Origin of the sequence: Actinoplanes sp. NPDC051851, from assembly GCF_040681165.1 — a bacterium.
GTDB lineage: Bacteria > Actinomycetota > Actinomycetes > Mycobacteriales > Micromonosporaceae > Actinoplanes.
In genome coordinates this window covers 1-55,089 of sequence record NZ_JBFAYF010000049.1, presented here as the reverse complement: position 1 = coordinate 55,089, position 55,089 = coordinate 1, and the positions used below count along the sequence as shown (strand labels likewise).

The 55,089-nt window shown below is 70.0% G+C and carries 59 protein-coding genes; 25 read left to right on the top strand and 34 right to left on the bottom strand.

All coding sequences use genetic code 11. The features are described from left to right. Positions 1-30: 30 nt before the first annotated feature. The gene (locus AB0M08_RS35250) at positions 31-687 is read right to left on the bottom strand and encodes an HAD family hydrolase (protein ID WP_364503081.1); all 657 of its coding nucleotides are present in this window, start codon (positions 685-687) and stop codon (positions 31-33) included. Positions 688-850: 163 nt separating this feature from the next. Between AB0M08_RS35250 and AB0M08_RS35245 the strand changes: the two genes are divergently transcribed. From AB0M08_RS35245 to mug, 3 genes are read left to right on the top strand one after another with little or no spacing between them, the layout of a single operon-like run. Next, positions 851-1,429: a helix-turn-helix domain-containing protein gene (locus AB0M08_RS35245; RefSeq protein WP_364503078.1), complete on the top strand. Its 579-nt coding sequence runs from the start codon at positions 851-853 to the stop codon at positions 1,427-1,429. A 23-nt stretch (positions 1,430-1,452) separates the two neighbouring features. Beyond that, positions 1,453-2,208: an SDR family oxidoreductase gene (locus tag AB0M08_RS35240; RefSeq protein WP_364503076.1), complete on the top strand. Its 756-nt coding sequence runs from the start codon at positions 1,453-1,455 to the stop codon at positions 2,206-2,208. Then, entirely contained in the window at positions 2,205-2,744 is a 540-nt protein-coding gene (mug, locus tag AB0M08_RS35235; protein WP_364503073.1) for a G/U mismatch-specific DNA glycosylase, read from the top strand. The genes AB0M08_RS35240 and mug overlap by 4 nt, the downstream gene beginning before the upstream one ends. Here mug and AB0M08_RS35230 read toward each other — a convergent pair. The 5 genes from AB0M08_RS35230 to AB0M08_RS35210 all read right to left on the bottom strand — a co-directional run bounded on the left by AB0M08_RS35230 (position 2,716) and on the right by AB0M08_RS35210 (position 8,026). Further along, complete coding sequence (locus tag AB0M08_RS35230; RefSeq protein ID WP_364503070.1) at positions 2,716-2,952, bottom strand: hypothetical protein; 237 nt, start codon at positions 2,950-2,952, stop codon at positions 2,716-2,718. The genes mug and AB0M08_RS35230 overlap by 29 nt on opposite strands. Next, complete coding sequence (locus tag AB0M08_RS35225; RefSeq protein ID WP_364503067.1) at positions 2,949-4,880, bottom strand: ABC transporter ATP-binding protein; 1,932 nt, start codon at positions 4,878-4,880, stop codon at positions 2,949-2,951. The genes AB0M08_RS35230 and AB0M08_RS35225 overlap by 4 nt, the downstream gene beginning before the upstream one ends. Before the next feature lie 57 nt (positions 4,881-4,937). Next, positions 4,938-5,738 carry an enoyl-CoA hydratase/isomerase family protein gene (locus AB0M08_RS35220; RefSeq protein ID WP_364503064.1) on the bottom strand — a complete coding sequence of 267 codons (801 nt, stop codon included), beginning with the start codon at positions 5,736-5,738 and terminating at the stop codon, positions 4,938-4,940. Further along, entirely contained in the window at positions 5,735-5,962 is a 228-nt protein-coding gene (locus AB0M08_RS35215; RefSeq protein ID WP_014441759.1) for a helix-turn-helix domain-containing protein, read from the bottom strand. The genes AB0M08_RS35220 and AB0M08_RS35215 overlap by 4 nt, the downstream gene beginning before the upstream one ends. 459 nt (positions 5,963-6,421) lie before the next feature. Further along, complete coding sequence (locus tag AB0M08_RS35210) at positions 6,422-8,026, bottom strand: ABC-F family ATP-binding cassette domain-containing protein (RefSeq protein WP_364503061.1); 1,605 nt, start codon at positions 8,024-8,026, stop codon at positions 6,422-6,424. 201 nt (positions 8,027-8,227) lie between these two features. On the opposite strand from AB0M08_RS35210, the gene AB0M08_RS35205 reads away from it, so the two are divergent. Then, positions 8,228-9,118 (top strand): neutral zinc metallopeptidase, encoded by an 891-nt coding sequence (locus AB0M08_RS35205; RefSeq protein ID WP_364503058.1) that lies wholly within the window; start codon positions 8,228-8,230, stop codon positions 9,116-9,118. An 18-nt stretch (positions 9,119-9,136) separates the two neighbouring features. Here AB0M08_RS35205 and AB0M08_RS35200 read toward each other — a convergent pair whose 3' ends face one another. Beyond that, positions 9,137-9,772 (bottom strand): acVLRF1 family peptidyl-tRNA hydrolase, encoded by a 636-nt coding sequence (locus AB0M08_RS35200; RefSeq protein WP_364503056.1) that lies wholly within the window; start codon positions 9,770-9,772, stop codon positions 9,137-9,139. A gap of 18 nt (positions 9,773-9,790) precedes the next feature. Between AB0M08_RS35200 and AB0M08_RS35195 the strand changes: the two genes are divergently transcribed. Continuing rightward, positions 9,791-10,462: a DNA alkylation repair protein gene (locus AB0M08_RS35195; RefSeq protein WP_364503053.1), complete on the top strand. Its 672-nt coding sequence runs from the start codon at positions 9,791-9,793 to the stop codon at positions 10,460-10,462. A 24-nt stretch (positions 10,463-10,486) separates the two neighbouring features. After that, a complete protein-coding gene (locus AB0M08_RS35190; protein ID WP_364503051.1) occupies positions 10,487-10,681 on the top strand; it encodes a hypothetical protein in 195 nt (64 codons plus the stop codon). On the opposite strand, the gene AB0M08_RS35185 is transcribed toward AB0M08_RS35190, so the two are convergent. Continuing rightward, the gene (locus AB0M08_RS35185; protein WP_364503049.1) at positions 10,674-11,267 is read right to left on the bottom strand and encodes a LysE family transporter; all 594 of its coding nucleotides are present in this window, start codon (positions 11,265-11,267) and stop codon (positions 10,674-10,676) included. The genes AB0M08_RS35190 and AB0M08_RS35185 overlap by 8 nt on opposite strands. A gap of 200 nt (positions 11,268-11,467) precedes the next feature. Between AB0M08_RS35185 and AB0M08_RS35180 the strand changes: the two genes are divergently transcribed. The 3 genes from AB0M08_RS35180 to AB0M08_RS35170 are packed head-to-tail and all read left to right on the top strand — an operon-like array spanning position 11,468 to position 14,223. Continuing rightward, positions 11,468-12,172, top strand: coding sequence for a histidine phosphatase family protein (locus AB0M08_RS35180; protein WP_364503046.1), 705 nt, complete (start codon positions 11,468-11,470; stop codon positions 12,170-12,172). 30 nt (positions 12,173-12,202) lie between these two features. Further along, a complete protein-coding gene (locus AB0M08_RS35175; RefSeq protein WP_364503043.1) occupies positions 12,203-13,471 on the top strand; it encodes an MFS transporter in 1,269 nt (422 codons plus the stop codon). 8 nt (positions 13,472-13,479) lie between these two features. Beyond that, positions 13,480-14,223 carry an alpha/beta fold hydrolase gene (locus AB0M08_RS35170; protein ID WP_364503041.1) on the top strand — a complete coding sequence of 248 codons (744 nt, stop codon included), beginning with the start codon at positions 13,480-13,482 and terminating at the stop codon, positions 14,221-14,223. A 71-nt stretch (positions 14,224-14,294) separates the two neighbouring features. Here AB0M08_RS35170 and AB0M08_RS35165 read toward each other — a convergent pair whose 3' ends face one another. Then, positions 14,295-15,134 carry an alpha/beta hydrolase gene (locus AB0M08_RS35165; RefSeq protein ID WP_364503038.1) on the bottom strand — a complete coding sequence of 280 codons (840 nt, stop codon included), beginning with the start codon at positions 15,132-15,134 and terminating at the stop codon, positions 14,295-14,297. An 85-nt stretch (positions 15,135-15,219) separates the two neighbouring features. Here AB0M08_RS35165 and AB0M08_RS35160 point away from each other — a divergent pair, with 85 nt between their 5' ends. Both AB0M08_RS35160 and AB0M08_RS35155 read left to right on the top strand, forming a co-directional pair. After that, on the top strand, positions 15,220-15,867 hold the full coding sequence (locus tag AB0M08_RS35160) for a hypothetical protein (RefSeq protein WP_364503035.1): 648 nt from the start codon (positions 15,220-15,222) through the stop codon (positions 15,865-15,867). Then, positions 15,864-16,031: a hypothetical protein gene (locus AB0M08_RS35155; RefSeq protein WP_364503032.1), complete on the top strand. Its 168-nt coding sequence runs from the start codon at positions 15,864-15,866 to the stop codon at positions 16,029-16,031. Before AB0M08_RS35160 ends, AB0M08_RS35155 begins: the two co-directional genes overlap by 4 nt. Before the next feature lie 161 nt (positions 16,032-16,192). Here the strand turns inward: AB0M08_RS35155 and AB0M08_RS35150 are convergent, their stop codons facing one another. The 9 genes from AB0M08_RS35150 to AB0M08_RS35110 all read right to left on the bottom strand — a co-directional run bounded on the left by AB0M08_RS35150 (position 16,193) and on the right by AB0M08_RS35110 (position 23,870). After that, positions 16,193-16,951 carry a maleylpyruvate isomerase family mycothiol-dependent enzyme gene (locus AB0M08_RS35150; protein WP_364503030.1) on the bottom strand — a complete coding sequence of 253 codons (759 nt, stop codon included), beginning with the start codon at positions 16,949-16,951 and terminating at the stop codon, positions 16,193-16,195. A gap of 199 nt (positions 16,952-17,150) precedes the next feature. Continuing rightward, on the bottom strand, positions 17,151-17,687 hold the full coding sequence (locus tag AB0M08_RS35145) for a metal-sulfur cluster assembly factor (RefSeq protein WP_364503027.1): 537 nt from the start codon (positions 17,685-17,687) through the stop codon (positions 17,151-17,153). 88 nt (positions 17,688-17,775) lie between these two features. Continuing rightward, entirely contained in the window at positions 17,776-18,231 is a 456-nt protein-coding gene (gene sufU, locus AB0M08_RS35140) for a Fe-S cluster assembly sulfur transfer protein SufU (RefSeq protein ID WP_364503025.1), read from the bottom strand. Continuing rightward, positions 18,231-19,460: a cysteine desulfurase gene (locus AB0M08_RS35135; RefSeq protein ID WP_364503022.1), complete on the bottom strand. Its 1,230-nt coding sequence runs from the start codon at positions 19,458-19,460 to the stop codon at positions 18,231-18,233. The genes sufU and AB0M08_RS35135 overlap by 1 nt, the downstream gene beginning before the upstream one ends. A gap of 8 nt (positions 19,461-19,468) precedes the next feature. Continuing rightward, on the bottom strand, positions 19,469-20,227 hold the full coding sequence (sufC, locus tag AB0M08_RS35130) for a Fe-S cluster assembly ATPase SufC (RefSeq protein WP_364503019.1): 759 nt from the start codon (positions 20,225-20,227) through the stop codon (positions 19,469-19,471). Beyond that, complete coding sequence (locus tag AB0M08_RS35125) at positions 20,224-20,556, bottom strand: non-heme iron oxygenase ferredoxin subunit (RefSeq protein WP_364503016.1); 333 nt, start codon at positions 20,554-20,556, stop codon at positions 20,224-20,226. The genes sufC and AB0M08_RS35125 overlap by 4 nt, the downstream gene beginning before the upstream one ends. Beyond that, positions 20,556-21,683 carry a Fe-S cluster assembly protein SufD gene (sufD, locus tag AB0M08_RS35120; RefSeq protein ID WP_364503013.1) on the bottom strand — a complete coding sequence of 376 codons (1,128 nt, stop codon included), beginning with the start codon at positions 21,681-21,683 and terminating at the stop codon, positions 20,556-20,558. Before sufD ends, AB0M08_RS35125 begins: the two co-directional genes overlap by 1 nt. A gap of 56 nt (positions 21,684-21,739) precedes the next feature. Next, on the bottom strand, positions 21,740-23,161 hold the full coding sequence (sufB, locus tag AB0M08_RS35115; RefSeq protein WP_364503010.1) for a Fe-S cluster assembly protein SufB: 1,422 nt from the start codon (positions 23,159-23,161) through the stop codon (positions 21,740-21,742). After that, the gene (locus tag AB0M08_RS35110) at positions 23,154-23,870 is read right to left on the bottom strand and encodes a helix-turn-helix domain-containing protein (RefSeq protein WP_364503135.1); all 717 of its coding nucleotides are present in this window, start codon (positions 23,868-23,870) and stop codon (positions 23,154-23,156) included. Before AB0M08_RS35110 ends, sufB begins: the two co-directional genes overlap by 8 nt. A gap of 118 nt (positions 23,871-23,988) precedes the next feature. Here AB0M08_RS35110 and AB0M08_RS35105 point away from each other — a divergent pair, with 118 nt between their 5' ends. Next, positions 23,989-24,942, top strand: a complete 954-nt coding sequence (locus tag AB0M08_RS35105) for a COX15/CtaA family protein (protein WP_364503132.1) — start codon at positions 23,989-23,991, stop codon at positions 24,940-24,942. Positions 24,943-24,990: 48 nt separating this feature from the next. On the opposite strand, the gene AB0M08_RS35100 is transcribed toward AB0M08_RS35105, so the two are convergent. The 3 genes from AB0M08_RS35100 to AB0M08_RS35090 all read right to left on the bottom strand — a co-directional run bounded on the left by AB0M08_RS35100 (position 24,991) and on the right by AB0M08_RS35090 (position 27,359). Further along, positions 24,991-25,869, bottom strand: coding sequence for a hypothetical protein (locus AB0M08_RS35100; protein WP_364503007.1), 879 nt, complete (start codon positions 25,867-25,869; stop codon positions 24,991-24,993). Beyond that, complete coding sequence (locus tag AB0M08_RS35095) at positions 25,869-26,162, bottom strand: hypothetical protein (protein ID WP_364503004.1); 294 nt, start codon at positions 26,160-26,162, stop codon at positions 25,869-25,871. Before AB0M08_RS35095 ends, AB0M08_RS35100 begins: the two co-directional genes overlap by 1 nt. A 237-nt stretch (positions 26,163-26,399) precedes the next feature. Beyond that, positions 26,400-27,359: a heme o synthase gene (locus AB0M08_RS35090; RefSeq protein ID WP_364503130.1), complete on the bottom strand. Its 960-nt coding sequence runs from the start codon at positions 27,357-27,359 to the stop codon at positions 26,400-26,402. A 266-nt stretch (positions 27,360-27,625) separates the two neighbouring features. Between AB0M08_RS35090 and tkt the strand changes: the two genes are divergently transcribed. The 5 genes from tkt to pgl all read left to right on the top strand — a co-directional run bounded on the left by tkt (position 27,626) and on the right by pgl (position 34,302). Continuing rightward, positions 27,626-29,740 carry a transketolase gene (gene tkt / locus AB0M08_RS35085; protein ID WP_364503001.1) on the top strand — a complete coding sequence of 705 codons (2,115 nt, stop codon included), beginning with the start codon at positions 27,626-27,628 and terminating at the stop codon, positions 29,738-29,740. 15 nt (positions 29,741-29,755) lie between these two features. Then, positions 29,756-30,892, top strand: a complete 1,137-nt coding sequence (tal, locus tag AB0M08_RS35080; RefSeq protein WP_364502998.1) for a transaldolase — start codon at positions 29,756-29,758, stop codon at positions 30,890-30,892. 77 nt (positions 30,893-30,969) lie between these two features. Then, positions 30,970-32,487, top strand: coding sequence for a glucose-6-phosphate dehydrogenase (gene zwf / locus AB0M08_RS35075; RefSeq protein WP_364502995.1), 1,518 nt, complete (start codon positions 30,970-30,972; stop codon positions 32,485-32,487). After that, positions 32,484-33,500 (top strand): glucose-6-phosphate dehydrogenase assembly protein OpcA, encoded by a 1,017-nt coding sequence (locus AB0M08_RS35070; RefSeq protein WP_364502992.1) that lies wholly within the window; start codon positions 32,484-32,486, stop codon positions 33,498-33,500. Before zwf ends, AB0M08_RS35070 begins: the two co-directional genes overlap by 4 nt. Positions 33,501-33,573: 73 nt before the next feature. Next, positions 33,574-34,302, top strand: a complete 729-nt coding sequence (gene pgl, locus AB0M08_RS35065) for a 6-phosphogluconolactonase (RefSeq protein WP_364502989.1) — start codon at positions 33,574-33,576, stop codon at positions 34,300-34,302. Positions 34,303-34,306: 4 nt separating this feature from the next. Here pgl and AB0M08_RS35060 read toward each other — a convergent pair whose 3' ends face one another. Continuing rightward, the gene (locus tag AB0M08_RS35060) at positions 34,307-34,714 is read right to left on the bottom strand and encodes a VOC family protein (protein ID WP_364502986.1); all 408 of its coding nucleotides are present in this window, start codon (positions 34,712-34,714) and stop codon (positions 34,307-34,309) included. A 33-nt stretch (positions 34,715-34,747) separates the two neighbouring features. Between AB0M08_RS35060 and AB0M08_RS35055 the strand changes: the two genes are divergently transcribed. After that, positions 34,748-35,341 carry a GNAT family N-acetyltransferase gene (locus AB0M08_RS35055; protein ID WP_364502982.1) on the top strand — a complete coding sequence of 198 codons (594 nt, stop codon included), beginning with the start codon at positions 34,748-34,750 and terminating at the stop codon, positions 35,339-35,341. Here the strand turns inward: AB0M08_RS35055 and AB0M08_RS35050 are convergent. The 12 genes from AB0M08_RS35050 to AB0M08_RS34995 all read right to left on the bottom strand — a co-directional run bounded on the left by AB0M08_RS35050 (position 35,338) and on the right by AB0M08_RS34995 (position 50,751). Further along, positions 35,338-35,688, bottom strand: a complete 351-nt coding sequence (locus tag AB0M08_RS35050; protein WP_364502979.1) for an RNA polymerase-binding protein RbpA — start codon at positions 35,686-35,688, stop codon at positions 35,338-35,340. The two genes, AB0M08_RS35055 and AB0M08_RS35050, sit on opposite strands and share 4 nt — an antisense overlap. Positions 35,689-35,828: 140 nt before the next feature. Continuing rightward, complete coding sequence (secG, locus tag AB0M08_RS35045; protein ID WP_364502976.1) at positions 35,829-36,083, bottom strand: preprotein translocase subunit SecG; 255 nt, start codon at positions 36,081-36,083, stop codon at positions 35,829-35,831. A 110-nt stretch (positions 36,084-36,193) separates the two neighbouring features. Further along, the gene (gene tpiA / locus AB0M08_RS35040) at positions 36,194-36,988 is read right to left on the bottom strand and encodes a triose-phosphate isomerase (protein ID WP_364502974.1); all 795 of its coding nucleotides are present in this window, start codon (positions 36,986-36,988) and stop codon (positions 36,194-36,196) included. After that, complete coding sequence (locus AB0M08_RS35035) at positions 36,989-38,185, bottom strand: phosphoglycerate kinase (RefSeq protein WP_364502972.1); 1,197 nt, start codon at positions 38,183-38,185, stop codon at positions 36,989-36,991. It abuts the gene before it with no gap. Positions 38,186-38,193: 8 nt separating this feature from the next. Further along, positions 38,194-39,195 (bottom strand): type I glyceraldehyde-3-phosphate dehydrogenase, encoded by a 1,002-nt coding sequence (gene gap / locus AB0M08_RS35030; protein ID WP_364502969.1) that lies wholly within the window; start codon positions 39,193-39,195, stop codon positions 38,194-38,196. A gap of 456 nt (positions 39,196-39,651) precedes the next feature. Next, positions 39,652-40,632, bottom strand: a complete 981-nt coding sequence (gene whiA / locus AB0M08_RS35025) for a DNA-binding protein WhiA (protein ID WP_014688823.1) — start codon at positions 40,630-40,632, stop codon at positions 39,652-39,654. A 57-nt stretch (positions 40,633-40,689) separates the two neighbouring features. Further along, complete coding sequence (locus AB0M08_RS35020) at positions 40,690-41,715, bottom strand: 2-phospho-L-lactate transferase CofD family protein (protein WP_364503127.1); 1,026 nt, start codon at positions 41,713-41,715, stop codon at positions 40,690-40,692. Positions 41,716-41,801: 86 nt separating this feature from the next. Continuing rightward, positions 41,802-42,704, bottom strand: a complete 903-nt coding sequence (gene rapZ / locus AB0M08_RS35015; protein ID WP_364503125.1) for an RNase adapter RapZ — start codon at positions 42,702-42,704, stop codon at positions 41,802-41,804. 124 nt (positions 42,705-42,828) lie between these two features. Then, entirely contained in the window at positions 42,829-44,931 is a 2,103-nt protein-coding gene (uvrC, locus tag AB0M08_RS35010) for an excinuclease ABC subunit UvrC (protein WP_364502965.1), read from the bottom strand. A gap of 120 nt (positions 44,932-45,051) precedes the next feature. Beyond that, positions 45,052-45,588 carry a Rieske (2Fe-2S) protein gene (locus AB0M08_RS35005; protein WP_364502962.1) on the bottom strand — a complete coding sequence of 179 codons (537 nt, stop codon included), beginning with the start codon at positions 45,586-45,588 and terminating at the stop codon, positions 45,052-45,054. A 287-nt stretch (positions 45,589-45,875) separates the two neighbouring features. Further along, positions 45,876-48,821, bottom strand: coding sequence for an excinuclease ABC subunit UvrA (uvrA, locus tag AB0M08_RS35000; RefSeq protein ID WP_364502960.1), 2,946 nt, complete (start codon positions 48,819-48,821; stop codon positions 45,876-45,878). A 112-nt stretch (positions 48,822-48,933) separates the two neighbouring features. Continuing rightward, the gene (locus AB0M08_RS34995) at positions 48,934-50,751 is read right to left on the bottom strand and encodes a hypothetical protein (protein ID WP_364502958.1); all 1,818 of its coding nucleotides are present in this window, start codon (positions 50,749-50,751) and stop codon (positions 48,934-48,936) included. A 598-nt stretch (positions 50,752-51,349) separates the two neighbouring features. On the opposite strand from AB0M08_RS34995, the gene AB0M08_RS34990 reads away from it, so the two are divergent. The 7 genes from AB0M08_RS34990 (at position 51,350) to AB0M08_RS34960 (ending at position 54,827) form a co-directional block, all read left to right on the top strand. Next, on the top strand, positions 51,350-51,700 hold the full coding sequence (locus AB0M08_RS34990) for an SMI1/KNR4 family protein (RefSeq protein ID WP_364502955.1): 351 nt from the start codon (positions 51,350-51,352) through the stop codon (positions 51,698-51,700). Between the two features lie 79 nt (positions 51,701-51,779). Beyond that, positions 51,780-52,103 carry a hypothetical protein gene (locus AB0M08_RS34985; RefSeq protein WP_364502952.1) on the top strand — a complete coding sequence of 108 codons (324 nt, stop codon included), beginning with the start codon at positions 51,780-51,782 and terminating at the stop codon, positions 52,101-52,103. Positions 52,104-52,462: 359 nt separating this feature from the next. Next, positions 52,463-52,660, top strand: coding sequence for a hypothetical protein (locus tag AB0M08_RS34980; protein ID WP_364502949.1), 198 nt, complete (start codon positions 52,463-52,465; stop codon positions 52,658-52,660). 123 nt (positions 52,661-52,783) lie between these two features. Further along, complete coding sequence (locus AB0M08_RS34975) at positions 52,784-53,152, top strand: hypothetical protein (protein ID WP_364502946.1); 369 nt, start codon at positions 52,784-52,786, stop codon at positions 53,150-53,152. Positions 53,153-53,212: 60 nt separating this feature from the next. Further along, a complete protein-coding gene (locus AB0M08_RS34970; RefSeq protein WP_364502944.1) occupies positions 53,213-53,680 on the top strand; it encodes an SMI1/KNR4 family protein in 468 nt (155 codons plus the stop codon). Positions 53,681-53,812: 132 nt separating this feature from the next. Next, positions 53,813-54,319: an SUKH-4 family immunity protein gene (locus AB0M08_RS34965; protein WP_364502941.1), complete on the top strand. Its 507-nt coding sequence runs from the start codon at positions 53,813-53,815 to the stop codon at positions 54,317-54,319. A 109-nt stretch (positions 54,320-54,428) separates the two neighbouring features. Continuing rightward, a complete protein-coding gene (locus AB0M08_RS34960; RefSeq protein ID WP_364502939.1) occupies positions 54,429-54,827 on the top strand; it encodes a hypothetical protein in 399 nt (132 codons plus the stop codon). The last annotated feature ends 262 nt before the right edge of the window (positions 54,828-55,089 follow it).

Genomic DNA, 55,089 nt, shown 5'->3' with positions numbered 1-55,089 from the left:
TCCCGGACCACCGGGAACGCCGCAACCCATTTACGACGAGGGGCGGGTCGCCATGATCGCGGAGAGGCCCTGGATCACGTTGCCGACCACGCGGGTCGGTGCGAAACGGTTGTCCGACCACTCCCGGCCGCGGTGCAGCCAGACACTCGGCAGGCCCATCGCCGCCGCGCCGCCGATGTCCGACTCCGGGCTGTCACCGACCACCCAGGCGCCGGCGAGGCGCATCCGGACCCGCTGCGCGGCGAGCGCGAAGATCCGCGGGTTGGGCTTGCTGACCCCGGCCTGCTCGGATATCACCCAATCGGCGACATAGCGGTCCAGCCCGGTACGCCGGATCCGCCCCTCCTGCTGCTCGGCCGCGCCGTTGGTGACCACGACGGGCACGATTCCCGCGTCCCGGGCGATCTCCAGCGCGCAGCCGACCAGGGGATCGAGCCGTTCGAATGCGGCGGGCCCCTGGTTCAGCTCGTCGACCAGATCGATGGCCGGCACTCTCAGCTGGTAGCGCTCGCGGAGCAGGTCGGCGAGGTCCCACCGGTTGGTGAGCCCGTCGGCGTCCACGGCGATGAGCCAGTCCAGATCGTCCTGCGATGCGGAGATCTCGTCGAGGAAGCCTTTCGCCCACAACCGGAACGCACCACTGCGGTCGAGCAGGGTGTCGTCCAGGGAGAGGAAGACTAGAGGCACCCGGGCACTGTACGTGAGCGCCGAACCCACCCGACAGACCAGGCTTGTTAACAAAGCGCCGCGACTCCGGCGAAATTCGCATCATCCGATCGGGGTAGGCGAACCGCTAGAAAGCCGTACGTACGGATTGCAAGACCACGGCGCACCGTGACACGATCAGCGCGTGCCCAGGGTAAGCCAGGATCAGCTCGACGCCCGCCGCCACGAGATCCTCAACGCGGCCCGCGGCTGCTTCGCGCGATACGGCTACGAGGGCGCCACGGTCCGCCGCCTCGAAGAGGCCACCGGGATGTCCCGTGGTGCGATCTTCCACCATTTCCGCGACAAGGAGTCACTGTTCCTCGCGGTCGCCGAGGACGACGCCGGCACGATGGTGGAGACGGTCGCCCGCAACGGCCTGGTCCAGGTGATGCGGGACCTGCTGGCCCGGGCCGGCGGCAGCGACGGTGACACGGCCGGCTGGCTCGGCACCCAGCTGGAGGTCTCGCACCGGCTGCGCACCGACCCCGCCTTCGCCAAGCGCTGGGCGGAGCGCTCGGCCGCGATCGCCGACGCCACCCGCGACCGCCTGCAGCGCCAGCGCGACGCCGGGGTGCTGCGGCAGGACGTCCCGGTCGAGGTGCTCACCCAGTTCCTGGAGCTCGCCTACGACGGCCTGGTCCTGCACCTGGCCACCGGCCGCCCCCCGGGCGAGCTGGCCCACGTCCTGGACGTCGTCGAAGAGGCCGTGCGCCGCCACTGACCCGGTCCTGACAGGATGGACCCATGGATCTCGGGCTGGCCGATCGCGTCTTCATCCTCACCGGGGCCTCGCGCGGCCTCGGGTTCGCCACCGCGCGGGCGCTGGTCGACGACGGGGCACGGGTGGTGATCTCCTCGCGGAACGCCGAGCAGGTCGCCGAGGCCGTCGCCGAGCTGGGGCCGAACGCGGCCGGGCTCGCCGCCGACCTGGCCGACGACGGCACCCCGCGGGAGCTGGTGGACACCGCGCTGGAGCGGTTCGGCCGGCTGGACGGCGCGCTGATCTCGGTCGGCGGGCCCACCCCGGGCACCGCGGCCTCGATCGACGACGCGCAGTGGCGGGCCGCCTTCGAGACGGTCTTCCTCGGCTCGGTCCGCACCGCCCGCACCGTCGCGAACGCGCTGCCCGAGGGCGGTGCGATCGCTCTCGTGCTCTCCACCTCGGTGAAGACGCCGCTGGCCGGGCTCGGCGTCTCCAGCGGCTTCCGGCCGGGGCTCGCCATGGTCGCCAAGGACATGGCCGACGAGTTCGGGCCGCGCGGCGTGCGGGTGCTCAGCATCCTGCCCGGCCGGTTCATGACCGCCCGTAGCCGGGAGCTCTTCGAGGCCACCGACGACCCGGCCGCCGCCACCGCCGAGGTGATCGCCGCGATCCCGCTGCGGCGGATCGCCGAGCCCATCGAATTCGGTCGCGCGGCCGCGTTCCTGCTCTCCCCCGCGGCGAGCTTCGTGACCGGCTGCGTGGTCCCGGTCGACGGCGGCTCCCTGCGCACACTGTGAAGCCCACCCTCGACGAGCTGCGTGCCGCCGCGGACCGGACCATCCCCGATGTGATCGGTCCCGGTCTGCGGGTGCTCTTCTCCGGGATCAACCCGAGCCTCTACTCGGCGGCGACCGGCCACCACTTCGCCCGGCCCGGCAACCGGTTCTGGCCGACCCTGCACGGCGCCGGCTTCACCGGCCGCCTGCTGCACCCCTCCGAGCAACACCTGCTGCCCGCGCTCGGCCTGGGCATCACCAACGTCGTGGCCCGGGCCACGGCCCGTGCCGACGAACTCTCTCCGGAGGAGTTCCGGCTGGGTGGTTCCCTTCTCGCTTCCCGGGTACGCACGTTCCGGCCGGCCCACATCGCGATCCTCGGGGTCACGGCGTACCGTGCCGCGTTCGGGCGCCCGAAGGCCGGGGTGGGCCCGCAGCCCGAGGAGATCGGCGGCGTCGGGGTCTGGGTGCTCCCGAACCCGAGCGGACTGAACGCCTCCTACCAGCTCCCCCGGCTGATCGAGGAGTTCACCCGGCTGCGCGAGGCCGCGGCGTAGTCGTCTCGTCGCCCGGGCGGGGCGGCAGCACCCGCTGCTCGTGGATCACCGTCTCGCGGCGGAACCGGTCGGCGTTCGGGTGCCAGGCCTCGTCGATCGGGCCCATGATGCCGCCGCCGATGCCCTTGCGCTTCACCCACCTGCCGAACCGGGCGAAGAGGTAGAGCAGCGCGGCGAAGAACACGGCGAACACCAGGAGGCCGGTCACGGTTCCACGGTACCGGCCGGGACCGTGACGATCGACACCTCCTCCTCGTGGGCGGGTGCCGGGATCGCCTCGGCGAACTGCGTACGGTAAAGCTCGCTGTAAAGACCGCCGACCGCGACCAGGTCCTCGTGGCGGCCGTGCTCGACGATCCGGCCGTGCTCCATCACCAGGATCTGATCGGCGGCCCGGACGGTGGAGAGACGGTGCGCGATGACCAGCGCCGTCCTGCCCTTGAGCGCCTCGGTGAGCGCGCGCTGCACGGCCGCCTCGGACTCGCTGTCCAGGTGCGCGGTCGCCTCGTCGAGGATCACGATCGACGGCTGTTTGAGCAGCAGACGGGCGATCGCGATGCGCTGTTTCTCCCCGCCCGAGAAGCGGTAGCCGCGCTCACCCACCACCGTCTCCAGCCCGTCCGGCAGGCTGCGGACCAGGGTGTCCACCTGGGCGCCGGCCAGCGCGGCCCACATCTGCTCCTCGGTCGCGTCCGGGCGGGCGTACCGCAGGTTCTCCGCGATGGTCTCGTGGAAGAGGTGCGAGTCCTGGGTGACCACGCCGACCGTGTCGCGCAGCGAGCCCAGCGTCGCGTCGCGGACGTCGACACCGTCGATCAGCACCGCGCCCGAGGTGGTGTCGTAGACCCGGGAGACCAGCATCGAGGTGGTCGACTTGCCCGCGCCGGAGGGCCCGACCAGCGCGACCATCCGCCCCGGCTCGACCGTGAAGTCGACGCCGCGCAGCACCGGCGTGTTCTCGGTCCGGTCCAGGGTCGCCACGTCCTCCAGGGTGGCGAGCGAGACCTCACTCGCGCTCGGGTAGCGGAACCAGACGTCGCGGAACTCGATCCGGCCCGCGCCCGCCGGGATCGGCGTCGCGCCCGGCTTCTCGTCGATGCCGGGCTTCAGGTCGAGGACCTCGAAGACCCGGTCGAACGAGACCAGCGCGCTCATCACGTCGACCCGGACGTTGCTGAGCGCGGTGAGCGGGCCGTACAGGCGGGTGAGCAGGAGCGCCAGCGTGACCACGGTGCCGGCCGAGACCTCGCCGCGCACGGCGAGCCAGCCACCCAGCCCGTACGTCAGAGCCTGCGCGAGAGAGGCGACCAGCAGCATGGCCACGAAGAAGGTCCGGGAGAACATCGCCTGCTGGACCCCGATGTCGCGGACCCTCTCGGCCCGCTCGCCGAAGCGCGCCGCCTCGGCCTCGGGGCGGCCGAAGAGCTTGACCAGCAGCGCTCCGGAGACGTTGAAGCGCTCGGTCATCGTCGCGTTCATCGTCGCGTCGAGGTTGTACGACTCCCGGGTGATCTCGGCGAGCCGCTTGCCGACCCGCCGCGCCGGGACGATGAAGACCGGCAGGAGCAACAGCGAGAGCACGGTGATCGGCCAGGAGAGGGTGAACATCACGGCCGCCGTGAGCACCAGCTGGATCACGTTGCTCAGCACGCCGGAGACCGTCGAGGTGAACGCCCGCTGCGCACCCATCACGTCGTTGTTGAGCCGGCTGACCAGCGCACCGGTCTGGGTACGCGTGAAGAACTGCAACGGCATCCGCTGCACATGGTCGTAGACGCGGGTGCGCAGGTCGAGGATGATCCCCTCGCCGATCCGCGCCGAGTACCAGCGCTGGACCAGCGAGAGCAGCGCGTCGGCGACCGCGAGACCGGCGATGAACAGCGCGATGCGCACCACCGTGCCCGCCGCGCCGGCGCCGCCGCCGGTGATCGCGTTGACCACGTCACCGGCGAGCAGTGGCGTCGCCACCCCGATGCCGGCGTCGAAGACGACGGCGATCAGGAAGACCGTGATGTCCCGGCGGTAGGGCCGGGCGAACCGCAGGATGCGCCGGGTGGTGCCGCGCTTGACCCGGTGGTCCGCCACCTTGTCGGACTGCTGGATCGCGCGCAGCATGCCCCAGCTCGACATGCTCATACGTCACACCTCCCGGGCCGGCACTTTCGAGCAACCCGGGAGGTGGGGCCGCTATTCCTACTCTCCGGTTCCGAGGAGCTCTGCCAGCCGGCGGGTCTGTGCCTCCCGCTCGGCGCGGTCCTGCTCCGCGTACGACCGGCCGGGAGCGCCGGCCAGCAGCGCCTTGATCTCGGCGACCGCTCCGGGATTCCCGGCCAGGATCGCGGCGGCGAGGTCCTCGACCGCCGGGTCCAGCTCGGTCCGCGGCACCACGGCGGTGGCCAGACCGAGCCGGTCCGCCTCGTCCGCGGCGATCCGCCGCCCGGTCACGCATATCTCCAGTGCCCGCGACGGACCGACCAGCTCGGTGAGCCGTTTGGTGCCGCCGAGATCGGGTACGAGTCCGAGAGTCACCTCGGCCATGGAGAACTTGGCGTCGTCCGCCAGCACGCGCATGTCACAGTTGAGTGCGAGCTGGAATCCCGCGCCGATCGCATGCCCCTGCACCGCCGCGATCGATACGATGGAGGGACTCCGCAACCAGGTGAACGCGGTCTGGAAGCCGGCAATCCGATCCGCGCACTCGGTCGCCGACAACTGCGCCAGACGGGCCAGAGAAGAATCGCCGGTCCCTTGCGCGACCGACAGATCCAGGCCCGCGGAAAACGCGCGCCCTTCGGCCCGGACAATGACGACGCGGACGTCGCCGGGCAATTTCCGGGAAATGGTGCCGAGCTCCGACCACATGGCTGGAGTCTGGGCATTGAGTACGTCGGGCCGGGTCAACGTCACCGTTGCCACCGGCCCGGCCTGTTCGTAGCGAACGCCTACCTCGTCGGTGGTTACCGCGTTTGCCGGGCCGGCGCTGCCGGCCGTCACGCCTTCTTGCGGCGGCGGGCGCCGCCACGCTGGCGTAGCTGCACACCCGATTCGGTGAGCACGCGGTGGACGAATCCATAGGAGCGGCCGGTGGAAGCGGCGAGGGCCCGGATGCTCTCCCCGGAGGTGTAACGCTTCACCAGGTCCTTGGCGAGCGACTGCCGCTCGCTACCGACGATTCGACGACCCTTCTCAGTACTGGTAGCTGTGCCAGTGGCTGCCATCTTGAATCCTCACGTCGCAGACAGTGCGGTCAGATACGGTCCCACCTATTACACCGCCTCCAACGATCATGCGCCAGGCATCTCGCGTCGAGGAACGTGCCCATTTATTACTGTCAGGAACATGACGGTTACCACGGGCATCAATGTCAGACACTTTGCCGGCGCCGCCACGGGGCACAATTCCGGCCCGCGGGACGTACCCTGGATGGGTTCCCAAGACCGTCGATCACCTGCAGAAACACTCGATCGAGGCACCTCGTCCGAGTCCGGCCTGGCGCCGCGCCCGGTTTCTATGAGCCGGCTGTGCGACGGCGCGGGGCCCGGCCGCGGTAGGTCCAGCCTGCCCGCAAACGCCCGAACATCGCACTGTCTGTGTGGGCACCAGTTGACAACTGACGATGTCCACGATCAAGGAAACCCGGCGCCCCAGGAGGGGTACCGGGTTTCGTGGACCGGCGCTCAGGCCAGCTCGACGAGCTCCAGCATGTCGTCGCTCCAGGTGTCCTCGTCGCCGTCCGGCAGCAGGATCGCGCGGTCCGGCTTCAGCGCCGCCACACAGCCGGCGTCGTGGCTCACCAGCACGATGGCGCCCGGGTAGTTGGCGATCGCGTCCAGCACCTGCTCGCGGCTGACCGGGTCGAGGTTGTTGGTCGGCTCGTCCAGCAGCAGCACGTTGGCGCCGGAGCAGACCAGGGTGGCCAGGGCCAGCCGGGTCTTCTCCCCGCCGGAGAGCACGCCGGCCGGCTTGTCCACGTCGTCGCCGGAGAAGAGGAAGGCCCCCAGGATCTTCCGCAGCTCGGTGTCGGTCTGCTCGGAGCCGGCGCTGCGCATGTGGTCCAGGATCGTCCGGTCCACGTCCAGGGTCTCGTGCTCCTGGGCGTAGTAGCCGAGCCGCAGGCCGTGCCCCGCGCGCACCTCGCCGGTGTCCGACTCCAGCATGCCGCCGAGGATCCGCAGCAGGGTGGTCTTGCCGGCACCGTTCAGGCCGAGGATGGCGACCCGGGAGCCCCGGTCCACCGCCACGTCCACGTCCGCGAAGATCTCCAGCGAGCCGTACGACTTCGACAGGCCGTGCGCGGTCAGCGGGGTCTTGCCGCAGGGCGCCGGGCTCGGGAACCGGACCTTCGCCACCTTGTCCGAGGTGCGGACCTCGTCCAGGCCGCCGAGGAGCTTCTCGGCCCGCTTCGCCATGTTCTGCGCGGCCACCGTCTTGGTCGCCTTGGCCCGCATCTTGTCGGCCTGCGCCATCAGGGCGCCGGCCTTCTTCTCCGCGTTGGCCCGCTCCCGGCGGCGGCGGCGCTCATCGGTCTCGCGCGCCTCCAGGTACGTCTTCCAGCCCATGTTGTACATGTCGACGACCGAGCGGTTGGCGTCCAGATACCAGACCTTGTTGACCGCCGCGTCGAGCAGCTCCACGTCGTGACTGATCACGATGAGGCCGCCCTTGTGCTGGGCCATGTAGCCCCGGAGCCAGGCGATCGAGTCCTGGTCGAGGTGGTTGGTCGGCTCGTCGAGCAGCAGGATGCCCTTGCCGTTCTGCCCGGAGTTGGCGAACAGGATCCGGGCCAGCTCGATCCGGCGGCGCTGACCACCGGAGAGGGTGCCGATGGTCTGCGCGAGGGCGCGGTCGGGCAGCCCGAGGTTGGCGCAGATCCGGGCGGCCTCGGCCTCGGCACCGTACCCACCGAGGGCGGAGAACTGGTCCTCCAGCTGGCCGTAGCGCCGGACGAGCTTGTCCTCGGCGCTCTCCTCCAGCTGGATCTCCAGCTTCTGCATCTCGGCGAGGATGACGTCCAGCCCGCGGGCGGAGAGCACCCGGTCCCGGCCGGTCACGTTCAGGTCGCCGGTGCGCGGGTCCTGCGGGAGGTAACCGATCTCACTGGTCCGCTCGACCTGCCCCGCATACGGCATGCCCTCGCCGGCCAGCACCTTGAGCGTGGTGGTCTTGCCCGCACCGTTGCGACCGACCAGGCCGATCCGGTCGCCGGGCTGCACCCGCAGGGTGGTCGGGGAGATCAGGATGCGTGCGCCGGCACGGAGTTCCAGTCCGGTGGCGGTGATCATGAAAATTCTCGCTCTCGGTGATCGGGCTGACTCAGGGCGCAGTAAAACGCCGGCCATCCGTGAAGATGGTCGGCGGGGGCAGGTCAGCCTTCGCAGAGCAGCACGCCGCAATAGTACCCAACCGCGGGCTCTACCTCGAACTCGATTAAGTCGCAAGATCATCGGGTACGTGCCCGGCAACCCCGGCTGAGTGAGGACGACATGGAGCTCAACGAGAACGCCGAGATCGATACCAGTCAGGTCGAGGACGTCCGCGGATCAGGCGGCGGCGGAGGAGGACTCGGCGGCATGATCCCGGTCGGGGGCGGTGGCCTCACCGGGATCGTGATCACCGTCATCCTGCTCGTCGTCGGCGGCTACTTCGGCGTCAACAACCTGGGCGGCGGCTCGTCGTCCGGGGACAACACCTCGCTCAACGAGCAGTGCGCCAAGGAGAACGCCACCGAGACGCTGGAGTGCCGGAACGTCCTCTACATCAACTCGATCCAGGCGTACTGGGCCGCGGAGATGCCGAAGGCGTTCGACAGGGACTACGAGAAGGCGACCACCAAGATCTTCTCCGACCGGGTGAGCACCGGCTGCGGCACCGCGGACTCCGGGGTCGGCCCGTTCTACTGCCCCTCGGACGACCACGTCTACATCGACCTGACCTTCTACCAGCAGCTCGCCGACGAGCTCGGCGCGCCCGGCGAGTTCGCCCAGCCGTACGTGCTCGCCCACGAGTACGGCCACCACGTGCAGGACCTGCTCGGCACCGACTCGGGCGGCACCAACCTCGGCTCGGTCAAGCTGGAGTTGCAGGCCGACTGCTACGCCGGCGCCTGGGCCAAGGGGGCGACCAGCACCTCCGACGCCAAGGGCGTGAAGATCTTCAAGAGCATCACCGACGAGGACATCCAGGAGGGCCTGCAGACCGCCGGACAGATCGGCGACGACACGCTGCAGAAGCGCAACGGCGGCACGGTCAACCCGGCCGAGTTCACCCACGGCACCTCCGCCGACCGGCAGAAGTGGTTCCGCACCGGCTACGACAGCGCCGACCCGGCGAAGTGCGACACGTTCGCCGACGGCGCGGTCAAGGAAGGCGACTGACCCCTCTCTCCTCCTTGATCAGCTCTCCTCTCTGATCAAGATCGACACCGCGCGAGCCGCGGCCACGGCGCTGACCAGCACCGCGTGCCGCGGCTCCGGCACGTCGAGGAGCCGGTCCGCCCGCAACGGGGCCAGCGGCGCCAGCTGCGGCGCGGCGAGGATGGCGTCGACCGCCGCACGGTCACCCCCGGCCACCAGCGCCGCCATCGTGCGTACCCGGGAGAGAAGCAGGCGGCCCGCGATGCCGGCGCCGTCGGCAGCCGCCGCCTTCGCCTGATTGTCGCGGCGGCGCGCGAACCGCTGCTGCGACCAGCCACCCGCGGCCGTCCGGCCCTGCACATAGTGCGTGTCCACCTTGGACGTGATCAGTTCCGGTCCGTCGGCGACACCGACGGCGACCGCGCCCTTGCGCGCGAGCAGCAGGCCCAGCAGACGCGGCGCCTCCGCTTCGCCGATCAGCTCCCCGATCGTCGCGCACGGCCGGGCGCCGGGAGGCTCGTGCAACGTCGCCGACACACCGTCGGCGGCGGTCACCGTCAGACCGCTCTCCACGTACGCACCATGCCGCCCCGCGAAGTTCTCCAGCCAGCGGGGAAGCCGTTCCGGCGCGACATCCACCCATTTCCCGCCGCCCGCGGCCGCTCGCTCGCCCATTCGTGCAAGCCTACGACGGTGACCTCCCCGTTGATGGGCCGCCTCGTCAGCGCCTTCGAGTCGGCCGGCGATCCGGCACGCGCCCCGGCGATGGCGGCGTACATGCGCGACCAGTTCGCCTTCCTGGGCCTGAGCGCCGGCGCCCGCCGCGCCGCGGCCCGCGATGCGCTCGCCGGCCTGCCCCGCCCCACCGAGGACGAGCTGGCGTCGACGGCCAGGGCCTGCTGGGCCCTCCGGGAGCGCGAGTTCCAGCAGTTCGCGTGTGATCACCTGGCCGCCCACCTCCGGACCCCCGGCCCGGGCTTCCTCGACGTCTGCCAGGAGCTGATCACCACGAAGTCGTGGTGGGACACGGTCGACCCGCTCGCCACCCACGTCGCCGGCGGACTGGTCCGGCGCCATCCGGCACTGGTGGCCCGGATGGACGAGTGGTCCGGCGCGGCGGACATGTGGCTGATCCGGACGGCGCTGCTGCACCAGCTCCACTACGGCACGGCGACCGACACCGACCGCCTCTTCGGCTACTGCACCCGTCAGGCGTCCCACCCGGACTTCTTCATCCGCAAGGCGATCGGCTGGGCCCTGCGCCACTACGCCCGCACGGACCCGGAGGCGGTCCGCTCCTTCCTGACCGCCCAGCGCGACCGCCTCTCCCCACTCTCCCTCCGCGAGGCCGCCAAGCACCTCTGACCGGGGATCGCCGGGAGACGGCCGGTGCCTATCGCCATGCGGCGCGCGACCTGGCCGCCGACGAGGGCGAGGCCGGTCGCGCCGGCCAGCGGCCGGCTCACCGGCCGCCCGACCTGGCAGCTCGTCGAGTGGGTCCTGGAGTTCTGCCCGCCGGACGACGCCGGCGCGGACTGGCACGGTCACCACGCCGGGCATCTCGCCGGGAACCTGTTCACGTGAGCAGGCGCACCGCGAGGACCGCGATGACCGTGGCGGAGAGCAGGGCGGTCACCGTGCGGCCGCGGGGGCCGGTCAGGGTGCGGCCGATCAGAGAGCCGCCGCCCGCGATCAGCAGCTGCCAGCTCGCCGAGGCGAGGAAGGCACCCGTGACGAACCAGATGCCGCCGGCGCCGGCGTGGTCGCCGGTCAGGACCAGGGCCGCGAAGTAGAGCACCGTCGCCGGGTTCAGCAGGGTCAGGCCGAGGATCGCGGTGTACGCCCGCGACGCCGACACCGGGCGCTCGTCCCGCTCGGTGACCGGCCGGAAGGCGCCCCACGCCGTCCGGGCGGCCAGGACCAGCAGGATCGCCGCGCCCAGCCAGCGCAGCGGCACCGCGATCGGGGCCACGACCGCCGCCACCGCAGCGCCGCCGGCGACCGCGAGCAGCGCGTAGACGCCGTCCGCGGTGGCCGCGCCGAGGCCCGCCGCCGCGCCGACGCGCAGCGAGACCCGTGCGCTGAGGCCCGCGATCAGCACCCCGATCGCGCCGACGGGCACGGCGATGCCGTATCCGGCGATCACGCCGGACAGGAAGGCCGCGCTCATGACGGCTGCGGTGCCGGGACCTCTCCGGTGGGCGTGAGCTGCTGTCGCGTGGCCCGATCGGCCATCGCGACGACAACGACGGGGTACGCCCACCACACGGTCATGCGGGAATCATCTCGTCCTTCATCCACAGCAACCACCGAATATTGGTCACCACATGCACCCTTCCGGCTGCTGTTGGTGACCGATAGGGTCCGATCATGGCTGTCGTAGCGGAACTCACCCTGGTCCGGCATGGGCAGAGCCTCGCCAACGTCGCCTTCGCCCACGCCAACGCGCGCGGGCTGCTGGACGCCGCGGTCAGCGGCCGGGACGCGGAGGTGCCGCTCACGCCGCTCGGCGAGGAGCAGGCGGCCGCAGTCGGTGGCTGGCTGGCCGGGCAGCCGCCCGAGCACCGGCCGGAGGTGGTGATCACCTCGCCGTACCTCCGCGCCCGGGAGACGTGGCGGCTCGCCGCGCACGTCTCCGGGGTGCCGCTGCCCACGCCGCGGACCGACGACCGGCTGGTCGACCGCCTGATGGGCGACCTGGAGCTGCTCACCACGGCGGCGGTCGCGGCGCGATTCCCGGGCGAGGCGGCACGGCGGGCCCAGGCCGGCGAGTACCGCTACGCGCCGCCGGGCGGCGAGTCGTTCGCCGACGTCGAGGCCCGGCTCGCGTCCTTTCTCGACGATCTGCACCGGGCGTACGACGGCCGCCGGGTGATCGTGGTGGCGCACGACGCGGTGGTGCTGATGGCCCGCGCCGTGATCGAGGGTCTGGACTGGGACCGGGTGCTGGCCGTCGAGGCCGCCTCGGGCAGTGTCCGGAACGCGTCCATCACCCGGTTCGCCGGTACGAACGACCAGCTCACGCTGGACCGGTACAACGTCGTCGACCATCTAGACATCGATAGGCGTCATTGACAGATGCCCCCGTGCAGATAGGTTCGGACGATGCCCACCCCCTCTCCCGCCCAACGACAGCTGCGCGGCCTGCTGTTCGCCGAAGCGGTCTCCATGCTGGGCAGCCGTATCACCTTCGTGGCCCTGCCCTGGCTGGTCCTCACCACCACCGACTCGGCCCTGCTCGCCGGAATCGCCGGCTTCGCCGAGATGCTCCCGTACGTCCTGGCCGGTCTTCTCGGCGGTCCTATCGTGGACCGGGTCGGACCGCGCCCGACCGCGGTCGCCGCCGACACCGCCAGCATCCTCGCGGTCAGCGGCATCCCGCTGCTGGCGATGACCGAGATCATCCCGTACGGCACGATGCTCGCCCTGATCGCGCTGGCCGGCGCGCTCCGCGGGTTCGGCGACACCGCCAAACGCGCGCTGCTCCCCCGTGCGATCGCCGAGGCCGGGCTCTCCACCGAACGCGGCACCGCGATGTACGACGGGATCAGCCGCGCCTGCACGCTGATCGGGTTACCCGTCGCCGGCCTGCTGATCGCCGCGATCGGCCCGGCCCGGGTGCTGCTGTTCGACGCGGCGAGCTTCGCGATCGGCGCACTGCTGATCTCGGTCTTCGTCCGGGTCGGCTCGGTCGACCGCCCGGCCGCCGACGACCAGGGCTACGCCGAGGCGCTCCGCGGCGGCTTCCGGTACGTCCGCGAAGACCGGCTGATCGTCGGCATCATGTCGCTGCTCTTCGCGACGAACCTCCTCGATCAGGCGTACGCCACGGTCTTCGTGCCCGTCTGGGTGCGGGACGGGCCGCACGGACCCGCCGCCCTCGGCGTGCTGGGCTGCGCCTTCGGCCTGGGCGCGGTGGCCGGCAACATCCTCTACACGATCGTCTCGCCCCGCCTGCCACGCCGGCTCACCTTCGCGACCTGCTTCCTGCTCGGCGGCCCCGCGCAGCTCTTCGCGCTTGCGCTCACCGACCGCCTCTGGGTGGTGCTGACCGTCGCCGCACTGGCCGGCGCCCTGATGTCCACGGTCAACCCGATCCTGCTCGCGGCCGCCTACGACCGGATCCCGGCGAGCATGCACGGCCGGGTGATGAGCCTGCTGATCGCGGTGTCGTGGGCCGGCATCCCGCTGGGTGGCGTGCTCGGCGGCTGGGCCGCGGACGAGCTGGGGCTGCGTACCGGAGCGCTGCTGGCCGGAATCGGCTATGTCGCGGTGACCTTCGCGCCGTTCCTCTTCTCCAACTGGCGCGCGCTCGACGAGGGCCGGCAGGTGACCGCCAGGCCCCGGGTCGCCGCCGGGACGGCGGCGCGATAATGATGCCGATGACTCTCTCTCATGACGTGACCGGTTCCGGTCCCACCGTTGTCCTGCTCCATTCGACCGCCGCCGACCGCCGGATGTGGGACCCCCAGATCCCGGCGCTGACCGAGGCCGGTTTCCGGGTGCTCCGCTGCGACCTGCGCGGTTTCGGCGAATCCCCGATGCCGACCGGCCCCTGGAACAACGCCGACGACGTCGTCGCGCTGATCGGCTCCCTGGACAGCGGCCGGGTCGCCCTGGTCGGCGCTTCGGGCGGCGGCCGGGTGGCCATCGAGATCGCCGCGCGATGGCCGGATCGGATCACCCGGCTGGTCCTGCTCTGCACCGCGCTGCGGGGGCACCCGCACAGTCCCGGGATGCTCGCTTTCGGACAGCGGGAGGACGAACTGCTGGAGGCCGGCGACATCGACGGAGCGGTGGCCGTCAATGTCGAGCAGTGGCTGGGCCCGGAGGCGGACGAGGCGGCACGGACCGCGCTGAGCACCATGCAGCGCAACGTCTTCGAGGTTCAGCTCGCCGCCGAGGACCCTTCACCCCTTCAGGTCGAGTACGACCCCAGAACCGTCACCGCCCGGACTCTCCTCGTGACGGGCGCCCACGATCTGCCGGACTTCCGGGAGATCGCCGCTCGTCTGGTGACCGAGATCCCCGGCGCGCGCCACGTCGAGCTGGACTGGGCGGGTCACCTCCCCTCGATGGAGCGCCCCGACCTGATCAACCCGCTGCTCGTCGACGCTCTCCGCTGACCCCCGGCTGGTTCCCAGGGGTGTATCGGAGGCCCGGATACACCCCTGGGAACCAGCCAGAACCGTGACCGTCAGTGGAGGAACGCGGTGATCGTCTGGACGAACCAGTCGGCGTCGTCGAGCCACGCGAAGTGGCCGCCGTCCGGGACCATGGCGAGCTCGGCCTGCGGGAAGAGACCCGCGTACTCGGCCGCCCACTTCGGGGGCAGTTGCAGGTCGGCCTCGCCGGAGACCAGCAGCACCGGCGCACCGAGTTCGGCCAGACCGGTGCGTACCCGAAGGGGGTCGAAAGCGCCGTCCGCGTAGAACGCCGCCGCGGCGGCCCGGTTCTTCTGCTCGGCCTCACGTGCCGAGTACGCCTGGGTCTCCGCGTCCCACCGGCCGTAGATGAACGGCGCCAGCGCCCGCCCGTCCGCCGGGGCGCTCCGCCCGGACTGGAGCCGTTCGAGCGCCGCGAACGCCTCCGGGAACCACGGCTCGCCGCGCCGCGTCTCGGCCACCTGGCGGCGCTCCAGGTCGGTGATCTCCAGGTGCACCGCCCGCGGACTGGGGTTGACCAGCACGAGACGCGCGATCCGCTCCGGGTACCGGATCGCGTAGAGCAGCGCGACGGTCACGCCCGCCGAGTGCCCCAGCAGGTCGACGCTCTCCAGACCGAGGTGCTCGCGCAGCGCCTCCACGTCGTCCACCAGCCGGTCACAACGGTAGCTCGCGGTGTCCTCCGGAACCGCCGACGACCCGGTGCCCCGCAGGTCGGGGATCAGCAGCTCATGGTGCTCGCCGAGCCCGCCCAGATCACCGAGGTACGCCCCCGCCTGCATCGGGCCGCCGGGCAGGCACAGCAGTGGCGTACCGGAACCGGTGCGGTGCAGGGCGAGCCGGATGCCGTCGGGTGCGTCAAAGGTCTCCACGCCGGGAATCCTATGTGTATTCATCGATCCGCAGGCGGCGAAATACGACAGCCCCGCTCCCCCGGGTCCGGTTAGGCTGCCGCGCGTGAACGACATATCGGGGGACTTCGAAACGCACGTGACGGTCGACGCCGGGCAGGCCGCCGACCTCGCCGTCTGGGCGGCCGAGCACGGCGCGACGTTCGTGCACATCGAAATCGACCGGGGCGAGCACACCTTGCAGCCGATGCTCACCCTGCACGGCACCGGCACGCTGACGGAACAGCGGAGGATCGCCGAGCGGTGGTGCGCCCGGCTGCGCGAGGCGGGCTTCCGTCCCCGGCGCACCAAGATCGAGGCGACCCCCTGGTCGTCCGGCGTGCCGCGCACCGACGAGGAGGCGGGCACCGAACCGCGCGACCGGCACTTCGAGCACCACGTCAAGGTGCGCCTCCCCGCGGCCAGGGGCGCCGCGCTGCCCGCCCTCACCGCCCTGGCCGAGTCGCACGGTGCCCGGCTCTCCCGCAACGCGCGGCGGTGGCTCACCGGCGGTGGGCAGGAGCGCTTCGTCAACCAGCGCTGCCACGGCGTCGGCCGGGAGACCGCCACCGAGCGGCTGGAACGCCTCGTCACCGACCTGCGCGGGGCCGGCCACGAGATCATCTCGGTGGAGCAGGAGTACGTCGCGTTCGACGACCACATCGACCTCGACGCGGGCTGGCTCACCCCGTCCCCGTCGGCGGTGGCACGATGATCGGCCGTCCCGAGCTGGGTACGGAAGCCGACGACGTCACCGCCGAGTCGGTGCCCTCCCGGCACGACGTCGACAGGACGGCCTTCGCCGCGGAGTACCCGGAGATCGGCGGCGCGGCTGAGCCGTGGCTCCAGCGTCTCGCCCTGACCCTCGACCGCTCCTGATCATCGGCCAGCCCATCCGGCTCCCTTCGTACGGCCGTTACTGATCACGGGTCAGTCCATCCGGCTCCACTCGCGGAGCCGGTCGGCGGCCGCTACCGCTCACCGGTCAGTCCATCCGGCTCCACTCGCGGAGCTGGTCGGCGGCCGCTACCGCTCACCGGTCAGTCCATCCGGCTCCACTCGCGGAGCTGGTCGGCGACCTCGCGGTCGCCGTCGACGCGGACGGCCGCGAGGGGGATGCGGCGGTAGAGGGCGAGCACCAGATCACTGGTCGTACCGCGGAGCGTGGTGACCGGGTCGCCGCTCGCCGCCGGGTTCGTCTGAGCGCCGGCCGGGGAGAGGTCGACGGTCCAGGACGGGCCCTCCAGCGCCTGGAGGGCGACGCGTGCCGGGCGGTGCCGCCACGGGCCCCGGGAACCGAGCACCACCTGCAGGAACTCGGCGACGCCGTCGACTGCCACCGCGGCCGGCAGCGGCTCCGGTTCACCGATCGCGGCCTGGGCGTCGTACGCGTGAACCGCCGCCTCCTGAACCTGGTGCCGGGCCACCGCGCCCACCGTGAGCGACGCCGCGGCGGACGCGGCCCACCAGGCCCAGCACGGCCCGTCCGGGCCCGCCTCGCGCAACGCGGTGACCAGCAGCTCGGTCGACGCGGCGGACCACTCCCGCAGGTCGCCGTGCGGCGCGCGGTCGCCGGCCTTCCCCTCCGGCGGCGGGCCGCTCGGGTCGCCGTGCGCCGCGGTGGCCGCCCAGAAGCGCTGCACCCCGCCGAGGTGCACGACCAGGTCCCGCATCGACCACGCGTCGCAGCACGGCACCCGCGCCTCCGGGTCGGGTGCGGCGGCCCACGCCCGGCGCAGTACGGCGGACCGCTCCTCGACCAGGGTGATCAGCTCGGGGAAGGGCGGAGTAGACGTCATGTCCGGTTTCTACCACCGAGACACGACAAAGGGCGGCGCGCTCGATGCGCACCGCCCTTTGGACGTACCGGAGATCGGCGCATCAGGCCTGATGCATCAGGCTAGATGCATCTAACCTGATGCATCACTTCCGATGCATCACTTCCGATGCATCACGCTAGATGCATCACGCTAGATGCATCCGTTCCGATGCATCGGGTCAGACGTTGAAGCCGAGGGCCCGGAGCTGCTCCCGGCCGTCGTCGGTGATCTTGTCGGGGCCCCACGGCGGGAGCCACACCCAGTTGATCCGGAAGTCCTGGACCAGGCCGCCGCCCGGGCCGGTGGTCAGCGCCTGCCGGGTCTGGTCCTCGATCACGTCGGTCAGCGGGCAGGCCGCCGAGGTCAGCGTCATGTCGAGGGTGACCACGTTGTCGTCGTCCACGTGACTGCCGTAGACGAGGCCGAGGTCGACCACGTTGATGCCGAGCTCGGGGTCGACGACGTCCTTCATCGCCTCCTCGATATCGGCGATCGTGGCCTTCGTGACCGGGCCGGTCTTCTCCACGGAAGCCGCGGGCTCGTCCTGGTCGGCGGCCGCGTTGACCCCGGCGTCCGGGATCTCGACCGCCTCGCCCGCCTCCGCGGCCGCGGACCGCTCGGCCTCCAGCCAGGCCGGGACCTGGTCGTCCACGGCCGTGGCGTCGCCGGGCGCCGAGGCCACCGTGCGTACGGTATCGGTGTTCTCGCTCGTCATTACGCTCTGCCCTCTCTTGGCATGCCCTGCTGGCCCTCGACTTCGGCGCCGTCGCCCGGCTCGGCCATGTGCCGCTCGGTGCAGTCGGTCATGCCGTCACCTCCGGGCTCGCGCCCACGTCCACACCGGCACGGGCCGCGGCGTCCTTGAACGCCATCCACGGCAGCAGGGCGCACTTCACCCGGGCCGGGAACTTCGCCACCCCGGCGAAGGCTATCCCGTCGCCGAGCACGTCCTCGTCCGGCTCCACCTGACCGCGGCTCTGCATCAGCTCCACGAACGCGTGGTGGATCTCGGACGCCTGGCCGGAGCTCTTCCCCTGGAGCAGCTCGTGCAGCACGGACGCGGAGGCCTGGCTGATCGAGCAGCCGAGGCCGTCGTACGAGATGTCGGTCAGGTCCGAGGTGACCCGGACGGTGATCTCGTCGCCGCAGGTCGGGTTGACGTGGTGCGCCTCCCCGTCGAACGGATCCCGCAGGCCACGGCCGTGCGGGTGCTTGTAGTGATCGAGGATGATCTCCTGGTAAAGCCCGTCGAGCATCATCAGCCGAACACCTTCCGGACCTGGTCGAGGCCGCGCGCCAGGGCGTCGATCTCGTCCGTGGTCGTGTAGAGGTAGAACGAGGCCCGGGTCATCGCCGGCACGCCGAAACGCACGCAGACCGGCCGGGCGCAGTGGTGGCCGACGCGGACCTCCACGCCGAGCGCGTCCAGGATCTGCCCCACGTCATGGGGGTGTACCCCGTCGACGCCGAACGACACCGTGCCGCCCCGCCGCTCCGGGGTCGACGGACCGTAGATGCGCACGTCCGGGACGGCGGAGAGCTGCTCCAGCGCGTACCGGGTGATCTCCTGCTCGTGCCGGTGGATCTCGTCCATCCCGATGCCGGTCAGGTAGTCCACGGCCGCGCCGAGCCCGATCGCCTCGGTGATCGGCGGGGTGCCCGCCTCGAACCGGGCCGGCGGCGGAGCGTAGGTGGTCTTCGCCATCGACACGGTCTCGATCATCGAGCCGCCGGCCAGGAACGGGGGCATCCGCTCCAGCAGGTCGAAGCGGCCCCAGAGCACGCCGATGCCGGTCGGGCCGAGCATCTTGTGACCGGTGAACGCGATGAAGTCGACGCCGAGCGCGCGCACGTCGACCGGGAAGTGCGGCACCGACTGCGAGGCGTCCAGCATCACCAGCGCACCGACCTGGCGGGCCCGTTCGACCAGCCGGGCCGAGTCGTTGATGGTGCCGAGCGTGTTGGACATGTGCGCGACCGAGATCAGCTTGGTCCGCTCGTTGACCAGCTCGTCGAGCTGTGACTCGTCGAGCCGGCCCTCGTCGGTGATGCCGAACCAGCGCAGCGTGGCGCCGGTCCGCTCGCAGAGCAGCTGCCAGGGCACCAGGTTGGAGTGGTGCTCCATCTCGGAGATCACGATCTCGTCGCCCGGCTTCAGCCCGAGCAGCTGCCCGGCCGAGTGCGCCACCAGGTTGATCGCCTCGGTGGAGTTCTTGGTGAAGACGACCTCATCGGGGCTGCCCGCACCGATGAAGCTCGCGATCTTCGCCCGGGCGCCCTCGTACATCTCGGTCGACTCGGTGCCCAGGGTGTGCACCGAGCGCGAGACGTTGCCGTTGTGCTTCTCCTGGTGCGCGCGCATGACGTCGAGCACCTGCACCGGCTTCTGCGAGGTGTTGGCGCTGTCCAAGTAGACCAGCGGGTGGCCGTTCACCTCCCGCTCGAAGATCGGGAAGTCCTTGCGCACCCGCGCGACGTCGAAGGTCATCTTCTCCCCTAGGCCTTGGCGAGGAACTTCTCGTAGCCCGAGACCTCGAGCTCCTCGGCCAGCTCCGGGCCGCCCTCCTCGACGATCTTGCCGCCGACGAAGACGTGCACGAAGTCCGGCTTGATGTAGCGCAGGATCCGCGTGTAGTGGGTGATCAGCAGGAAGCCGGTCTCGCCGGTCTCGCGGACCCGGTTGACGCCCTCGCTGACGATCCGCAGCGCGTCGATGTCCAGACCGGAGTCGGTCTCGTCGAGGATCGCCATCTTCGGCTTGAGCAGCTCGAGCTGCATGATCTCGTGCCGCTTCTTCTCACCGCCGGAGAAGCCCTCGTTGACGTTGCGCTGCGCGAACGCCGGGTCCATCTGCAGCTTCTCCATCGCGCCGCGCAGCTCGCCGGCCCAGGTGCGCAGCTTCGGCGCCTCACCGTCGATCGCGGTCTTCGCGGTACGCAGGAAGTTCGCCACCGAGACGCCGGGGACCTCAACCGGGTACTGCATCGCGAGGAAGAGACCCGCCCGGGCCCGCTCGTCGACGCTGAGCTCGAGCACGTCCTGCCCGTCCAGGGTCACCGAACCACCGGTGATCTCGTACTTCGGGTGGCCCGCGATGGAGTAGGCCAGCGTGGATTTGCCGGAGCCGTTCGGGCCCATGATGGCGTGCGTCTCACCGGAATTGATGGTGAGGTCGACCCCGGCCAGGATCGGCTTCAGCTCACCATCGGGCAGCTTCACCGAAACCTGCAGGTCGCGGATCTCCAGGGTGCTCACGGCTGTACTCCATTACTCGGTGTCATCGAAACGTAGATGTCGCCGTCGCGGATCTCGACGGGGTAGACCGCCACCGGGTCGATGGCGGGCGGTCCGGAGGGCTCTCCGGTACGCAGGTCGAAGCGCGAGCCGTGCAGCCAGCACTCCAGGGTGCAGCCGTCGACCTCGCCCTCGGAGAGCGCCACCGAGGCGTGGCTGCACTCGTCGCGGACCGCGTAGAAGTTGTCGTCGTCGGCGTGCACGATCGCGACCTCGACGCCGTCGACCTCCACCTGGAGGGCGGTGCCCTTGGCCACGTCGGCAGCCGCGCCGACGTTCTCGAACGGCATTACTTCCCCGACTCCGCCAGCCGGCCCTCGATCACGTCGCCGAGCCGCTCGCGCAGCTCCTCGACCGGGATCTTGTTGATCAGCTCGGCGAAGAAGCCCCGGACCACCAGCTTGCGGGCCTCGCCCTCGGGGATGCCGCGGGCCATCAGGTAGAAGAGCTGCTCGTCGTCGAACCGGCCGGTGGCGCTGGCGTGCCCGGCGCCGGCGACCTCGCCGGTCTCGATCTCCAGGTTCGGGACCGAGTCGGCGCGGGCTCCGTCGGTCAGCACCAGGTTCCGGTTGATCTCGTACGTATCGGTCCCGGTCGCGGTGGCCCGGATCAGCACGTCGCCGACCCAGACGGTGTGCGCCGACGAGCCCTGCAGCGCGCCGCGGTACCCCACGTAGCTGCGGCAGTCGGGCACCGAGTGGTCGACCAGCTGGCGGTGCTCGTGGTGCTGGCCCGCGTCGGCGAAGTAGAGCCCGAAGAGCTCGGCGTCGCCGCCCCGTCCGGTGTACTCCACCGAGGTGAACTGCCGGACCACGTCACCGCCCAGGGTGACCTGCACGTGCTGGACCCGGGCGTCCTTGCCGACCTTGAACTTGACGTGCTGCGCCTGCACGGCGTCGCGGTCCCACTCGGCCAGCGTCACGAAGGTGAGCTGCGCGCTGTCGGCGAGCACCACCTCGACGTTGTCGGCCAGGGTGACCGTGCCGGTCTGCTCCAGCACGATCGTCGCCTTGGCGAACGCGCCCACCGTGACCACGGTGCGCGCGGCCGCGGCGTCGCCGCCCTTGCCGACCAGGCGGATCACGGCGGCCTCGGCGGGCTCGGCCTCGGCCGCCACCTCGATCACGGTGACGCCGGCGGCCGAGCCGTACGCGAGGGCGCTGATCCGGTCGAACGGGGTGAGCACCGGGTCGACGTCGTCGGCGGTGGAGACCGACACCCCGGCGGGCAGGTCGGCGTACTCCACGGCCGGGGCGGCACCGGTCAGCTCGGTGGCCTTGACCAGGTCACCCAGCCGCTTGAGCGGGGTGAAGCGCCACTCCTCCTCCAGGCCGTTGAGGGCCGGGAAGTCGGCGACGTCGAAGGAACGCAGCACCTGCGACTTGGTGCTCGGCGGGGCGATGGCCTCGGTAGTCATGTCTTCCTTAAAATTCCTTACGTTCCTTGACCCTGGGGCTCTTCCGGCAGTGGGCGCTAGCCCACTGCCCCTTCCATCTGCAGCTCGATCAGGCGGTTGAGCTCCAGGGCGTACTCCATCGGGAGCTCCTTCGCGATCGGCTCGATGAAGCCGCGCACGATCATCGCCATCGCCTCGTCCTCGGTCAGGCCCCGGCTCATCAGGTAGAAGAGCTGGTCCTCGCTGACCTTGGAGACGGTCGCCTCGTGGCCCATGTTGACGTCGTCCTCGCGGATGTCGACGTACGGGTACGTGTCCGAGCGGGAGATCGTGTCGACCAGCAGCGCGTCGCACTTGACCGTGCTCTTCGAGCTCTCCGAGCCCTCCAGCACCTGCACCAGACCGCGGTACGACGTACGCCCGCCGCCCCGGGCGATCGACTTGGAGATGATCGTCGAGGAGGTGTGCGGCGCGGCGTGCACCATCTTGGCGCCGGAGTCCTGGTGCTGGCCCTCGCCGGCCATCGCGATCGAGAGCACCTCGCCCTTGGCGTGCGGGCCGGTCATGTAGACCGCCGGGTACTTCATCGTCACCTTGGAGCCGATGTTGCCGTCGATCCACTCCATGGTCGCGCCCTCCTCGCAGGTGGCGCGCTTGGTGACCAGGTTGTACACGTTGTTCGACCAGTTCTGGATGGTCGTGTAGCGCACCCGGGCGTTCTTCTTCACGACGATCTCGACGACCGCGGAGTGCAGCGAGTCGGACGAGTAGATCGGCGCGGTGCAGCCCTCGACGTAGTGCACGTAGCTGCCCTCGTCGGCGATGATCAGGGTCCGCTCGAACTGGCCCATGTTCTCCGTGTTGATCCGGAAGTAGGCCTGCAGCGGGATGTCCACGTGCACGCCCTTCGGCACGTAGATGAAGGAGCCACCCGACCAGGTCGCGGTGTTCAGCGCGGCGAACTTGTTGTCACCGACCGGGATCACCGTGCCGAAGTACTCCTTGAAGACGTCCTCGTGCTCCTTGAGCGCGGTGTCCGTGTCCAGGAACAGGACGCCCTGCTGCTCGAGGTCCTCGCGGATCGCGTGGTAGACGACCTCGGACTCGTACTGCGCGGCGACGCCGGCGACCAGGCGCTGCTTCTCCGCCTCGGGGATGCCGAGCTTGTCGTAGGTCGCCTTGATGTCCTCGGGCAGGTCCTCCCAGGAAGCGGCCTGCTTCTCGGTGGAGCGCACGAAGTACTTGATGTTCTGGAAGTCGATCCCGGTGAGGTCGGCGCCCCAGGACGGCATCGGCTTGCGGTCGAAGAGGCGCAGGCCCTTGAGGCGCAGGTCGAGCATCCACTGCGGCTCGTTCTTCAGCGCCGAGATGTTGCGCACCACGGCCTCGGAGAGGCCACGCTGCGCGGCGGCACCCGCAACGTCGGCATCGGCCCAGCCGTACTCGTACTTGCCAAGAGCGGCCAGGTGCTCTTCCTGAGTAACGATCTGGTCAGTCATCTCTATTCGTCCTAACCGTGATTGCGGTGGCGTGGGGCGGGGAGGGGATGTGCGTGGTGCACACCCCGTCGCCGTGCGCGATGGTGGCGAGGCGCTGCACGTGGGTGCCGATGAGCCGAGAGATGACTTCGGTTTCGGCGTCGCACAGCTGAGGGAACTCGGCGGCCACGTGGGCCACCGGGCAGTGGTGCTGGCAGAGCTGCCCGCCGGACGCGATCGTGGTCGCGCTGGCAGCGTAGCCCTCCGCGGTCAGCGCATCGGCGAGTGCCTCCGCCCGGGCCAGCGGATCGGGACCGGCGGAGAGGATCGCGGCCTTCAGCCGCTCCTCCAGCGCGCCGACCTGGGACGTCGCGAACGCCGAGACCGCCTCCACGCCGTGGTTCTCGGCGATCCAGCGCAGGGCGGCGGAGGCGATGCCGTCGTAGTGATGCGGGTTCAGATCCTCACGGGCGGCCGCGGTCAGCACGAACGCCTTCGCCGGGCGGCCCCGGCCGCGGGGGCCGGTGCGGCGCAGCTCGCGCGTCTCGACGAGGCCCTCGGCGAGCATCGCGTCGAGGTGTTTGCGGATCGCCGCGGGACTCAGCCCGAGCTGGGCGCCGAGCTCGGCCGCGGTGGCGGCGCGACGCTTCAGCAGCAGCTGGGTGACCCGGTCCCGGGTGCGGCCGTCCGACGCCGCGGCCGTCGCCGCCGCACCGTCCGTGACCAGCATCCCGTTTTTCACTACGCCAACGTTACGTATTTACTCCGGCCCCCGCAAACCGGCCTCCGGTGATCCGTCACACCGGCCCCCGGGGACACCTCAATTCAAGATCAACTTTGCGCGTACGATTCCCCGGGTGAAGTACCTGGTGAAGTCCTCCGCGTTGCGTCCGCTCGCCCTGGCGTCCCTGATCGCCAACGTCGCGCTGATCGTCACCGGCGCGGCGGTCCGGCTCACCGACTCCGGCCTCGGCTGCCCCACCTGGCCGAAGTGCACCGACGGGTCGTACACGACGACCTCCGCGATGGGCGTGCACGGCGCGATCGAGTTCGGCAACCGGATGCTCACCTTCGTGCTGGCCGGCCTCGCGATCGCCTGCTTCCTCGCGGCGCTGGGACACCCGCGCCGGAAATCCCTGGTCCGGCTCTCGGTCGCGGCCGGCCTCGGCATCCCGATGCAGGGCGTGGTCGGCGGCATCACCGTCCTCACCCACCTCAACCCGTGGGTGGTCGGGCTGCACTTCCTGCTCTCGGTCGGCGTGATCGCGCTGGCCTACGCGCTCTGGCGGCGCGCCGCCGAGGGCGACGGCGCCCCGGCCGCCACCGTCCCCGCCCCGCTGCGCGTGCTCGGCCGGCTCACCGCCCTGGCCAGCCTCGCGGTGATCGCGGCCGGCGTGGTGGTCACCGGCTCCGGCCCGCACTCGGGCGACCGCGGCGCCAAGCGCAACGGCCTCGACCCGGCCGCGATCTCCCAGGTCCACGCCGACCTGGTCTTCCTACTGATCGGCCTCTCGGTCGCGCTCTGGTTCGCGCTCCGCGCGGTGCCGGCCCCGGCGGCGGCGGTCCGCGCGGCGGGCGTGCTGATCCTGGTCGAGCTCGGCCAGGGCCTGATCGGCTTCGTGCAGTACTTCACCCACCTGCCGGTCCTGCTGGTCGGCGCCCACATGCTCGGTGCCGGCCTGGTCTGGACCTCCACCCTGGCCGTCCTCTGGTCGCTGCGGACCCGCCCGGAAGCGGTGGCCGAGGATGCCCCGGCCCCCGCCGGCGAGCCGGCCCGCACCGCACCGGTGCCCGCGTCCTGACCCGCGGTACCCGCGCGGCGCCGGCCGGTACGGCGTACCCGAAAAAGATCAGAGGCGGGAGAGGATCGCCGAGGCCAGGCGAGACGTCGCCGTCGGCGACCGGGAAAGGAAGAGGGAGGGCTCGGCCAGCTCCAGCTCCAGCAGGAGAGGTGTGCCCTCGGGGCCCGGGATCAGATCGACGCGGGCGTAGAGGAGGCGGTCGGCGCCGCCCGGGATCGCCTTCAGGGCCTGATCGGCAGCGGACAGCTCCGCCTCCGTCGGCGTGCGCGGGGAGATGTCCTCGCTGCCGACCTCGATGGCGTGCTCACCTCGCCGGCCGAGCATCGGGCCCTTGCGGACGGCGTGGCTGTAGGTGAGCGCGCCGGACGCGCCGGGGAGGAAGAGGAGCGCGGTCTCGCCGTCGGTGGCGACCGCGTCCAGGTAGGGCTGGATCATCGCGGTGCGGCCGGCCGCCTGGAGACGGGCCACGTGCGCCCGCGCCTCGCCGGCCTGCTCGGGGAGGAGGTGGCGCGCGGTGTCCTGACTGCCGGCGGAGATCGCCGGTTTGACGACCCACTCACCGGCCGGGGGCGGCGTCCAGGTCTCGCCGGGTGCGGCGAAGTCCGTGGGGATGACCGGGACGCCGGCCGCGGTCAGGTCGCTCAGGTAGCGCTTGTCGGTGTTCCAGGCGAGCACGTCGGCCGGGTTGAGCAGGCTGGGCACGCTGCGTGCCCACGCGACGAACTGCTCCCGGCGGGGTACGTAGTCCCACGGCGAGCGGATCACCGTGAGGTCGTAGACGGACCAGTCGGCGTCCGGGTCGTCCCAGCGAACGGCGTCGACGGTCACGCCGCGCGCGACGAGGGTGTCGCGCAGCGGGTGGTCGTCGTCCCAGAGATCGGGGAAGTGCGCACAGGTGACCAGTGCGACCCGGGCGTCCTGCGGCATCAGCGCGCCATGCTCCGGCGGGCCATCGAGCGCCACAGGTCGTTGCTGGGGCGCATCTGCTCCAGGAGCTCGCGCTCCCACTCGTTCTCCACCGCGACACCGGCGCCCTCACACGCCTCGCGGGCCATGCCCGTGTCCTTGGCGAACTGGTCGGACCACTCACCGTCCTCGCCGACGAGGACGATGCGGGCGCCGCGCTTGCCGACGTACTCGATGACCGCCTTGGCGCCACCGTGTCCGGCGGCGAAAGTCTTGATCTCGGAAGTCAGCGTCGTTACGGAACCTTCTGCCATGGACCGCAGCCTAAGCACTCCCGAGCGCCACGCGGGGGGCTCCGGGATCTCTTTGTGACTCTCGTTACCAGCAGGTTTCGAGATCGAGACCAGGTGTTTGACCTAATTACGCCCGATTTGCGGCCTCACCAGAATCACCGGAATGAGTGACGGACGGTAGTTGACACTGGTCACATTCCGGGCATCGTGTGCGACGAAGCCGTAACCGAAATGACGCAGGGCGATCTGTTCGCCAGGTCAGAGGAGCGCGTCCACCGCGATGGCCATGAAGAGGACCGTCAGGTACGTGATGGAGAGCTGGAAGAGACGCATCGGCTTGAGCATCCCGCCGTTGCGGGTCTGCAGCACGAGCCGGATCGCCTCACCCATGAAGACCCCGCCGGAGAGCAGTGCCGTGATGCCGTAGATCCAGCCGAGGTCGAGCGCCGGGCCGAGCGGCCACGCCGCCACGAACGACGAGACGACGGTGAGTGCGGTGTAGAGGAGGATCTCGAAGTTCACCCGGGCGACCGAGCGGACCACCGGGAGCATCGGGATGCCGGCCCGGGCGTAGTCGTCCTTGTACTTGATGGCGAGCGCGTAGAAGTGCGGCATCTGCCAGAAGAAGACGACGGCGAAGAGCGCCCAGCCCATCGGCGCGATCGACCCGGTGACCGCGGCCCAGCCGATCACCACCGGAGCGGCGCCGCAGACGCCGCCCCAGAACGTGTTCGCCGGCGTACGCCGCTTCAGCCAGAGCGTGTAGATCACGTCGTAGTAGAAGATCGAGAACGCGGTGAGCGCGGTCGCCAGCCAGTTGGTGAGGACGGCCATCAGGACCACCGACACCACGGCCAGCGTCAGGCCGAAGATCAGCACGGCACGCGGGCTGATCTGGTGGGTCGGCAGCGGGCGCCGCTTGGTCCGCTTCATCAGCACGTCGATGTCGCGGTCGATGTAGCAGTTCAGCGCGCTCGCCGCGCCGCCCGCCAGGGCGCCGCCGATCAGCACCGCGAAGAAGGTGACCAGATCCGGCCAGCCGCCGGCGGCCAGCATCATCGTCGGCACCGTGGTGACCAGCAGCAGCTCGACGATGGCCGGCTTGGTCAGCGCCACATAGGCGCGGACCATCGCCATCCGGTCGCGTCGGGCTTCGGCGCGTGGCGCAGGCTCCGCCACGCCGGGCGACCGCCGTTGGACGGAACGCTCGGTGATCATGCTCACGGACTGCCACCTTCCGGCATCGGCACCAACTCGCGGCCGATGCCGGGTACCGATGACCCGGCGATGCCGCCCGGACAGCCTACGCGCCACCGTCCTCGCTGCTCGGGGCACCCGGCACGGGTGGAGACCATCACACCCTTCAACCGTGTGTCCGCTCACAGCGTATGTGCCTGTGGCGTTCGCTGCGCAGACGTTTAGCCCTACTGGATAGGGTCAAGCCGAAAAGGGTTCCACAATCCTGCCCGAGGAGCACAACAGACGTGGGTGCCAAAGATCCTGCTCTCAACTGGTCCGACCTCGACCGCAAGGCGGTCGACACGGTGCGGGTGCTGGCCATGGATGCCGTCGAGAAGGCCGGCAACGGCCACCCCGGCACGGCCATGAGCTTGGCGCCGGCCGCCTACCTGCTTTTCAACCGTGTCATGCGGCACGACCCGACCGACCCGCACTGGAGCGGGCGTGACCGGTTCGTTCTCTCCTGCGGCCACTCCAGCCTCACCCTCTACATTCAGCTCTTCCTCAACGGTTACAGCCTGTCGCTGGACGACCTGAAGTCGCTGCGGCAGTGGGACTCGCTGACCCCGGGTCACCCGGAGTACGGCCACACCTCCGGCGTGGAGATCACCACCGGCCCGCTGGGCCAGGGCATCGGCAACGCGGTCGGCATGGCCATGGCGGCCCGCCGTGAGCGCGGCCTGTTCGACCCGGAGACCGCCGCCGGACAGTCCCCCTTCGACCACCAGGTCTACTCGATCGCCTCGGACGGCGACATCGAGGAGGGCGTGAGCCACGAGTCCAGCGCCATCGCCGCGGTGCAGAAGCTGGGCAACCTCACCGTCATCTACGACGACAACCAGATCTCCATCGAGGACGACACCCGGATCGCCAAGTCCGAGGACGTCGGCGCGCGGTACGCCGCGTACGGCTGGCACGTCCAGACGGTCGACTGGGCCGGCTCGGACCCGTACGTCGAGGACGTCGAGGCGCTCTGGGACGCGATCCAGGCCGCCAAGAAGGTCACCGACAAGCCGTCGTTCATCGTCCTCAAGACGGTGATCGGCTGGCCGGCGCCGAAGAAGCAGAACACCGGCAAGATCCACGGTTCCGCGCTGGGCGCCGCCGAGATCACCGCCACCAAGGCGCTGCTCGGCTTCGCCGACGAGCCGTTCGCGATCGACGACGAGGTCGTGAAGCACGCGCAGCAGGCCGTCGAGCGCGGCAAGGAGGCGCACGCCGAGTGGCAGAAGGGCTTCGACGCCTGGGCCGCCAAGAACACCGAGGCGAAGGCGCTCTTCGACCGGCTCGCCGCGAAGACCCTGCCGGAGGGCTGGACCAAGTCCCTGCCCGAGTTCCCGGCCGACGAGAAGGGCCTGGCCACCCGGGCCGCGTCCGGCAAGGTGCTGGAGGCGCTCGCGCCGGTGCTCCCCGAGCTCTGGGGCGGCTCGGCCGACCTGGCGGAGAGCAACAACACCACGATGAAGGGCGAGCCGTCCTTCATCCCCGCCGAGTACGCGACCAAGGAGTTCCCCGGTCACGAGTACGGCCGCACGCTGCACTTCGGCATCCGTGAGCACGGCATGGGCTCGATCCTGAACGGCATCGCGGTGCACGGCGGGACCCGCCCGTACGGCGGCACGTTCCTGGTCTTCAGCGACTACATGCGCGGCTCGGTCCGCCTCTCCGCGCTGATGAAGCTGCCGGTCGTCTTCGTGTGGACGCACGACTCCATCGGCCTGGGCGAGGACGGCCCGACGCACCAGCCGATCGAGACGCTCTCCGCGCTGCGCGCCATCGTCGGCCTCGACGTGGTCCGCCCGGCCGACGCCAACGAGACCGCGTACGCGTGGCGCGGCGCCCTGGAGCACAACGACCGCCCGACCGCGCTCGCGCTCTCCCGGCAGAACCTGCCCACCGTCGACCGGACGAAGTACGCGTCCGCCGAGGGCACCCTCAAGGGCGGCTACGTCCTCTCCGAGGCGTCGAACGGCGCGCCGAAGGTGATCCTGATCGCCAGCGGCTCCGAGGTGTCGATCGCGCTCACCGCGCAGGAGCGCCTGGAGGCCGAGGGCACCCCGGCCCGGGTCGTCTCGATGCCCTGCCAGGAGTGGTTCTTCCAGCAGCCGCTCGCGTACCAGCAGGAGGTCCTGCCGACCGGGGTCAAGGCCCGCGTCACGGTCGAGGCCGGCATCCGCATGAGCTGGGACCGCATCCTCGGTGACGCCGGCGAGCCGGTCAGCATCGAGCACTACGGCGCCAGCGCCCCCGCCAAGATCCTCTTCGAGCAGTTCGGCTTCACCGCCGACAACGTCGTAGCGAAGGCCAACGCCTCGCTGGCCAAGGTCGGCGAGATCACCGGTCACAAGACCGGCAACTGACAGGAGTTGAAGGTAATGACCGACAGGCTGGCAGAGCTCTCCGCCCAGGGCGTGGCGGTGTGGCTCGACGACCTCTCCCGGGTGCGGCTCACCAGTGGTTCGCTGGACAAGCTGCGCCGTGAACAGCACGTGGTCGGTGTCACCACCAACCCGAGCATCTTCCAGAAGGCGCTCTCCGACGCGGACGCGTACGACGAGCAGCTCAAGGACCTGGCCGCGCAGGGCGTGACGGTGGAGGAGGCGGTCCGGCTGATGACCGCCGCCGACGTCCGGGCCGCCGCCGACGTGGAGCGTCCCGAGTACGACCGGTCCAACGGCGTCGACGGCCGGGTCTCCATCGAGGTCGACCCGCGCAAGGCGCACGAGACCGCGTCCACCATCGCCGAGGCGAAGACGCTGTGGTGGCTGGTGGACCGTCCCAACGTGTACATCAAGATCCCGGCGACGCTGGCCGGCCTGCCCGCGATCACCGCGGTGCTCGGCGCGGGCATCAGCGTCAACGTCACGCTGATCTTCTCGCTGGAGCGCTACCGCCTGGTCATGGACGCGTTCCTGGCCGGCCTGGAGCAGGCGAAGGCGAACGGCCACGACCTGACCAAGATCGGCTCGGTCGCGTCGTTCTTCGTCTCCCGGGTGGACAGCGAGGTGGACAAGCGCCTCGACAAGATCGGCAGCGACGAGGCCAAGGGCCTCAAGGGCAAGGCGGCCATCGCCAACGCCCGGCTGGCGTACGAGGCGTACGAGGAGGTCTTCGGGACCGACCGCTGGAAGGCGCTCGCCTCCGCCGGGGCGTTCCCGCAGCGGCCGCTCTGGGCCTCCACGTCCACGAAGAACCCGGAGTTCCCGGACACCATCTACGTCGAGGAGCTGATCGCGCCCGGCACGGTCAACACCATGCCGGAGTCGGTGATCTTCGCGTACGAGGACCACGGCACCACCAAGGGTGACACCATCACCGGCAACTACGACCACGCCAAGAAGGTCTTCGCGGACCTGAAGGGCGTCGGCATCGACTTCGACGACGTCGTCAAGGTCCTCGAGGACGAGGGCGTCGAGAAGTTCGAGTCGAGCTGGAAGGAGCTGCTGGAGGGCGTCACCAAGTCCCTCAAGGCAGCCGCCGGCGGCGCTGCTCACCCCAGCGACGCAGCTTAGAAACAAGAGTGAGAGGCCTGTCGTGGAACACTCCGCGACAGGCCTCTCCATTCGCGAAAAACTGGCAGGATGGCATCGTGGGTAATCCGCTGCGTACCGCACAGGACCGAAGGCTCCCGCGGATCCCGGAGCCCTGCGCTCTGGTGATCTTCGGGGTCACCGGTGACCTGTCCCGAAAGAAGCTCATTCCGGCCGTGTACGACCTCGCCAACCGCGGCCTGCTTCCGCCCGGTTTCGTGGTCGTCGGCTTCGCCCGCGCCGACTGGGGCGAGGGCGACTTCGAGACGCTCGCCTACAACGCCGCCAAGAAGGGCGCCCGCACCCCGTGGCGCGAGGACGTCTGGCGGCAGCTGTCGAGCCAGTTCCAGTTCGTTCCGGGCTCCTTCGACGACGACGCCGACTTCGACAAGCTCTCCGAGACCCTGGACCAGCTGCGCGAGCGCAACGGCATCCAGGGCAACACGGCCTTCTACTTCTCCATCCCGCCGGCCGCGTTCCCGCTGGTGCTCAACCAGCTGAACCGGACCGGACTGGCCGACAACGCCAAGTCCGGCGGCTGGCGGCGAGTGGTCGTGGAGAAGCCGTTCGGCAACGACCTGGAGACGGCGATCGCGCTGAACCAGCTCGTCGACGAGGTCTTCAACCCGGACGACGTCTACCGCATCGACCACTACCTGGGCAAGGAGACGGTCCAGAACATCCTGGCCCTCCGCTTCGCCAACAGCCTCTTCGAGCCGGTGTGGAACTCGAAGTACGTCGACTCGGTGCAGATCACCATGGCCGAGGACGTCGGCATCGGCACCCGGGCCGCGTTCTACGACGCGTCCGGCGCCGCCCGCGACGTGCTGCAGAACCACCTGCTCCAGCTGCTCGCCATGGTGGGCATGGAGGAGCCGACCAGCTTCGACCCGCTGGAGGTGCGGGCCGAGAAGCTCAAGGTCCTCAAGGCGATCAGCCTGCCCGCGGACATCGCCAGCGGCTCGGTACGCGGTCAGTACCTGCCCGGATGGGTGGCCGGCGAGCGCGCGGTGGGCTATCTCGAGGAGAAGAACATCCCGGCCGACTCCACCACGGAGACGTACGTGGCGGTCCGCCTCGGCATCCAGAACCGGCGCTGGGCGGGCGTCCCGTTCTACGTCCGGGTCGGTAAGCGGATGCCGCGCCGGGTGACCGAGATCGCGATCCTCTTCAAGCGCGCGCCGCACCTGCCGTTCGACCCCGCCGACGTGGAGATGCTGGGCCACAACCAGCTCGTCGTCCGGGTCCAGCCGGACGAGGGCGTGGTGCTCAAGTTCGGCTCCAAGGTGCCCGGCACCGCCATGGAGGTCCGCGACATCGCGATGGACTTCCAGTACGGCGAGGCGTTCACCGAGTCCAGCCCGGAGGCGTACGAGCGTCTCGTCCTGGACGTGCTGATCGGCGACCGGACGCTCTTCCCGGACGCCGCCGAGGTCGAGCAGTCCTGGCGGGTCATCGACCCCCTGGAGGCCGCCTGGGCGGGCGTCAAGCCGGAGCCGTACCGCTCCGGTGAATGGGGCCCGCGGGCCGCCGACGAGTTGTTGGAGCGCGAGGGCCGCGCCTGGAGGCGAGCATGATCGGCTTGTGGGACACCACCGGCAACGAGGTGGTCAAGGCGCTCGCCGCCGAGCGGCGCAGCGCCGGGGGTGTGGCCTCCGGGCTCGCCCTGACGCTGATCGCGGTGGTCGAGGAGAAGAAGGTCCGGGAGGCCGAGGCGGCCGCCACGATAGCCGCCGCGGCGCACCCCTGCCGTCTGCTCATCGTGGTCCGCTCCGATCTGGAGGGCCGCAGCCGGCTGGACGCCGAGATCGTCGTGGGCGGGCGTCTCGGCCCCGCCGAGGCGGTCGTGATGCGGATGTACGGCCGTCTCGCCCTGCACGCCGAGTCGGTGGTGATGCCGCTGCTCGCCCCGGACGTCCCGGTGGTCACCTGGTGGCACGAGGAGCCGCCGAACATGATCGCCAACGACTTCCTCGGCGTGGTCTCCGACCGGCGGATCACCGACTGCGCGCAGGCGCCCGACCCGATCAGCGCGCTCAAGCAGCGCGCGGTCGACTACGCCCCCGGCGACACCGACCTCACCTGGACCCGGATCACGCTCTGGCGGACCCTGGTCGCGGGCGCGTTCGACTCCACCGAGGAGCGGGTCGTCGGCGCGAAGATCGTGGCGCCGGAGAAGGACCCGACCGCCTGGCTGATGCTGGGCTGGCTCAAGTCCCGCCTCGGCATCGAGCCGGTGCTGGAGCACACCGACCGGTCGCCGCGCCTGCACTCGGTGGAGCTGCAGTGCGCGAACGGCGACTGCGTCCGGGTCACCCGCGAGGAGGGCACCGCGCTCTTCAGCCGTACCGGCCAGGACGACCGCTACATGCCGCTGCCCAAGCGGCCGGTCGGCGACGAACTCGCCGAGGAGCTGCGGCGGCTCGACTCCGACCAGATCTACGCCGAGGCGCTCGGTGCGATGGCCGGGCTCTCCGATCTGGAGAAGCGGTCGCCGATGCGGGTGCACGTCTGGAAGGATCCGGCGCTGGCGGCGCGGGCGGCCTCGCCGACCGACGCCATGGCCGGGCCGGGCGGCACCGCCGCCTGAGCAGGCTTCACAAGTCAAGGCCGTCCGCCGCTCAAGCGGCGGGCGGCCTCCGCCGTTGAATGAGGAGTACGAATTGAGTGAGACCGTGGTCGTGGTCGTACCGGACGCCGACGTCCTGGCGGCGACGGTGGCCGCACGGCTCGTCGTCAAGATCATCGACGCACAGGCGGTGCACGGCACGGCGAGCGTGGTGCTGACCGGTGGCCGGGTCGCCGCCAAGGTGCTCGCCGCGGTGCCGGAGCTGCCCGCCTCCGCCGCCATCGACTGGTCCCGGGTGGACCTGTGGTGGGGTGACGAGCGGTTCCTGCCCGCAGGTGACCCGGACCGCAACGAGACCCAGGCCCGCGCGGCGCTGCTGGACAAGCTGCCGCTGGACCCGGCCCGGGTGCACGCCATGCCCGCCTCGGACGGCCCGGACGGGGACGACGCGGTCGCGGCGGCCGCCCGGTACGCCGGGGAACTCGCCGGCGACGCCCCCCTCCCCCGCTTCGACGTGCTGATGCTCGGGGTCGGCGAGGACGGGCACGTGGCCTCGCTCTTCCCCGGGCACCCGGAGCTGGACGCCGCCGGCACGACCGCCGCGGTGCACGACAGCCCGAAGCCGCCGCCCACCCGGATCACGCTGACCCTGCCGGCCATCCGGAGCGCCGAGGAGGTCTGGCTGGTCGCGGCCGGCCCGGACAAGGCGGAGCCGATCGGCACGGTGCTGGGTGGCGGCGACCTTCCGGCGGCCCGCGCCACCGGCGTACGCCGAACGCTGTTCCTGCTCGACCAGGCAGCCGCCGCGAAGCGCCCGTCCTAACAGGTCATGATCTCGTAGAGATCTGCTGGACCGCCCAGGAGTTGCCGTCGGGGTCGCTGAAGAAGACGAAACCGACGTTGTCCAGGGGGTGCGGGGTCGGCGACGGGCTCTGGCCCAGAACGGTCACGTCGCTGACCTCGACCCCGCGGGAGACCAGTTCGGCGTGCGCGGCCTCGATGTCGCGCACCACCAGCTGCAGGCCCTTCAGCGAGCCCGGCGGCATCTCCGGCACCGCGCCCCTGCCGATCACGATCGAGCAGCCGCTGCCGGGCGGGGTGAGCTGCACGATGCGGACGTCGTCACCCATCACGACGTCGTGGTCCACGGTGAAGCCCACCTTGGCCGAGTAGAACTCCTTGGCCCGGTCGATATCGGACACGGGCACGATCACGACTTCCAGAGTCCAGTTCACGCCCTCGATGCTGCCATCCGTAGACTCCGCCGGATGCGACCCGCGATCCGTGCCTACCGTTCGAGCGACCTGGACGACGTCTACGAGATCTGCGTACGGACCGGGGACGCGGGCGGCGACGCGCGGGGACAGTACAGCTCGGACCGGCTGCTCGGGGACATCTGGGCGGCGCCGTACGTGACGCTGGAGCCCGAGCACGCATACGTGCTGGACGACGGCACCGGGCACGCGGCCGGCTACGTGATCGGCACCGCGGACACCGAGCGGTTCGTCCGGCGCTACCGTGCGGAGTGGATCCCGGCCACCGTGGACCGGCTGATCGACGGGGACCCGCGCGACGAGGTCATGCTCGACCTGCACCGGCGGCCGGAGCGGATGCTGATCCCGGAGCTCGCGGCGTACCCCGCGCACCTGCACATCGACCTGCTGCCGGAGTGGCAGGGGCGGGGGCAGGGCCGGGCCCTGATGACCGCGTTCCTGGACGGCCTGCGGGCCGTGGGGGTGCCGCGGGTGCACCTCGGGATGGCACCGGAGAACCACGGCGCCTACGCCTTCTACCGGCGCCTCGGCTTCCGGGACATCGCGGTCCCGGAAGCCGGCGCGCTCTGGCTGGGCCTGTCGCTCTAGCTACCGGTCCGGCCGCGGCGCTGGCGGACCTTGGCCAGCGCCTCGGCGAGGATGGCGGCGCCGTCCTCCTCGCTGCGCCGCTCCTTCACGTACGCCAGATGCGACTTGTACGGCTCCGTCCGCGACCGCCCCGGTGGGTTGGTCACGTCGAGCCCGGCCGGCTGGCCGCAGCGCGGGCAGTCCCAGGTGTCGGGGGCGGGTGCTTCGGCGGAGAACCAGATCCGGCTGTCATGGCCGGCCGCGCAGAAGTAGCTCACCTGCCGGCGGGGTGCTGGTTCGCTGCGCTCGTCGGGGCGCATCGGGCTGGACCCGACACGGCTTCCACGAATGGCGCTGCCACTGGACACGGACGTCACTCCTGTCTCGGGGGGCGCGGCTCTGTGCTGAACCGGCGCTCGCCACCCTTTCGAATCGGACGGAGGGCACAAAAAACCGCGCGTCCGGAAGAACCGGACCGCGCGGCAGATTGTACGACCCTACTCGCCAGTCAGGAAGCCAGCGCGAGCTTGAGCCAGAAGCCCAGCCCGACGATGCAGGCGAACCAGATGACACCCACCAGAACCGTGTACCGGTCCAGGTTCTTCTCCGCCACCGAGGAGCCGGCCAGGCTGGAGGTCACGCCGCCGCCGAACATGCTGGACATGCCGCCGCCCTTGCCGCGGTGCAGGAGGATCAGCAGGGTCAGCAGAACGCTGGTGATGATCAGCAACACGATCAACGTGTACGCGAACGCGATCGGCATGGTCGGGTTCATTCCTCTCGAAGGGCACAGCAGCGGTCCCACAATAGCGGGTGCCCGGCCGTTTACCACGGCCGGGCACCCGCTGAATTACTCAGGGTCTCACAAACGCCTCAGCGAGCCACGTGCTCCGGGAAACGCACGATGGAGGCGAACTCCTCGGCGTCCAGGCTCGCGCCGCCGACCAGGGCCCCGTCCACGTCCGGCTTGGCCATGATCTGCGCGATGTTCGCCGCCTTGACCGAGCCGCCGTACTGGATGCGGACCGCCTCGGCGACCTCGCTGCCGTACTTCTCCACCAGGCGGGCCCGGATCGCGCCGCAGACCTCCTGCGCGTCCTCCGGCGTCGCGGTCTTGCCCGTGCCGATCGCCCAGACCGGCTCGTACGCGATCACGACCTGCTTGACCTGCTCGGCCTTGATGCCCTCGAGACCGCCGTCGACCTGGGCGAGCACGTGCTCGACCTGGTTGCCGGCCTCGCGGATGTCGAGGCCCTCGCCGACGCAGAAGATCGGCAGCAGGCCGTTGGTGAAGGCCGCCTTGATCTTCGCGTTGACCAGTGCGTCGTCCTCGCCGTGGTACTCCCGGCGCTCGGAGTGCCCGATCACCACGTAGGTGACGCCCAGCTTGGCCAGCTGCGCACCGGAGATCTCCCCGGTGTAGGCGCCCGACGCGTGCTTCGAGATGTCCTGGGCGCCGTAGCCGATCGCCAGCTTGTCGCCCTCGATCGCGGTCTGCACGCTGCGCAGGTCGGTGAAGGGCGGCAGCACGACGGTCTCGACGGCGTCGAGCTGCTTCTCGTTGAGGCTGGCGGCCAGCTTCTGCACCAGGAGGATGGCCTCGAAGTGGTTGAGGTTCATCTTCCAGTTGCCGGCGATGATCGGCTTGCGGGGGGTCGCGTCAGACATTCACTTCTCCAGTGCGGCGACGCCCGGCAGCGTCTTGCCTTCGAGGTACTCCAGGGACGCGCCCCCGCCGGTGGAGATGTGGCCGAACGCGGACTCGTCCAGGCCGAGGGTGCGGACCGCGGCTGCCGAGTCACCGCCGCCGACGACCGAGAAGCCGTCGATCTTGGTGATGGCCTCGGCGACGCCCCGGGTGCCGGCCGCGAACGGCGCCAGCTCGAAGACGCCCATCGGCCCGTTCCAGAAGACGGTCTTGGCGCCCGCGACAGCGGAAGCGAAGAGTTCGACGGAGCGCGGGCCGATGTCCAGACCGAGCCGATCGGCGGGAATATCCGAAATATCGGACACCGCATGATCGGCGGAGGCACTGAACTCCGTCGCCGCCACCACGTCGACGGGGAGCACGATGCGCCCGTCCGCCTCCGCCAGCAGGTCGGCACACGTGGAGATCATCTCGGCCTCGAGCAGCGACTTCCCGACCTCGTGGCCCTGGGCCTTGAGGAAGGTGAAGCACATCCCGCCTCCGACCAGGAGCTTGTCCACCTTCGGCAGCAGCGCCTTGATGACGGCGAGCTTGTCGGAGACCTTCGAGCCGCCGAGCACGACGACGTAGGGCTGCTCCGGGCTCTCCGACACCTTCTTGAGGACCTCGACCTCCTTGAGGACGAGACCACCGGCGAAGTGCGGCAGGCGGGCCGGGACGTCGTAGACCGACGCGTGCTTGCGGTGCACCGCACCGAACGCGTCATCGACGTAGAAGTCCGCAAATTTCGCCAGTTCATCGGCGAATTCGCCACGAACCGCGTCATCCTTGGACGTTTCCCCGACGTTGAAGCGCAGGTTCTCCAGCAGCAGCACCTCGCCGTCAGCGAGAGCCGCGACCTTCGCCTGCGCATCGGCGCCGACGGTGTCGTCCGCGAAGACGACGGTGGAGCCCAGCAGCTCGGCCAGGCGCGTGGCGACCGGCGCGAGGGTGAACTGCGGGTCCGGCGCGCCCTTCGGGCGGCCCAGGTGCGACGCGACGATGACCTTCGCGCCCGCGTCACGCAGGGCGATCAGCGTCGGCAGCACCGCGCGGGCGCGGCCGTCGTCGCTGATGACGCCCGGGTTGGCCTTGTCGAACGGGACGTTCAGGTCGGCGCGCACGAACACGCGCCGACCCGAGACACCCTCGCCGAGCAGGTCGTCGAGAGTCTTCATGATGAAGATCAGGCCCCGACGAGCTGAACCAGGTTGACGAGGCGGTTCGAGTAGCCCCACTCGTTGTCGTACCAGCCGACGACCTTGACCTGGTTGCCGCCGATGACCTTGGTCAGGCCGGCGTCGAAGATGCAGGAGGCCGGGTCGGTGACGATGTCGGCCGACACGATCGGGTCCTCGGTGTAGACCAGGATGCCCTTGAGCGCGCCCTCGGCGGCCGCCTTGATCGCGGCGTTGACCTCGTCGACCGTGGTGTCACGGGCGGCGGTGAAGGTCAGGTCGGTGGCCGAGCCGGTGGGGATCGGCACCCGCAGCGCGAAGCCGTCCAGCTTGCCCTTGAGCTCCGGCAGCACCAGGCTGACGGCCTTGGCGGCACCGGTCGAGGTCGGCACGATGTTCAGCGCGGCGGCGCGGGCGCGGCGCAGGTCGCTGTGCGGGCCGTCCTGCAGGTTCTGGTCCTGGGTGTACGCGTGGATCGTGGTCATCAGACCCTTCTCGATCCCGATCGTGTCGTTCAGGACCTTCGCCATCGGGGCGAGGCAGTTCGTGGTGCAGGACGCGTTCGAGATGATGGTGTGCTTGGCGGCGTCGTAGAGGCCGTCGTTCACGCCCATCACGATCGTGATGTCCTCGTTCTTGGCCGGAGCCGAGATGATGACCTTCTTGGCACCCTTGTCGACGTGCGCCTTGGCCTTGGTGGCGTCGGTGAAGAAGCCGGTGGACTCGATGACCACGTCGGCGCCCAGGTCGCCCCAGGGCAGGTTGTTCGGGTCGCGCTCGGCGAACGCCTTGAAGGTGTTGCCACCGACGGTGATCTCGTCGGCGGTGGCCTTCACCTCGTGCGGCAGACGGCCCAGGATGCTGTCGTACTTCAGCAGGTGGGCGAGCGTGGCGTTGTCGGTCAGGTCGTTCACGCCGACGATCTGGATGTCCGCGCCGGACGCGAGCGCCGCCCGGAAGAAGTTACGACCGATTCGGCCGAAGCCGTTGATGCCAACCCGGATGGTCACAGGTGGTCTCCTCGTTTCGGTCCGCCGGATATGCGACCGGCGGAGGGAGGTTTCTCGTGCCGGCCGTATACGCGCGGCCGCCACAGGGGGCGTCCGGCCGCCGCGCCCGAGGGAGCGAAGACGCCACGACAAGCTCTGGCAGCGTCACAGCGGGGGTCGGCCGAACTGCCGGCACCGTCGCCGTCACCTGTGACCCTAGCCCAGACCGCGCACCCGCTGAGCGGCGGGGCGCGACCTGAACGTTATCTAAATCGAACATCCGCGACACACGACTCGGCGGCCGCTGAGCAGGGCGCCGCACGCTTTCCGGCACAAGGTCCAACGGCCTTTGAAGTACGGGCCACAACTACCCATTTCGCGCAAGAGGCGGCCCCCGCAAGGGCCTTCGGCCCCCCACTCCGGGAACCCTGACCCGTGATCCGAATCACGATTCCCGGATTTCACCCCCGCCGGGGCCTAACAGGCCATCATCTCCGGGGTGACGGCCGCCTCGGTGTCCGGAATACCCAGGTCGCGGGCCCGCTTGTCGGCCAGCGCCAGGAGCCGCCGGATCCGGCCCGCGATCGCGTCCTTGGTCAGCGGCGGGTCGGCGAGGGCACCCAGCTCCTCCAGGGAGGCCTGCCGGTGCTCCAGCCGCAGCCGGCCGGCCGAGGTCAGGTGGTTCGGCGCGTCCTCGGCGAGGATCTCCAGCGCCCGGGTGACCCGGGCCGCGGCCGCGACCGCCGCGCGGGCCGAGCGCCGCAGGTTCGCGTCGTCGAAGTTGGCCAGCCGGTTCGCGGTGGCCCGGACCTCGCGGCGGACCCGGCGCTCCTCCCAGGCGAGCACGCTGGAGTGCGCGCCGATCCGCGTGAGCAGCGCGGCGATCGCGTCGCCATCCTTGATCACCACCCGGTCCACGCCGCGGACCTCGCGCTCCTTGGCGGTGATCCCGATCCGGCGGGCGGCGCCGCGCAGTGCCAGCGCGGCCTCCGGCCCCGGACAGGTGATCTCCAGCGCACTGGACCGGCCCGGCTCGGTGAGCGAGCCGTGCGCCATGAACGCGCCCCGCCACGCGGCCACCGCGCAGCACACGTTCGCCGAGACGACGTGCGGCGGCAGGCCCCGGACCGGACGGCCCCGGACGTCGAGCAGGCCGGTCTGCCGCGCGAGGGCCTCGCCGTCCTTGACGATCCGGACGATGTAGTGGCTGCCCTTGCGCAGGCCGCCGGAGGCGAGCACGTGCACCTCGCTGGGGTAGCCGTACACGTCGGCGATCTCCCGGCGCAGGCGGCGGGCCACGGCGCCGGTGTCCAGCTCAGCCTCGACCACGACCCGGCCGGAGACGATGTGCAGGCCGCCGGCGAAGCGCAGCAGCGAGGCCATCTCCGCCCGGCGACAGCAGGGCTTGGGCACGTCGACCCGGCTCAGCTCGTCTTTGACCGCTGCCGTCATCGCCATCGTGATGTCACCTCATGCGCCGGATCTTGGACATTGTGTGCCGCACTACGCCAGTAATTAACGAGCGGCGCCCAATACTGGCACCAGTGCAACACCCAGTGCCTCAGGATCATGCCGTGGACTGCCGTCCGCAACGGCCACGGGTGCCAACAACAGCTCGGCACCGAGCTCCTGGGCGGCGGCCCGGACCGGTTCCGGCTCCCCCGCCCACTTCGCGTCGGCCAGCACCACGTCGGCCCGGAGCTCGGGAAGGTAGCGGTGCAGTGCGGCGAGGTGGCCGGCGGTGGAGAGTCCGTGCGTCTCCTTGTCCGTGGTCAGGTTGAGGCTGACCAGCCGCCGGGCCGGGCTCGCCACGATCGCGGCGGCCAGCCCGGGTACCAGCAGATGCGGCAGCACACTGGTGTACCAGCTGCCCGGCCCGAAGATCAGCCAGTCGGCGTCCCGGACCGCGGCGAGCGCCTGCGGGCAGGCCGGCGGGTCGGCGGGCACCAGGCGGACCGCCTCGACCTGCCCGTCCGCGACCGCGACCGAGTGCTGACCGCGGACGGTGACCCGCTCACCGGGCCGGGCCGGGTCGGCGTCCCGGACGTCGGCCTCTATCCCGACCGCGTGCAGCGCCATCGGCAGCACCCGGCCGTGCGCGCCGACCATGGTGGCCGCGTGGTCCAGCGCCGCCACCGGGTCGCCGAGCAGCTCCATCAGCCCGAGCAGCAGCAGGTTGCCGACGGTGTGCCCGGCGAGCGAGTCCTTGCTGTGGTCCGAGCGCCGCTCCACACGCGGCCCGCGGACCACCGGCGGCAGCACCGAGACGCCCGGCTCCTTCATCGCCACGAAGCGGTGCTGCATCAGGGTCGCGGTCAGCTGGGTGGCCGGCGCCTGGTCGGCCAGCGAGGCCAGTGCCTTACGCAGGTCACCCGGGGGGAGGAGGGCGTCGCGTTCGACCCGCAGACGGCCGCTGGAGCCGCCGTCGTCGCCGACCGTGACGATCGCGGTGATCTCCAGATCCAGGTCACGCCCGGCGTGCCGCAGGGCGCGCAGCGAGGCGCTCAGCCCATGCCCACCGCCGAACGCGACCACCCGGATGGGCCGCCGCGCCGTCTCCCCCGCCGCGCTCTCCGGCGCCGCCGTGCTCGGGGCTGGTCGTGGGCCCGGGTTCAGTGGTGCCGCCGTCACTCGCGCCCCAGGTCCCGGTGCGAGCTGTGCGCGGAGAGCCGCATCCCGCACAACCGGGAGGTCAGCTCCTCGGTTATCGCCACGCTCCGGTGTTTGCCGCCGGTGCACCCGATGGCGACGGTCAGGTACCGCTTCCCCTCGCGCTCGAAGCCCGGCGCGGTCGACGCGATCAGTCCCGCGTACGTCCCGACGAAGTCCACGGCGCCCTCCTGGCCCAGCACGTAGCTGCTCACGCCCTCCTCCAGGCCGGTGTGCTCGCGCAGCTCCGGCACCCAGAACGGGTTCGGCAGGAACCGGGCGTCCAGCACGTAGTCGGCGTCCGGGGGCAGGCCGTACTTGAAGCCGAAGGAGAGCACGGTGATCCGCAGCTTCCGCGCGTCCTCGCCGCCGAACAGCTCCTCCACCCGGCGGCGGAGCTGGTTCACGTTGAGGTGGCTGGTGTCGATGATCACGTCGGCCTGCTCGCGGGCCTCCTCCAGCAGCTTGCGCTCGGCCGCGATGCCGTCGGCGAGACGGCCGTCACCCTGCAGCGGGTGCGAGCGCCGCACCGACTCGAAGCGCCGGATCAGCACCTCGTCGTCGGCGTCCACGAAGACCACCCGCGGGGAGAAGCCCCGCTCCTTCAGTGCCCGCACCGCGCCGGCCAGGTCGGTGGAGAACGCGCGGCTGCGCACGTCCAGCACCATGGCCGTACGCCGGGCGGCGCCACCCGCGGCGAACGCCAGCTCGGCCATCTCCAGCATCAGCGCCTGCGGCAGGTTGTCGACCACGTAGAAGCCGACGTTCTCCAGGGCCCGGGCGACCGTGCTGCGGCCGCCGCCGGAGAGACCGGTGACCACCACCAGGTCGGTACCGGCCTCGTCCGGGTCGACCACGTCGCCGGGTCCGAACTCGGGCATCGCTTCCGTCACGCACGCCTCCCGCGTCGTCTCGCCCGCGCCTCGCGGGCGGACACAACATGGTAGGCCGATGGGTACCGCACCGACCGCCGGACAGTCTGTCCGGCGGAGGCGCTCGGCACGCTCACCGGCCCGTTTCCGCCTCGTCCATTGTCCCGCCCGGCGCGGGCGCGCCCACGGCCGTATCCCCGCCCGCGGCCTCCGCCACGCCGGCCGGCTCCGTACCGCCGGCGGCCGGGTTCAGGGCCGCGAGCACCGCGTCGGCCGTACGGCGCCCGATGCCCGGCACCTCGATGATCTCCTCCGGGGTGGCCGCGGCGAGGCGCTTCAGCGATCCGAAGTGCCGCAGCAGCGACTTGCGCCGGGTCTCCCCCAGCCCCGCCACGTCGTCCAGCGCGGACGCCGTCATCCGCTTCGACCGCCGCTGCCGGTGGAACGTGATGGCGAACCGGTGCGCCTCGTCCCGGACCCGCTGGAGCAGGTAGAGCGCCTCGGAGGTGCGCGGCAGGATCACCGGGAAGTCGTCGCCGGGCAGCCAGACCTCCTCCAACCGCTTGGCCAGGCCGCAGAGCGCCACGTCGGTGACGCCCATCTCGGCCAGGACCGTGGCGACCGCGTTCACCTGCGGCTCGCCACCGTCCACCACGATCAGTTGCGGAGGGTACGCGAACCGGCGCGGCTTCCCGGTCAGCGGATCGATCCCGGGCAGCTCACCCGGCTCCGCCACGCCGTCGTCCGCCACACCGCCGTCCACCACGCCGGGCCCCTCGGGCACGGATTCGTCCGGCTCCGGGCGGTCCCGGGGCGCGTCCGCCCCCGGCTGCGCCCGGTAGCGCGCGAAGCGGCGGCGCATCACCTCGTTCATCGCGGAGAGGTCGTCCATCCCGCTGCCGTCCGCGTTGCCGCGCACGATGAAGCGGCGGTACTCCGACTTGCGGGGCAGGCCGTCCTCGAAGACCACCATCGAGGCGACCACGTCGGTGCCCTGGATCTGCGAGACGTCGTAGCACTCGACCCGCAGCGGCGCGGAATCCATGCCGAGCGCCTCGGCGATCTCCTCGAGTGCCTTGTTGCGGGTGGTCAGGTCGCCGGAGCGGCGCAGCTTGTGCCGTTGCAGCACCTCGGCCGCGTTGCGCGCCACCGTCTCCATCAGCGAGCGCTTGTCGCCGCGCTGCGGCACCCGCAGGCCGACCCGGCTGCCCCGGCGCGCCGAGAGCCAGTCGGCCAGCGCGTCGGCGTCGTCGGGCAGCGCCGGGACGAGCAGCTCGCGCGGGACGTCGGCCTCACCCTCGGACTCGCCGTACATCTGGGTGCAGAAGTGGTGGACCAGGTCGCCGGTGGAGAGCTCCTCGACCTTCTCCACCACCCATCCGCGCTGACCGCGGACGCGGCCGTCGCGCACGTGGAAGACCTGGACGGCGGCCTCGAGCGGATCCTCCGCGAAGGCGACCACGTCGGCGTCGGTGCCGTCGCCGAGCACCACGGTCTGCTTCTCCATGGCCCGGCGCAGCGCCGCGATGTCGTCGCGCAGCCGGGCCGCGCGCTCGAACTCCAGCTCCTCGGAGGCCTGGAGCATGTCGCGCTCCAGCCGCTTGACGAACGCGTCGGTCCGCCCGGCCATGAAGTCGCAGAAGTCGTCGACGATCGCCCGGTGCTCCACGGCGCTGACGCTGCCCACGCAGGGGGCCGAACACTTGCCGATGTAGCCGAGCAGGCAGGGGCGGCCGATCTGGCCGGAACGCTTGAACACGCCGGCCGAGCAGGTCCGCGCCGGGAAGACCCGCAGCAGCAGGTCGAGCGTCTCACGGATGGCCCAGGCGTGCGAATACGGCCCGAAGTAGCGCACGCCCTTGCGCTTGGCCCCGCGCATCACCTGCAGGCGGGGGAACTCCTCGTTCAGCGTCACCGCGAGGAACGGGTACGACTTGTCGTCCCGGTACTTGACGTTGAAGCGCGGGTCGAACTCCTTGATCCAGGAGAACTCCAGCTGGAGGGCCTCGACCTCGGTGCCGACCGTCACCCAGTCCACCGAGCCGGCGGTGGTGACCATCTGCTGCGTCCGCGGGTGCAGCGACCACACGTCGGCGAAGTACGAGTTCAGACGATTCCGGAGGCTCTTGGCCTTACCGACGTAGATCACCCGGCCGGCCGGATCGCGGAAACGGTAGACGCCCGGAGCGTCGGGGATCGTACCGGGCGCCGGACGATAAGTGGACGGGTCTGGCACACCGACAACAGTAGTGCCTGGGACTGACATGATTGCCCGGCCGAGGGCCCGGTGCCGCCGCCACGGCTCCGGGTCCCCGGTCGCGATGAGTCCGGTCGCGATGAGTCCGGTCGTGACCGGTCAGGCCGCGACGATGTTGTCGCCGTCCACCTTGACCTGGGTCTCGGTCAGCGCCTTCTGCGCGGGGCCCGAGGTCGGCGAACCGTCCGTGATGGAGAACTTCGCACCGTGGCACGGGCAGTTGATGGTGCCGTCCGCCACCTCGTTGACCTCGCAGCCCTGGTGGGTGCAGATCTTGCTGAACGCCTTGTACTCACCCGAGGTGGGCTGGGTGATCACGTAGTCGCCCTGGATGATGCCGCCGCCCGACGGCACGTCCGCGGCGAGCGCGAGGGTGGCGCCACCGGCGGCGCCGCCGCTGTCACCGCCGCTGCCGCCGCCCGCGTCCGCGCCGGTGCTGCCGGCCGGCTCCGGGTCGGCCGCGAAGTCCGAGCCGTTCGGGTTCGTGCCGGTGGTGTCGGTTCCGCAAGCCGCCAGAACAGCGGTGGCGCCGGCGCCGGCCGCGCCCAACAGGACTGCGCGGCGGGTCTTCGAGCAGCAGAAGCCCTGTCCCTCGGACTGGGTCCCGGCCTCGGTCTCCGTCAGCACGTCAGTCATGTTTCGCCCTCCAAGTACTGGTGTCCGCGTTCAATGTCACGCGGAGTCGCCCCTGAGTACGCGGCTGCTGCCGCGTTCGGTTCATGCGTGCGGCGAGATTAACGGTCGTATTCCTGGCCGTCTTCACCTGTTTCGTCCGCATACGCCGAGCCCGTTTACCGAAATGTCGATCTACGGCTCGGCGCCCGGTCGACCTTAGGAGATCGACCGGGCGCCGTAGCTGTGAGTCATCTAAGAAATCTCTAAAATCAAATTTCCCAGAGTCTTATATCGTACGTTTCCGCAGGTCAGGCACTCGCCTTCGCACGGGACCGGCTGGCTCGCGCCTTCGGGGTGTTGTTCGCCTTCGCCGCCCGCGCGACCGCCGGGGCCGATCCGGACGCCGCACCCTTGAGGTTCAGCATGTGCCGCAGGAACTGTCCGGTGTGGCTCTCGGCCACCTCGGCGAGCTCCTCCGGGGTGCCCGCGGCGAGCACCAGGCCACCCTTGTGACCGCCCTCCGGGCCCATGTCGATCAGCCAGTCCGCGGTCTTGATCACGTCGAGGTTGTGCTCGATGGTGATCACCGTGTTGCCCTTGTCGACCAGGCCGTTGAGCACGATCAGCAGCTTGCGGATGTCCTCGAAGTGCAGGCCGGTGGTCGGCTCGTCGAGCACGTAGACCGTCCGGCCGGTGGACCGCTTCTGCAGCTCGGAGGCGAGCTTGACGCGCTGCGCCTCACCGCCGGAGAGCGTGGTCGCCGGCTGGCCGAGCCGGACGTAGCCGAGCCCGACGTCGACCAGGGTCCGCAGGTGCCGGTGGATGGCGGGCAGCGCCGAGAAGAACTCCGCGGCCTCCTCGATCGGCATCTCCAGCACCTCGGAGATGGTCTTCCCCTTGTAGTGCACCTCGAGGGTCTCCCGGTTGTACCGGGCGCCCTTGCACACCTCACAGGGGACGTACACGTCGGGAAGGAAGTTCATCTCGATCTTGATGGTGCCGTCGCCGGAGCAGTTCTCGCAGCGGCCGCCCTTGACGTTGAAGGAGAACCGGCCCGGCCCGTAACCGCGCACCTTCGCCTCGGTGGTCTCGGCGAAGAGCTTGCGCACGTGATCGAAGACGCCGGTGTAGGTGGCCGGGTTCGACCGGGGCGTGCGCCCGATCGGCGACTGGTCCACCCCGACGACCTTGTCCACGTTCTCCAGGCCGGTGACCTTGGTGTGCCGGCCGGGCACCTGCCGCGCGCCGTTGATCTGGTTCGCCATGACGGTGTGCAGGATGTCGTTGACCAGCGTCGACTTGCCCGAGCCGCTGACACCGGTGACCGCGATGAACTGCCCCAGCGGGAACGGCACGGTCAGGTTGCGCAGGTTGTGCTCGCGCGCGCCGTGCACCACCACCTCGCGCCCCGCCGTCTGCGGCCGCCGGGTGGCCGGCACCGGAATCGACTTCCGCCCGGAGAGGTACGCCCCGGTCGGCGACTCCTCGTTCGCCAGCAGGCCCTCGACGGTGCCGCTGTGCACGATGTGCCCGCCGTGCTCGCCCGCACCCGGTCCGATGTCGACGATCCAGTCCGCGGTCCGGATGGTGTCCTCGTCGTGCTCCACCACGATCAGCGTGTTACCCAGGTTCCGGAGCCGGACCAGGGTCTCGATCAGCCGGTGGTTGTCCCGCTGGTGCAACCCGATCGACGGCTCGTCCAGCACGTAGAGGACGCCGACCAGCCCGGAGCCGATCTGGGTGGCGAGCCGGATCCGCTGCGCCTCACCGCCGGAGAGCGTGCCCGCGCCCCGGTCCAGCGAGAGATAGTCCAGACCGACGTCGACCAGGAAGCGCAGCCGCGCGTTGATCTCCTTGAGCACCCGCTCGGCGATCATCTTCTGCCGGTCGTCCAGCTCCAGCCCGGCCAGCAGGTCGGCGCACTCGCCCACCGACAGGTTGCAGACCTCGGCGATGCTCTTGCCGGCCACGGTCACCGCGAGCACCTCGGGCTTGAGCCGGGCGCCACCGCAGACCGAGCACGGCACGTCCCGCATGTAGCCCTCGTACTTCTCCCGGGACCAGTCGCTCTCGGTGTCGGTGTGCCGCCGCTCGATCCACTGCACCACGCCCTCGAAGCCGGTGTAGTACGAGCGCTCCCGGCCGTACTTGTTCCGGTAGCGGACGTGGACCTGGTCCTCCGAGCCGTACAGGATGGTCTTCTGCGCCCGGGTGGGCAACGCCCGCCACGGGGTCTGCAGGGTGAAGCCCTCGGCGGCGGCCAGCGCCTCCAGCAGCCGCAGGAAGTACTCCTGGGTGTGGCCGCCGGCCCACGGCTGGATCGCGCCCTCGGCGAGGCTCTTCTCCTCGTCCGGGATGATCAGCTCCGGGTCGACCTCCTTCTTCGTCCCGATGCCGGTGCACTCCGGGCAGGCGCCGTACGGCGCGTTGAAGGAGAAGACCCGCGGCTCCAGGTCCTCGATCGCGAGGGGGTGGTCGTTCGGGCAGGCCAGGTGCTCGGAGAAGCGGCGCTCACGCTCCGGGTCGTCCTCGGCCAGATCGACGAAGTCGAGCAGCAGGATGCCGTTGGCCAGCCCGAGCGCGGCCTCCACCGAGTCGGTCAGGCGCTGCTTGCTGCTCGCCTTGACGCTGAGCCGGTCGATCACCACCTCGATGGTGTGCTTCTCCTGCTTCTTCAGCTTCGGCGGCTCGGTGAGCGGGTGCACCACCCCGTTCACCCGGGCCCGCGCGTAGCCCTTCGACTGGAGTTCGGCGAAGAGGTCGACATACTCCCCCTTGCGGCCGCGGACCACCGGGGCGAGCACCATGAAGCGGGTGCCCTCGGGCATCGCGAGGACCCGGTCGACGATCTGCTGCGGGGTCTGCTTGCTGATCAGCTCGCCGCAGACCGGGCAGTGCGGGGTGCCGGCCCGGGCGAAGAGCAGCCGCAGGTAGTCGTAGACCTCGGTGATGGTGCCGACGGTCGACCGCGGGTTCCGGTTCGTCGACTTCTGGTCGATCGAGACCGCCGGGGAGAGACCCTCGATGAAGTCGACGTCCGGCTTGTCCATCTGACCGAGGAACTGTCTCGCGTACGAGGAGAGCGACTCGACGTACCGTCGCTGCCCCTCCGCGAAGATGGTGTCGAACGCGAGGCTGGACTTGCCCGACCCGGAGAGCCCGGTGAAGACGATCATGGCGTCCCGGGGCAGGTCGAGATTGACGTCACGCAGGTTGTGCTCGCGGGCGCCACGGATTGTCAAACGGTCGGCCACTGCCAGCCTCTCCGTACAGGTGTATGAAAGCGAACCGAGCCACTCTAGCGGCGAGGTACGACATTTTCTGTCGGCCTAGACGCAGCGTGTCTCAGATCCCGGGCATTCCCCGTCATCCGTTCGAGGTGACCGGGAGGTCTCGCTCGTCCCAGACGTCGACGCCGCCGATGTGCTGGGGCTCACCGAGGGCGGCGACCAGCACGGTCCGCAGCGCGGCGACGTTGCGTACCTCCGGAATGAGCACCACCACCGACGCCCGCCAGCGGATGAGGTCCGTCCTGATCCGCTCCCGGTCCGCCTCGGTGAGGTACGGGGTGATCCCGTACTCCCTTACCCGCCAGAGCAGATCCGATGTATAGGTGGCCGGCGCGTGCCACGACCCGGTGTCGTCGAGCGGCGGGTTCGCCGGGCCCATGAAGTAGCCGCGCGGCACCGCGAACTCCAGGTGCGCGAGGGCCGCCCAGCGCATCGCCTCCCGGCCGGTGGTCACCTCCGGCAGCGGCACCGGGACGAGCGTCCGGCCGTCCGGCACGTACTGCTTCCAGGTTCCGGCCGTGATGAACGCCGGCAGCGTGACGCCCTGCACGACCGGCAGCGGCTTCGGGATCAGCGGCACGAGGGCCAGCACCATCCCGGCCCAGAACCATCTGCGCTTCGTCGTCCCCTGGCCCGAGATCCGGTCCGCGGCAAGGCCCAGCAGCACCCCGGCGATCGTCGCCGGGACCATCGCGAACCGGGTCACACTCACCAGGTCGATGATCGGCACCTTGCTGACCAGCCCGAACGGCAGCGGGATGCCGGTGTCCCAGCCGCCCACGTGCAGGCTCGGCCCCATCGACACCACCAGCAGCACCAGCCCGGCGATCGCCGCGGCCCGGATCGCCACCGACCGCCACAGCATCACGATCGCCACCACGATCATCACCAGCCCGGCCGGCCCGAAGAACGTGTTGTCCTCGGTCGCGCTCACGCTCAGTTCCCGGGTCAGCGCACCGTTGCCGGCCAGCGACTGCCGCGCGTACGCGACGATCGAGAGCAGGTCGGTGGCGTACATGTCGGCCGAGAACGGCTGGCCGTGATAGGTGCTCGGACCGGCGAACTGGTACCAGAGCGGGTACGCCAGCAGCGCCCCCGCGGTCCCCGCCGCCACCGCCGCGCCCGCGAAGAACCGGCCCGCCGCCTCCAGTGCGAGACGCGGTCGCATCGCCGCGTAAGCCACCACGAAGACCAGCAGTGTCAGCGCCGTGAAGAGCAGCGTCTCCTCGTTGACGAAGACCTGCAGCACGATCAGCAGGCCCAGGGTGATCCCGCCGCGCCACACCCGCCCCGGCTCGCGCAGTCGCAGCACCTGCCAGACGATGAACGGCACCACGTACTGACTGACGAAGTTCACGTGCCCGTTGGCGTGCGACACCATCGTCGGCGCGAACCCGCACCAGGCGCCGCCGATCCACGCCGCCAGCGGGCTGCCCACCAGATGCCGCAGCAGCCAATACCAGGCCGCCGCCGTACCCGCGAGTCCCAGCGTGATCAGCAGCACCACGGTGACCCCGGCCCCGAGCCAGTGCGTGACCGGCGCGAGCGGCACCGACAGCGCCAGGATCGAGGTGTTCGCCATCATGTTCACGCCGTCCGGCACGTTCAGCCGGTCCTCGAAGAACAGCGACGCCCCGTCGAACACGACCCGCTCACCGTGCGTCACCATGAACAGGAAGACGCCATGATCGTCGTCGTTGCTGGCCAGCACCCGCCCGTTCGGATCCAGCCACAGCTGGATCAGCACGACGACGGCGAGCAGCAGGTAACTCCCGAGCACCAGGCCGTGCACCCGCCAGCCCCAGCCGGCCGTCCGCGCCGGTCCGGACCGGTCCGCGGGCTTCCCGGCTGCCGTCGTCACCGGCTCGTCGACCATCTCGTCTGGCGCATGCACCGCCCGAATTCTGCCAGCCGCCCCACTCGCCCGTTACCAGGGCCCGGGCTTTGACGTGCACAAAACCCCGCTTTTCACTCACCCTGGCCGTTCTGTACCGCTCACGACTCGTCAACACCGTCGGTCTCCACGGCAGCAGCCGCATCGGGCAGAGCCGGTCGACTCACCGCGGGGTTATCCACAGCCCCCCTGCCAAGATCGTCAATTTCCGGCAGAATTCTTGTTGGGTGGGGGAATCCCCCGGTTCGGGGTGGGCCCCCGGCGGGTTGTCGATCTTGAAAAAATGGGGCGCTACGGATCCACGAACGCTGACCGTGTGCGCCCGCGGCCCCGGGGAGGGCTGCCAAAGCACACGAACAGCGAATGCGTGCTCCCACCGCCCACGATGCGGGCGTTCCGTGGACGGCCGGCGCCCCTCGGTGGTCGATCGTGCACACGAGCGGCCCTCGCTCGCCCGAGCGTGCGCAGCCGCCGCCCTTCCACGGCAGACCGTGCGCAGCCGCCGCCCTTTCACAGCGGAGAATGCGCTGGCGGCGAGGCCACGGGCCGCATGCCGGCTGATTCTCGTTCTCGATGACGACAGGCGACGACCATGAATGTGGACCGGGACTCTGAGATCAGCGCCATGGTCTCCGCCAAGCGGCTACTCCGTGACGCGGACCGCGAGGCGTTGTGGCGGCATGACGGCCCCCGCTCCCCCGCCACCGAACAGGCTGTCCGGCAGGCGGAAGAGGCCATCGGCTTCCCGCTCGGGAACGAGTACTCCTCGTCCCTGATGAAGGCCGACGGATGGCCCGCGATCCTGCAGGAGATCGACCTGTTCGGCTGCCCCGACCTGACCGGTGCGGCGTTCTCGACGGCGAGTGCGGATCTCGGATACCTCGAGCACCATGCGGCCGAGGCCGCTGGGCTGCTGAACACCGACATGAAGGAAGCCCACCGCCGGTAGCCGAGGCCGACATGGCAAGGTCACCGACGGTGCGGCTCGGCTCCTCGCCGCCTGGGACCAGTAAGGGGGCGGCTGCCGTGTGAACGCGAAGAAGCTGGCCTTGGAGCGGGCGAAGAAGGCGGCTCAGGCGGCGAAGAAGAAGGCCGCGGACAAGCTCAACACGATCAGCAACAAGGCCACCAACGCGTCGAAGAAGACCGGTAACAGCGCTCAGCGTTCAGCCCAGGCATCCGCCCACCCGAAGGGTTCCTCGCCCGCTTCCAGCGGAGGAGGAGGCGACGGCAAGGCCGACGGCTGCGGCGAGAGCTGCACCACCAACAGCTTCGTGCCGGGGCACCTGCCGTCTAGGCCCAACGGCCGGGCGCCGGTGAGGGGCAGGCCCGGCCGGCACGGGGCGGTGTGATCAGAAACGGTCGGCGGACGTCGGTGAAGGAGTTATCCTGCGTCGCGTATCTATATCACCGGTGGCCATCACCGCACGGCCGAGATTGCGAGAATGGTAATGTCTGGAGAAATGTCAGCAGACACTTTGATCGAATTCGTGATCTCTCCGCCGTGACGACTCCTTTAAGATTAGTCATCGGTGACGAATTGCGGTTCTTCCTCGTAATTCTTCGGGGCGACGCCATCGCGTCGGATCGGCTCTGGGTGTGCGTGGCCGGTGCTGAGGTTCCCGTTGCAGGAGCCTGGAGTGGCTCCTGGAGTGAGGCGCGAGATTACGGTGACCGGGCTGCTCTTCAGGGCTTACTCGAGGAGTTGGCGGTGAAGGTCGTTCAGGTCGGAAGATTGGGACCTTACGGACAGTTCCTGGACGACCACCTCTTCTTCGATGGCTGGGATTCGTGGGGCAGTGGTGTTCCCTCGCCGCTGGTTGCCTTGGCGCCCGCAAGTGTGATTGCCAGTGCGCACGTGTGCGGCTCGATCGCCGACCTGGTGGGCGTGGTCAACAGTGATAGTTGAATGGTTTCGTGGGGATTCGGGTTTTCGTGGATGGACGGTGGCTCCGGTCCCGACCGGAACCGCGTGTGGGGCACGGTCCGGCCCGCGCGGTATCGGGCGCTGAAGGGCGCGTGGTGTATCGGGGTGTCGCTGCGGGCGGAGACGGTTTCAGCCGCGAGGGCGGAGCCGGAGGATGCCGCCGTGTGTCCGGGCCTCTGGACCTCCGGGCGGGCGGCGACGCGGCCGATCCCTGCGGCTAAGGTTGCCGTGTTCGCACGTTGGCTGACTCCACTGGCGGAGGAGATCATGCGGTCAGTGCCCGGACGGCCGATCACCGTCTCCGTCCGCGATGTTCGCTATGTCGAGTCGGATTTTCAGGAGGAGGGTCTCGCCGCGGCGATCTTCAGCTGGGCTCTGGCCGAGTTCCGCCTCCCGCCCCGGGAGATCGAGGCCCGTTTCGGCCGACAGGTCAACAGGTGCATCCTTGCCTGGCCGGATCGCGGCGCCGAATGACTTCGGCACAGTGCCAGGCGTGCCGGATGGGAGACCAGGGGAATCGCGTGGGGGATAGGCATGCTCACTGTTGATGAGATCGCCCGGCGTGTGCGGGACTTGGGTGGCGGCCCTGTGCGAGGCGTGGATGCCGACGGTCTCCGGCGGCTTTGCGAATCCTGGGGTGTGGAGCGATTGCCGCGGGTCTACCTCGACTTTCTCTCTCAACTCGGTGTCAGCGCGGGAGAGCTGCTCAGGGGTACGGACGGCTTCTTTCCGGAGATCCTCAGTCTGCCGGAGGATGTCGAGGAGTTCTTCGCAGAGGACGAGGGCGGCATGCCGCGCCCGCCGGGTGTTCTGGTGTTCGCGATGCATCAGGGGTACCAGGTGTACTGGATGACCGACGTCACCGTGCCGGATCCCGAGGTCGTGCTCTATACGGAACGGCGTCCGGAACCGTTGATGACCTGGCCATCGTTCACCCACTTCCTCAATGCGGAATTTGAACTTAGTTACGGTTCTGAAGCTTGTTCGGGGGTAATCGGATAGGTGGGTCATCAGGCGGCTCGGCTGTTCGTTGTGGAGACTGGCGCAGTTGATCAACTGTGCCCGTAGGCACTGCTTCAAAAAAGAGCAGGCCGCCGCAATTAAGGGGATGTTTGTGGACGCTGCGGCGGAGATATGGTGACTCTCGGGAATCCGGAGTCTAGGTTTCGGTACGAAGAAAGCGTTATCGCGTTGATTCGGAAATCGGAGGCGCGGGATTACCTGTCGCGTCGGGGCCTTCCTGCGGGAAATCCTTTTTTGTTTCCCGTGGCGGCTTATCCTCAAATTTTCGAGGGCCGTGAGTTCATCGTGATCGGTACGGATGGAACCGACGATGCCGGCCTGTTCTGTGTGGATGTCGACACGGGTGAAGTGGCTATCGCGAGCAATGGTTCGGATGCTGAAATCGGGCACGTCAACGCGTCGCCGCAGGCATTCGATAGCTGCATAGCGGAGTTTATTCGGGGATGCCCGTACGGAAATCGAGACAGTGAGCAGGAGGAGTTGGAGCTGTTCAGTGAGAGCCTTGGCCGCGCCTTGTCTGGCATCGACGGAACTGTCTTCAGAGAGGATCCGGGATTCTGGTACACGCTACTGAATGACGTAGCTATCGGCGACTACATAGAGTCGTCGGATCTGTAAGTGAGTCTTCGGGTCGGCTATCATTCGCGATTCGCCATCCAGGAAGGATCCAGGGCTCGCCGGCAGCCAGTCGGGATGTTTCCGAAAATGGGCGATGGATCGGAATCCTATGGAAATAGTGAAGGATGTAGCCGCTCTGAAGAAGCGGTGGACTTCTGCTGCGGGTCGTGACCTGGCGCGAACCGCACAGCAGCGGATCCTGCGGAACGAGGCACTGGATGGTATCGGCCTTCAGGAGGTCGATGGTCGGGCTGATCTCCGGTGCATGACTTTTCCGGCGATCTTTCGTGAGTTGAGCGGCGTCCGGATTCGTCGTGTCGACCTTTCCGGTGCGAAGCTCGCGAACCTGCGGATCGTCGATGCGGCGATCGAGGACTGTCGGTTCGAGGGAGCCGGCTGTCGGTACTGGCACTTGCGGGGGAGTTCGGTGGATGGGCGCTCCTTCGCCCGGGTCGACCTTCGCGATTCGACGTTGGAAGAATGGTTTCAGGAAAGAGGCAATTATTGAAGTGATCTCAGCAAGATCGGGGTAGGTATTTGTATTCGAAATGGGTCAGGTGGAGCGCGGCGGCGACGATGTCACCGGTTCTGCGTGGACTGGCGGTGGTGCGGCGAAGGGTCCTCCAGCGCCCGATCAGGATGGCGAAGCCGCGTTCCCCTTGCCACCTCATGCCTCAATGCCGTTAATTTAAGGCGTTTGGGCAGGCCACGATGGGTATCGCTGGTTCGGGGTGGCGGGTTCCGTGGTCGGTGGGGCGTTTGACGCGGTG

Excerpts from the sequence above, each read along its gene's own strand:
- AB0M08_RS35240 (WP_364503076.1), top strand. The coding sequence starts at position 1,453 with ATGGATCTCGGGCTGGCCGATCGCGTCTTCATCCTCACCGGGGCCTCG.
- AB0M08_RS35225 (WP_364503067.1), bottom strand. The coding sequence starts at position 4,880 with ATGAGCATGTCGAGCTGGGGCATGCTGCGCGCGATCCAGCAGTCCGAC.
- AB0M08_RS35215 (WP_014441759.1), bottom strand. The coding sequence starts at position 5,962 with ATGGCAGCCACTGGCACAGCTACCAGTACTGAGAAGGGTCGTCGAATC.
- AB0M08_RS35210 (WP_364503061.1), bottom strand. The coding sequence starts at position 8,026 with ATGATCACCGCCACCGGACTGGAACTCCGTGCCGGCGCACGCATCCTG.
- AB0M08_RS35205 (WP_364503058.1), top strand. The coding sequence starts at position 8,228 with ATGGAGCTCAACGAGAACGCCGAGATCGATACCAGTCAGGTCGAGGAC.
- AB0M08_RS35200 (WP_364503056.1), bottom strand. The coding sequence starts at position 9,772 with ATGGGCGAGCGAGCGGCCGCGGGCGGCGGGAAATGGGTGGATGTCGCG.
- AB0M08_RS35185 (WP_364503049.1), bottom strand. The coding sequence starts at position 11,267 with ATGAGCGCGGCCTTCCTGTCCGGCGTGATCGCCGGATACGGCATCGCC.
- AB0M08_RS35180 (WP_364503046.1), top strand. The coding sequence starts at position 11,468 with ATGGCTGTCGTAGCGGAACTCACCCTGGTCCGGCATGGGCAGAGCCTC.
- AB0M08_RS35175 (WP_364503043.1), top strand. The coding sequence starts at position 12,203 with ATGCCCACCCCCTCTCCCGCCCAACGACAGCTGCGCGGCCTGCTGTTC.
- AB0M08_RS35170 (WP_364503041.1), top strand. The coding sequence starts at position 13,480 with ATGACTCTCTCTCATGACGTGACCGGTTCCGGTCCCACCGTTGTCCTG.
- AB0M08_RS35155 (WP_364503032.1), top strand. The coding sequence starts at position 15,864 with ATGATCGGCCGTCCCGAGCTGGGTACGGAAGCCGACGACGTCACCGCC.
- AB0M08_RS35150 (WP_364503030.1), bottom strand. The coding sequence starts at position 16,951 with ATGACGTCTACTCCGCCCTTCCCCGAGCTGATCACCCTGGTCGAGGAG.
- AB0M08_RS35145 (WP_364503027.1), bottom strand. The coding sequence starts at position 17,687 with ATGACGAGCGAGAACACCGATACCGTACGCACGGTGGCCTCGGCGCCC.
- sufU (WP_364503025.1), bottom strand. The coding sequence starts at position 18,231 with ATGATGCTCGACGGGCTTTACCAGGAGATCATCCTCGATCACTACAAG.
- AB0M08_RS35135 (WP_364503022.1), bottom strand. The coding sequence starts at position 19,460 with ATGACCTTCGACGTCGCGCGGGTGCGCAAGGACTTCCCGATCTTCGAG.
- AB0M08_RS35125 (WP_364503016.1), bottom strand. The coding sequence starts at position 20,556 with ATGCCGTTCGAGAACGTCGGCGCGGCTGCCGACGTGGCCAAGGGCACC.
- sufD (WP_364503013.1), bottom strand. The coding sequence starts at position 21,683 with ATGACTACCGAGGCCATCGCCCCGCCGAGCACCAAGTCGCAGGTGCTG.
- sufB (WP_364503010.1), bottom strand. The coding sequence starts at position 23,161 with ATGACTGACCAGATCGTTACTCAGGAAGAGCACCTGGCCGCTCTTGGC.
- AB0M08_RS35110 (WP_364503135.1), bottom strand. The coding sequence starts at position 23,870 with ATGCTGGTCACGGACGGTGCGGCGGCGACGGCCGCGGCGTCGGACGGC.
- AB0M08_RS35100 (WP_364503007.1), bottom strand. The coding sequence starts at position 25,869 with ATGCCGCAGGACGCCCGGGTCGCACTGGTCACCTGTGCGCACTTCCCC.
- AB0M08_RS35095 (WP_364503004.1), bottom strand. The coding sequence starts at position 26,162 with ATGGCAGAAGGTTCCGTAACGACGCTGACTTCCGAGATCAAGACTTTC.
- AB0M08_RS35090 (WP_364503130.1), bottom strand. The coding sequence starts at position 27,359 with ATGATCACCGAGCGTTCCGTCCAACGGCGGTCGCCCGGCGTGGCGGAG.
- tal (WP_364502998.1), top strand. The coding sequence starts at position 29,756 with ATGACCGACAGGCTGGCAGAGCTCTCCGCCCAGGGCGTGGCGGTGTGG.
- AB0M08_RS35070 (WP_364502992.1), top strand. The coding sequence starts at position 32,484 with ATGATCGGCTTGTGGGACACCACCGGCAACGAGGTGGTCAAGGCGCTC.
- AB0M08_RS35055 (WP_364502982.1), top strand. The coding sequence starts at position 34,748 with ATGCGACCCGCGATCCGTGCCTACCGTTCGAGCGACCTGGACGACGTC.
- secG (WP_364502976.1), bottom strand. The coding sequence starts at position 36,083 with ATGCCGATCGCGTTCGCGTACACGTTGATCGTGTTGCTGATCATCACC.
- tpiA (WP_364502974.1), bottom strand. The coding sequence starts at position 36,988 with ATGTCTGACGCGACCCCCCGCAAGCCGATCATCGCCGGCAACTGGAAG.
- AB0M08_RS35035 (WP_364502972.1), bottom strand. The coding sequence starts at position 38,185 with ATGAAGACTCTCGACGACCTGCTCGGCGAGGGTGTCTCGGGTCGGCGC.
- whiA (WP_014688823.1), bottom strand. The coding sequence starts at position 40,632 with ATGGCGATGACGGCAGCGGTCAAAGACGAGCTGAGCCGGGTCGACGTG.
- rapZ (WP_364503125.1), bottom strand. The coding sequence starts at position 42,704 with ATGCCCGAGTTCGGACCCGGCGACGTGGTCGACCCGGACGAGGCCGGT.
- AB0M08_RS35005 (WP_364502962.1), bottom strand. The coding sequence starts at position 45,588 with ATGACTGACGTGCTGACGGAGACCGAGGCCGGGACCCAGTCCGAGGGA.
- AB0M08_RS34970 (WP_364502944.1), top strand. The coding sequence starts at position 53,213 with ATGCTCACTGTTGATGAGATCGCCCGGCGTGTGCGGGACTTGGGTGGC.
- AB0M08_RS34965 (WP_364502941.1), top strand. The coding sequence starts at position 53,813 with ATGGTGACTCTCGGGAATCCGGAGTCTAGGTTTCGGTACGAAGAAAGC.
- AB0M08_RS34960 (WP_364502939.1), top strand. The coding sequence starts at position 54,429 with ATGGAAATAGTGAAGGATGTAGCCGCTCTGAAGAAGCGGTGGACTTCT.